This window comes from Leucobacter weissii, assembly GCF_017565745.1.
Classification (GTDB): domain Bacteria; phylum Actinomycetota; class Actinomycetes; order Actinomycetales; family Microbacteriaceae; genus Leucobacter; species Leucobacter weissii.
In genome coordinates this window covers 224,942-281,898 of sequence record NZ_JAGDYM010000005.1, presented here as the reverse complement: position 1 = coordinate 281,898, position 56,957 = coordinate 224,942, and the positions used below count along the sequence as shown (strand labels likewise).

The 56,957-nt window shown below is 65.8% G+C and carries 55 protein-coding genes and 1 pseudogene (2 of these 56 running past the window's edge); 13 read left to right on the top strand and 43 right to left on the bottom strand.

The window, feature by feature from the left end; genetic code table 11:
* Window positions 1-559 carry the 3' portion of an HdeD family acid-resistance protein gene (locus tag J4H92_RS05830; RefSeq protein WP_208097071.1) on the top strand. The gene continues 17 nt to the left of window position 1, outside the view, so only the last 559 of its 576 coding nucleotides appear in the window; the start codon falls outside the window, past its left edge; its stop codon occupies window positions 557-559.
* 15 nt (window positions 560-574) lie between these two features.
* Here the strand turns inward: J4H92_RS05830 and J4H92_RS05825 are convergent, their stop codons facing one another.
* Together J4H92_RS05825 and J4H92_RS05820 are read right to left on the bottom strand one after the other, a co-directional pair.
* Complete coding sequence (locus J4H92_RS05825) at window positions 575-1,030, bottom strand: SseB family protein (RefSeq protein ID WP_208097069.1); 456 nt, start codon at window positions 1,028-1,030, stop codon at window positions 575-577.
* 32 nt (window positions 1,031-1,062) lie between these two features.
* On the bottom strand, window positions 1,063-2,022 hold the full coding sequence (locus J4H92_RS05820) for a siderophore-interacting protein (RefSeq protein ID WP_243752026.1): 960 nt from the start codon (window positions 2,020-2,022) through the stop codon (window positions 1,063-1,065).
* 118 nt (window positions 2,023-2,140) lie between these two features.
* Between J4H92_RS05820 and J4H92_RS05815 the strand changes: the two genes are divergently transcribed.
* The 4 genes from J4H92_RS05815 to J4H92_RS05800 are packed head-to-tail and all read left to right on the top strand — an operon-like array spanning window position 2,141 to window position 6,007.
* The gene (locus J4H92_RS05815; RefSeq protein ID WP_208097065.1) at window positions 2,141-3,172 is read left to right on the top strand and encodes an ABC transporter substrate-binding protein; all 1,032 of its coding nucleotides are present in this window, start codon (window positions 2,141-2,143) and stop codon (window positions 3,170-3,172) included.
* The gene (locus tag J4H92_RS05810; protein WP_208097063.1) at window positions 3,169-4,167 is read left to right on the top strand and encodes an iron chelate uptake ABC transporter family permease subunit; all 999 of its coding nucleotides are present in this window, start codon (window positions 3,169-3,171) and stop codon (window positions 4,165-4,167) included. Before J4H92_RS05815 ends, J4H92_RS05810 begins: the two co-directional genes overlap by 4 nt.
* The gene (locus J4H92_RS05805; protein ID WP_208097060.1) at window positions 4,164-5,186 is read left to right on the top strand and encodes a FecCD family ABC transporter permease; all 1,023 of its coding nucleotides are present in this window, start codon (window positions 4,164-4,166) and stop codon (window positions 5,184-5,186) included. The genes J4H92_RS05810 and J4H92_RS05805 overlap by 4 nt, the downstream gene beginning before the upstream one ends.
* The gene (locus J4H92_RS05800; protein ID WP_208097059.1) at window positions 5,183-6,007 is read left to right on the top strand and encodes an ABC transporter ATP-binding protein; all 825 of its coding nucleotides are present in this window, start codon (window positions 5,183-5,185) and stop codon (window positions 6,005-6,007) included. The genes J4H92_RS05805 and J4H92_RS05800 overlap by 4 nt, the downstream gene beginning before the upstream one ends.
* On the opposite strand, the gene J4H92_RS05795 is transcribed toward J4H92_RS05800, so the two are convergent.
* The 14 genes from J4H92_RS05795 to J4H92_RS05725 all read right to left on the bottom strand — a co-directional run bounded on the left by J4H92_RS05795 (window position 5,976) and on the right by J4H92_RS05725 (window position 19,672).
* Window positions 5,976-6,455, bottom strand: a complete 480-nt coding sequence (locus tag J4H92_RS05795; RefSeq protein WP_208097058.1) for a GbsR/MarR family transcriptional regulator — start codon at window positions 6,453-6,455, stop codon at window positions 5,976-5,978. The genes J4H92_RS05800 and J4H92_RS05795 overlap by 32 nt on opposite strands.
* A 74-nt stretch (window positions 6,456-6,529) precedes the next feature.
* Window positions 6,530-7,144 (bottom strand): CbiQ family ECF transporter T component, encoded by a 615-nt coding sequence (locus J4H92_RS05790; RefSeq protein ID WP_208097057.1) that lies wholly within the window; start codon window positions 7,142-7,144, stop codon window positions 6,530-6,532.
* The gene (locus J4H92_RS05785; protein WP_208097056.1) at window positions 7,141-7,872 is read right to left on the bottom strand and encodes an energy-coupling factor ABC transporter ATP-binding protein; all 732 of its coding nucleotides are present in this window, start codon (window positions 7,870-7,872) and stop codon (window positions 7,141-7,143) included. Before J4H92_RS05785 ends, J4H92_RS05790 begins: the two co-directional genes overlap by 4 nt.
* Window positions 7,873-7,882: 10 nt before the next feature.
* Window positions 7,883-8,572, bottom strand: coding sequence for a biotin transporter BioY (locus J4H92_RS05780; RefSeq protein WP_208097055.1), 690 nt, complete (start codon window positions 8,570-8,572; stop codon window positions 7,883-7,885).
* Entirely contained in the window at window positions 8,569-8,931 is a 363-nt protein-coding gene (locus J4H92_RS05775) for a CHY zinc finger protein (RefSeq protein WP_208097054.1), read from the bottom strand. Before J4H92_RS05775 ends, J4H92_RS05780 begins: the two co-directional genes overlap by 4 nt.
* A 217-nt stretch (window positions 8,932-9,148) precedes the next feature.
* A complete protein-coding gene (locus J4H92_RS05765; RefSeq protein WP_208097053.1) occupies window positions 9,149-10,090 on the bottom strand; it encodes an alcohol dehydrogenase catalytic domain-containing protein in 942 nt (313 codons plus the stop codon).
* 306 nt (window positions 10,091-10,396) lie between these two features.
* Window positions 10,397-11,413, bottom strand: a complete 1,017-nt coding sequence (locus J4H92_RS05760) for an NADP-dependent oxidoreductase (RefSeq protein ID WP_341783017.1) — start codon at window positions 11,411-11,413, stop codon at window positions 10,397-10,399.
* Window positions 11,414-11,442: 29 nt separating this feature from the next.
* Window positions 11,443-13,452 (bottom strand): 3-hydroxyacyl-CoA dehydrogenase NAD-binding domain-containing protein, encoded by a 2,010-nt coding sequence (locus J4H92_RS05755; protein WP_208097052.1) that lies wholly within the window; start codon window positions 13,450-13,452, stop codon window positions 11,443-11,445.
* Window positions 13,453-13,574: 122 nt separating this feature from the next.
* A complete protein-coding gene (locus tag J4H92_RS05750; protein WP_208097051.1) occupies window positions 13,575-14,498 on the bottom strand; it encodes a cyclase family protein in 924 nt (307 codons plus the stop codon).
* On the bottom strand, window positions 14,495-15,331 hold the full coding sequence (locus tag J4H92_RS05745) for an enoyl-CoA hydratase-related protein (protein ID WP_208097049.1): 837 nt from the start codon (window positions 15,329-15,331) through the stop codon (window positions 14,495-14,497). Before J4H92_RS05745 ends, J4H92_RS05750 begins: the two co-directional genes overlap by 4 nt.
* 5 nt (window positions 15,332-15,336) lie before the next feature.
* Complete coding sequence (locus J4H92_RS05740; RefSeq protein ID WP_208097046.1) at window positions 15,337-16,803, bottom strand: hypothetical protein; 1,467 nt, start codon at window positions 16,801-16,803, stop codon at window positions 15,337-15,339.
* Window positions 16,803-18,173 (bottom strand): acetyl-CoA carboxylase biotin carboxylase subunit, encoded by a 1,371-nt coding sequence (locus tag J4H92_RS05735; RefSeq protein ID WP_208097044.1) that lies wholly within the window; start codon window positions 18,171-18,173, stop codon window positions 16,803-16,805. The genes J4H92_RS05740 and J4H92_RS05735 overlap by 1 nt, the downstream gene beginning before the upstream one ends.
* Window positions 18,174-18,178: 5 nt before the next feature.
* Window positions 18,179-18,682 carry an acetyl-CoA carboxylase biotin carboxyl carrier protein gene (gene accB / locus J4H92_RS05730; RefSeq protein WP_208097042.1) on the bottom strand — a complete coding sequence of 168 codons (504 nt, stop codon included), beginning with the start codon at window positions 18,680-18,682 and terminating at the stop codon, window positions 18,179-18,181.
* A gap of 138 nt (window positions 18,683-18,820) precedes the next feature.
* Window positions 18,821-19,672 (bottom strand): cyclase family protein, encoded by an 852-nt coding sequence (locus J4H92_RS05725; RefSeq protein WP_208097040.1) that lies wholly within the window; start codon window positions 19,670-19,672, stop codon window positions 18,821-18,823.
* 190 nt (window positions 19,673-19,862) lie between these two features.
* Here J4H92_RS05725 and J4H92_RS05720 point away from each other — a divergent pair, with 190 nt between their 5' ends.
* Window positions 19,863-20,513 (top strand): TetR-type transcription factor C-terminal domain-containing protein, encoded by a 651-nt coding sequence (locus tag J4H92_RS05720; protein ID WP_208097038.1) that lies wholly within the window; start codon window positions 19,863-19,865, stop codon window positions 20,511-20,513.
* A gap of 18 nt (window positions 20,514-20,531) precedes the next feature.
* Here the strand turns inward: J4H92_RS05720 and J4H92_RS05715 are convergent, their stop codons facing one another.
* The 18 genes and pseudogenes from J4H92_RS05715 to J4H92_RS05635 all read right to left on the bottom strand — a co-directional run bounded on the left by J4H92_RS05715 (window position 20,532) and on the right by J4H92_RS05635 (window position 39,518).
* Complete coding sequence (locus J4H92_RS05715; RefSeq protein WP_208097036.1) at window positions 20,532-21,173, bottom strand: 3-oxoacid CoA-transferase subunit B; 642 nt, start codon at window positions 21,171-21,173, stop codon at window positions 20,532-20,534.
* Window positions 21,170-21,859, bottom strand: coding sequence for a 3-oxoacid CoA-transferase subunit A (locus tag J4H92_RS05710; RefSeq protein ID WP_208097034.1), 690 nt, complete (start codon window positions 21,857-21,859; stop codon window positions 21,170-21,172). The genes J4H92_RS05715 and J4H92_RS05710 overlap by 4 nt, the downstream gene beginning before the upstream one ends.
* Before the next feature lie 76 nt (window positions 21,860-21,935).
* Window positions 21,936-22,853 carry a cytochrome b/b6 domain-containing protein gene (locus tag J4H92_RS05705; RefSeq protein ID WP_208097205.1) on the bottom strand — a complete coding sequence of 306 codons (918 nt, stop codon included), beginning with the start codon at window positions 22,851-22,853 and terminating at the stop codon, window positions 21,936-21,938.
* A gap of 5 nt (window positions 22,854-22,858) precedes the next feature.
* Window positions 22,859-23,830 carry an electron transfer flavoprotein subunit alpha/FixB family protein gene (locus J4H92_RS05700; protein ID WP_208097032.1) on the bottom strand — a complete coding sequence of 324 codons (972 nt, stop codon included), beginning with the start codon at window positions 23,828-23,830 and terminating at the stop codon, window positions 22,859-22,861.
* A 12-nt stretch (window positions 23,831-23,842) separates the two neighbouring features.
* Entirely contained in the window at window positions 23,843-24,610 is a 768-nt protein-coding gene (locus tag J4H92_RS05695) for an electron transfer flavoprotein subunit beta/FixA family protein (protein ID WP_208097030.1), read from the bottom strand.
* Between the two features lie 117 nt (window positions 24,611-24,727).
* Entirely contained in the window at window positions 24,728-25,924 is a 1,197-nt protein-coding gene (locus tag J4H92_RS05690) for an acetyl-CoA C-acetyltransferase (protein ID WP_208097029.1), read from the bottom strand.
* The gene (locus J4H92_RS05685) at window positions 25,917-26,816 is read right to left on the bottom strand and encodes an acyl-CoA dehydrogenase family protein (protein ID WP_208097027.1); all 900 of its coding nucleotides are present in this window, start codon (window positions 26,814-26,816) and stop codon (window positions 25,917-25,919) included. The genes J4H92_RS05690 and J4H92_RS05685 overlap by 8 nt, the downstream gene beginning before the upstream one ends.
* On the bottom strand, window positions 26,813-27,958 hold the full coding sequence (locus tag J4H92_RS05680; RefSeq protein WP_208097024.1) for an acyl-CoA dehydrogenase family protein: 1,146 nt from the start codon (window positions 27,956-27,958) through the stop codon (window positions 26,813-26,815). The genes J4H92_RS05685 and J4H92_RS05680 overlap by 4 nt, the downstream gene beginning before the upstream one ends.
* A gap of 52 nt (window positions 27,959-28,010) precedes the next feature.
* A complete protein-coding gene (locus J4H92_RS05675) occupies window positions 28,011-29,039 on the bottom strand; it encodes an ABC transporter permease (RefSeq protein ID WP_208097022.1) in 1,029 nt (342 codons plus the stop codon).
* A gap of 16 nt (window positions 29,040-29,055) precedes the next feature.
* Window positions 29,056-31,515: an ATP-binding cassette domain-containing protein gene (locus J4H92_RS05670; protein ID WP_208097020.1), complete on the bottom strand. Its 2,460-nt coding sequence runs from the start codon at window positions 31,513-31,515 to the stop codon at window positions 29,056-29,058.
* Between the two features lie 60 nt (window positions 31,516-31,575).
* The gene (locus tag J4H92_RS05665; RefSeq protein WP_208097010.1) at window positions 31,576-32,709 is read right to left on the bottom strand and encodes a substrate-binding domain-containing protein; all 1,134 of its coding nucleotides are present in this window, start codon (window positions 32,707-32,709) and stop codon (window positions 31,576-31,578) included.
* 216 nt (window positions 32,710-32,925) lie between these two features.
* Entirely contained in the window at window positions 32,926-33,675 is a 750-nt protein-coding gene (locus J4H92_RS05660; RefSeq protein WP_208097008.1) for a glucose 1-dehydrogenase, read from the bottom strand.
* Window positions 33,676-33,750: 75 nt separating this feature from the next.
* On the bottom strand, window positions 33,751-34,575 hold the full coding sequence (locus J4H92_RS05655; RefSeq protein WP_208097007.1) for an SDR family NAD(P)-dependent oxidoreductase: 825 nt from the start codon (window positions 34,573-34,575) through the stop codon (window positions 33,751-33,753).
* A gap of 193 nt (window positions 34,576-34,768) precedes the next feature.
* Entirely contained in the window at window positions 34,769-35,767 is a 999-nt protein-coding gene (locus J4H92_RS05650) for an ABC transporter permease (protein ID WP_208097004.1), read from the bottom strand.
* Window positions 35,760-36,635, bottom strand: a complete 876-nt coding sequence (locus J4H92_RS15315; RefSeq protein ID WP_243752024.1) for an ATP-binding cassette domain-containing protein — start codon at window positions 36,633-36,635, stop codon at window positions 35,760-35,762. Before J4H92_RS15315 ends, J4H92_RS05650 begins: the two co-directional genes overlap by 8 nt.
* A 246-nt stretch (window positions 36,636-36,881) precedes the next feature.
* Window positions 36,882-37,184: pseudogene (locus J4H92_RS15855) on the bottom strand (hypothetical protein); the annotation flags it as partial.
* Between the two features lie 250 nt (window positions 37,185-37,434).
* Complete coding sequence (locus tag J4H92_RS05640) at window positions 37,435-38,547, bottom strand: sugar ABC transporter substrate-binding protein (protein WP_208097001.1); 1,113 nt, start codon at window positions 38,545-38,547, stop codon at window positions 37,435-37,437.
* A 176-nt stretch (window positions 38,548-38,723) separates the two neighbouring features.
* Window positions 38,724-39,518: an enoyl-CoA hydratase/isomerase family protein gene (locus J4H92_RS05635; RefSeq protein WP_208096999.1), complete on the bottom strand. Its 795-nt coding sequence runs from the start codon at window positions 39,516-39,518 to the stop codon at window positions 38,724-38,726.
* A 235-nt stretch (window positions 39,519-39,753) separates the two neighbouring features.
* Between J4H92_RS05635 and J4H92_RS05630 the strand changes: the two genes are divergently transcribed.
* From J4H92_RS05630 to cofC, 3 genes are read left to right on the top strand one after another with little or no spacing between them, the layout of a single operon-like run.
* The gene (locus J4H92_RS05630; RefSeq protein ID WP_208096997.1) at window positions 39,754-40,953 is read left to right on the top strand and encodes an aminotransferase class III-fold pyridoxal phosphate-dependent enzyme; all 1,200 of its coding nucleotides are present in this window, start codon (window positions 39,754-39,756) and stop codon (window positions 40,951-40,953) included.
* On the top strand, window positions 40,934-41,470 hold the full coding sequence (locus J4H92_RS05625; protein WP_208096995.1) for a VOC family protein: 537 nt from the start codon (window positions 40,934-40,936) through the stop codon (window positions 41,468-41,470). Before J4H92_RS05630 ends, J4H92_RS05625 begins: the two co-directional genes overlap by 20 nt.
* Entirely contained in the window at window positions 41,467-42,138 is a 672-nt protein-coding gene (cofC, locus tag J4H92_RS05620) for a 2-phospho-L-lactate guanylyltransferase (protein ID WP_208096993.1), read from the top strand. The genes J4H92_RS05625 and cofC overlap by 4 nt, the downstream gene beginning before the upstream one ends.
* 62 nt (window positions 42,139-42,200) lie before the next feature.
* Here cofC and J4H92_RS05615 read toward each other — a convergent pair whose 3' ends face one another.
* Window positions 42,201-43,475 (bottom strand): LLM class flavin-dependent oxidoreductase, encoded by a 1,275-nt coding sequence (locus J4H92_RS05615; RefSeq protein ID WP_208096991.1) that lies wholly within the window; start codon window positions 43,473-43,475, stop codon window positions 42,201-42,203.
* Here J4H92_RS05615 and J4H92_RS05610 point away from each other — a divergent pair.
* The 3 genes from J4H92_RS05610 (at window position 43,457) to J4H92_RS05600 (ending at window position 48,434) form a co-directional block, all read left to right on the top strand.
* Window positions 43,457-44,509 (top strand): LLM class flavin-dependent oxidoreductase, encoded by a 1,053-nt coding sequence (locus J4H92_RS05610; protein ID WP_208096989.1) that lies wholly within the window; start codon window positions 43,457-43,459, stop codon window positions 44,507-44,509. The two genes, J4H92_RS05615 and J4H92_RS05610, sit on opposite strands and share 19 nt — an antisense overlap.
* Before the next feature lie 85 nt (window positions 44,510-44,594).
* Complete coding sequence (gene cofG / locus J4H92_RS05605) at window positions 44,595-46,904, top strand: 7,8-didemethyl-8-hydroxy-5-deazariboflavin synthase CofG (RefSeq protein ID WP_208096987.1); 2,310 nt, start codon at window positions 44,595-44,597, stop codon at window positions 46,902-46,904.
* Between the two features lie 3 nt (window positions 46,905-46,907).
* Window positions 46,908-48,434 carry a flavin-containing monooxygenase gene (locus J4H92_RS05600; RefSeq protein ID WP_208096985.1) on the top strand — a complete coding sequence of 509 codons (1,527 nt, stop codon included), beginning with the start codon at window positions 46,908-46,910 and terminating at the stop codon, window positions 48,432-48,434.
* Here J4H92_RS05600 and npdG read toward each other — a convergent pair.
* From npdG to J4H92_RS05560, 8 genes are all read right to left on the bottom strand, one after another.
* Window positions 48,376-49,083, bottom strand: coding sequence for an NADPH-dependent F420 reductase (gene npdG, locus J4H92_RS05595; RefSeq protein WP_341783016.1), 708 nt, complete (start codon window positions 49,081-49,083; stop codon window positions 48,376-48,378). The two genes, J4H92_RS05600 and npdG, sit on opposite strands and share 59 nt — an antisense overlap.
* A gap of 78 nt (window positions 49,084-49,161) precedes the next feature.
* Window positions 49,162-49,887, bottom strand: a complete 726-nt coding sequence (locus tag J4H92_RS05590; protein WP_208096983.1) for an SDR family NAD(P)-dependent oxidoreductase — start codon at window positions 49,885-49,887, stop codon at window positions 49,162-49,164.
* A 1-nt stretch (window position 49,888) separates the two neighbouring features.
* A complete protein-coding gene (locus tag J4H92_RS05585; RefSeq protein ID WP_208096981.1) occupies window positions 49,889-50,593 on the bottom strand; it encodes an SDR family NAD(P)-dependent oxidoreductase in 705 nt (234 codons plus the stop codon).
* A 148-nt stretch (window positions 50,594-50,741) separates the two neighbouring features.
* Window positions 50,742-52,352, bottom strand: a complete 1,611-nt coding sequence (locus tag J4H92_RS05580; protein ID WP_208096980.1) for a flavin-containing monooxygenase — start codon at window positions 52,350-52,352, stop codon at window positions 50,742-50,744.
* Window positions 52,353-52,439: 87 nt separating this feature from the next.
* Window positions 52,440-53,351 (bottom strand): alpha/beta hydrolase, encoded by a 912-nt coding sequence (locus J4H92_RS05575; protein ID WP_208096978.1) that lies wholly within the window; start codon window positions 53,349-53,351, stop codon window positions 52,440-52,442.
* 139 nt (window positions 53,352-53,490) lie between these two features.
* Window positions 53,491-54,435 (bottom strand): Zn-ribbon domain-containing OB-fold protein, encoded by a 945-nt coding sequence (locus J4H92_RS05570; RefSeq protein ID WP_208096976.1) that lies wholly within the window; start codon window positions 54,433-54,435, stop codon window positions 53,491-53,493.
* A gap of 16 nt (window positions 54,436-54,451) precedes the next feature.
* Window positions 54,452-55,606, bottom strand: coding sequence for a thiolase C-terminal domain-containing protein (locus tag J4H92_RS05565; protein WP_208096973.1), 1,155 nt, complete (start codon window positions 55,604-55,606; stop codon window positions 54,452-54,454).
* Window positions 55,606-56,739 carry a thiolase C-terminal domain-containing protein gene (locus J4H92_RS05560; protein WP_208096971.1) on the bottom strand — a complete coding sequence of 378 codons (1,134 nt, stop codon included), beginning with the start codon at window positions 56,737-56,739 and terminating at the stop codon, window positions 55,606-55,608. The genes J4H92_RS05565 and J4H92_RS05560 overlap by 1 nt, the downstream gene beginning before the upstream one ends.
* Window positions 56,740-56,811: 72 nt before the next feature.
* Here J4H92_RS05560 and J4H92_RS05555 point away from each other — a divergent pair, with 72 nt between their 5' ends.
* On the top strand, window positions 56,812-56,957 hold the 5' portion of the coding sequence (locus tag J4H92_RS05555; protein WP_279550016.1) for an acyl-CoA thioesterase. Its footprint extends 778 nt past the window's final position; 146 of the gene's 924 nt are visible here — the first part of the coding sequence; its start codon is at window positions 56,812-56,814; the stop codon falls past the right edge of the window.

Below are 56,957 nucleotides of genomic sequence, written 5' to 3'. Positions count from 1 at the left end.
CCTCACCGAGCCAGAGAGCAAGGGCCTCGACATCGTGCGCGTCTTCCTCGGCATCAGCGGTCTCATCTCGCTGGTGCTCGGCATCCTGATCCTCGCCAACCCGGTCAAGACCGGCGCGGGCCTGGTGCTGATCGTCACGGTGCTGCTCGCGATCTATCTGGTCGGGGTCGGCGTGATCTACCTGGGTTCCGGCATCTTCTCCAAGTCGCTGGAGGGATGGCCGCGCATCGGCACCATCCTGCTGGGCCTGCTCTACATCGTGGGCGGCATCATCATCTTCGCGAACGTCTCCGCCTCCGCGACGGTGTTCGCCGTGTTCCTCTCGGTGCTGATCGGCGTCCTGTGGATCATCGAGGGCGTGTTCGTCTTCACCACCCTGAAGACCTCCGGCCACCGGGTGCTGACGGTGGTCTACGGCGTGATCAGCATCATCGCCGGTCTCGTGCTCATCTTCTCCCCGCTGCTCGGCGCGGTCACGCTGTGGCTGCTGATCGGGATCTCGCTGATCGTGCTCGGCGCGGTCCAGGTGGTGCGGGCCTTCACCGTCAAGGCGGAGTAACGCGCGAGGGCGCGCTCAGCGCAGCCCCTCGACCGTCGCGGCGTCGAGGGGCTCGCCGCCGAGCACGAGCTCGACGTACGTGCGCAGCACCACGAGCGCCGCGGAGCCGGCGTCGAACTGCGCCGCGACGAAACGACCCGTGCGGATCAGGCCCAGCGCCTCCGAAGCGGGCATGATCGCGCCCTTCGCCTGCTCTGCGCGGCCGTTCGGCACGGCGCGGCGCAGTTCGGCCATGGAGGTGAACAGCGGCAGCAGCAGCTGCCCCGTCGTCGAGCGGATGGTGCGGATGCGCGTGGCCTTCTTCCTGGGGGTCCCGGTGACGTCCGCGATGAGATAGCCCTCTCGGAGCGCGGCGAGGAACGCCGCGAGCCGCTCGTAATCCGGCTCCGCCTGCAGCGCGTCGAGGGCGCTGCGCGCTCCGACGTTCTCGTACTCGGCGGTGAGCCCCTCGGGAATCTGCGCGTCGGCCATGCCCTCCAGCCTATTCGTCCCGGGCCCGTGCCTCAGCCGGTCCGCTCGGCCTGGCCCAGGCGCCAGTAGCCCATGAAGGCCACCCGGTGGCGGTCGATGCCGCGCTCCCCGACCAGCATGCGGCGCATCCGCTTGATCACCGCCGACTCCCCGGCCAGCCAGGCGTAGAAGCCCTGTCCCTCAGGCGCCGCGGGGGACTCCCAGAGGAGGTCGCGGTCGACGTCGACCTCGTCGAGCTGCTGCGGACGGGCCGCGCGCGCCGCCTCGATCACCGCGGGGCTGCGCTCGGCCCAGTCGCGCAGCGCCGGTTCCAGCAGCGATCCGACGGGTCGTCCGTTGCGCGGCAGGTACCGCAGTTCGGCGCCCGGGGGGAGATCGACGGCGAGGCGGTCGTCGTCATGGGGCACCTCGACGAGCGCGGTGGCCCGGCGTCCGGCCGGGAGGCTCTCCAGGATCCCCGCGACGGCCGGCGCTGCGGTCTCGTCGCCGAGCAGCAGCAGTTCGGTCGCGCGGCCCGGCCGCCAGTCCATACCGAGGTGCGAGTCGTCGCTGCGGGCGTCCGGGCCGACGACGATCACCTCGTCCCCGATGTCGGCCGCGTGCAGCCAGCACGCCCCGGGGCCCACGGGCTCGCCGTCCTCGTGATGGACGACGAAGTCGACCTCGAGGCGCCGCTGCGCCGCAGCGATCCGCCGCACGGTGTAGGTGCGGAACGGGCAGCGGCGATCGTCGGGCAGGGCCCGCCAGCGGGGGTACCAGTCGCCGCGGAGCCGGGCCGCCTCGTCGTCGACGCCGAGCTCCTCGAACGAGCGGCGATCGATCGGGAAGACGATCTTGATGCGCTGGTCCAGCGCGTGCTCCGCGAACACGTCGAAGTCCGGGCCGGTGAACCCCACGCGCACGAAGTGCGGGCTCAGGCGCCGGATCTCGGCCACGACCGCCCGATACGGGCGGTAGGCCGGTAGCCGCCCCGTCTCGCTGGTGGCCCCCATGCTCCCCCTCATCCCATCCTGGCAGAATTCACAATTTTTGAAAGTTTAACCCAAGCAAGGGTAACCTTCATATGACGCTATAGGATCGCGTCTTTTCGCACCAGGGAGGAAGCAGGGCATGCGCGCAACCGGACGCACGAGACGATGGGGGATCGCTCTGACGATCGCGGGCGCGATGGCACTCGGGGGCTGCGCGGGCGGAGCGCCCGAGCAGGAGGAGTCGACGGGCGGATCCGAGGGCTTCGAGACCGTGACGATCGAGCACGCTCTGGGAGAGGCAGTCATCACGGAGCGCCCGGAGCGCATCGTGACCCTGGGCCAGGGATCCTCCGAGACCGCGATCGCGCTGGGCACGGTACCCGTCGGCGTCGAGGAGTACCCCTGGGGCAGCGACGACTCCGGGTACCTGCCCTGGGTCCACGAGGCCGTGACCGGGGCCGGCGAGGAGCTGCCCGAGCAGTTCACCGGCGGCGAGGAGCTGGACATCGAGGCCATCCTGTCGCTGGACCCCGACCTCATCCTCGCGCCGTGGTCGGGCCTCACCCAGGAGCAGTTCGACCTGCTCACCGACATCGCGCCCACGGTCGCCTACGCCGCGGAGCCCTGGGTCATCACCTGGGAGGAGCAGATCACCGTGATCGGCAAGGCGATGGGCCTGCCGGACGAGGCGCAGGCGCTCATCGACGACATCAAGTCGCAGCTCGACTCGGCCGCCCGCGAGGAGTACGAGGGCGTCACCTTCTCGTACATCTACAACACCGGGCCGGGCACCCTCGGCGTGTTCTTCGAGACCGAGCAGCGCGTGGCCATGGTCAGCGCACTCGGGCTGACCGTCGACCCCGTGGTCGAGGAGCTGCGCGAGTTCGAGGTGGAGGGCACCGACTCGGCGTCGATCGGACTCGAGAACGCGGACAAGCTCGACGGCTCCGACCTGATCTTCACGTTCTACTCCGACGAGGAGAACCGCGCGGAGATCGAGGCGCAGAAGCTCTACCAGCAGATCCCCGCGGTCTCCCGCGGCTCCGTCGTCGCCCCGACCGAGCAGCCCTTCGTGACCGGATCCTCGATCATCAACCCGTTGACCGTGCCGTGGACGCTGGAACGCTTCGTCCCGCTCATCGACGAAGCCGTCGCCCGGCTCGACCGGTGAGGCGAGGCGCGGGCCCCGCACGGCCGAGGGCCGTCCTCCTCGCGTCTGCGGGGCTCGCGCTCGCCGTCGTCAGCAGCCTGCTCCTGGGGGGCAGGCCCACGGATCCCGCCGCCGTGATCGGCGTGCTCGGAGGCGGCGTCGACCCGTATCTCGAGGCGATCGTCGACGCCCGCCTCGACCGCACCCTCATGGGCGTGCTCTGCGGCTCGGCCCTGGCCGTCTCCGGGGTGGTCATCCAGGGCATCACCCGCAATCCGCTCGGCGATCCCGGACTGCTCGGGGTGACGGTCGGCTCGGCGGCGGCGATCGTCACTGCGGCGGCGATCACCGGCTCGGCGATCGGCAGCCGCTCGGTGTGGATCGCGCTGCTCGGAGCGCTGGTGGCGGTCGGCGTCGTCTCCGGCGTCGGAGCCCGCGCGGCCTCCGGCAGCGTGGCGGCGCTGCTGCTCACGGGAGCGGTCGTCTCGGCGGTGCTGAGCGCCTACATCCAGGCGATGATCCTGACGAACCCCGGCGTCTTCGACTCGTTCCGGTTCTGGGTGATCGGCTCGCTGAGCGGCCGCGAGGCGGAGGTCGGCCTCACGATCGCGCCCGCGCTCGCGGCCGGCCTGCTCCTCGCCGCACTGCTCGCGCCCGCACTGAACAACCTCGCGCTCGGCGAGGACGTGGCCACCTCGCTCGGCACCCCGGTGCCGCTCGTGCGCTCGGCGGGCATCCTGTCGGCGGCGCTGCTGGCGGCCGCCGCAACGGCGGCGGTCGGCCCGATCGCCTTCGTGGGGCTCGTCGTGCCCCACCTGACCCGCTCGATCATCGGCGTCGACCACCGGTGGCAGCTCCCTCTCGCGGCGGTGCTCGGAGCCGGCCTGCTGATCGCGGCCGATGTCGTCGGGCGGATCGTCGCCCGACCCGAGGAGATCATGGTCGGCATCGTCACCGCACTGCTCGGCTCTCCGTTCCTGCTGCTGGCCGTGCGACGGGGGTGGGCCGCGAGATGAGCACGCATCCGGGACTCGGCCGGAGCCGGATCCGCCCGCCCTCCGGCGCGGCGCGGTACGGGCTCGGCACCGCTGCGGCGGTGGTCGTCGTCGCGGTGGTCACCCTGACGGCCGGCGACCTCGGGATCCCGCTCGCCGAGCTGCCGGGCGCGCTGCTCGGCGATGCCGAGGGCGCGTCGGCGTTCGTGCTGGAGCGGCTGCGCGGGCCCCGCCTGGCGACGGCGGTGCTCGCCGGGGCGCTGCTCGGCGTGTCCGGAGCGCTGTTCCAGACGGTCACCCGCAATCCTCTGGGCAGCCCGGACGTGATCGGGCTCGGCGCCGGGGCGGGTGCGGGAGCGGCGATCATCACGCTGGCCTTCCCGCTCGTGCCCGCATCCGTCGGCGCCGTTGCCGGGGCCGCGGTGGCAGCGCTCGTCGTCTACATCGCCACCGGCCGCGGCTTCCGCTCGCCCGTGCGCACGATCATCGCCGGCATCGCCGTCGCGGCGCTCGCGTACGCGGTCACGCAGTACGTCGTCAGCACGCATCTGCGCGACGCCGCCTCTCAGCTCGCCGCGTACCTCGTCGGTTCGCTCAACGCCGCGAACCTGCAGGACGTGCTGGTCACGGCCGTCGCCGTCGCGATCGTGCTCCCCCTCGCGGTCGCGGTCGCCCGGGACGCCTCCCTGCTCGAGATGGGCGACGACACCGCCGCGGGCATCGGCGTGGATCCGAACCGCACCCGCACTGCCGCGATCGTGCTCTCGGTCGTCGCCGCGGGCGCGGCGGTGGCCGCCGCCGGCCCGATCTCCTTCGTCGCCCTCACCGCCCCGCAGATCGTGCGGCGGATCGTCGGCAGTTCGGACTGCGCCGTGCTCGGCTCGGCCCTGACGGGCGCATTGCTGCTCGCGGCCGCCGATCTCGCGACGCAGCAGCTGCCGCTCTTCGCGGGTCTTCCGGTCGGCGTGCTCACGCTCGGCGTCGGAGGCCTCTACCTCGGTTACCTCCTCGTGCGCGAGCATGCGAAAGGACGCCTATGACCCCCCGCACCGCCTCCCCCACCGCCCCGGACGAGCGCGGGCTGCGAGCGCACGGCGCCCGCCTCGGCTACGACGGCCGCGCGGTGAGCGACGGCCTCGACTTCACCGTCCCCGAGGGCGAGTTCACGGCGATCATCGGGCCGAACGGCTGCGGCAAGTCGACCCTGCTGAAGGCGCTGACGCGCACGCTGCGCCCGATGGCGGGAGGCGTGCTCCTCGACGGCGTCGACATCCACGCGCTCCGGCCCAAGGCGGTCGCCCGCCGGGTGGCCGCATTGCCGCAGCACCCGATCGCACCGGAGTCGCTGCGGGTGCGCGATCTCGTCGCTCGGGGCCGCCACCCCTACCACTCCCTGCTGCGGCAGTGGCTGCCGGGCGACGCCGAGATCGTCGACGCGGCCATGCGCGCCACGGGCGTCGTCGAGCACGCCGACCGTGCGCTCACCGACCTCTCCGGCGGCCAGCGGCAGCGCGCGTGGATCGCCATGGTGCTCGCCCAGCAGACCGACTACGTGCTGCTCGACGAGCCCACGTCGTTCCTCGACCTGGCCCATCAGATCGAGCTGCTCCGCCTGTGCCAGGACATGCGCGGGGACGGCCGCACCGTCGTCGCCGTGCTCCACGACATCAACCAGGCCGCACGCTACGCCTCGCGGCTCGTCGTCATGCACGCGGGCGCCATCGTGCGCGAGGGCCCGCCGGCCGACGTGCTCGACGCGGCGCTCGTCGCCGAGGTGTTCGGCGTCGACGGCATCATCGAGCGGGACTCGCAGACCGGGGCGCCCGTGATCACGGTGCGGGAGCGTCCCGCTCCCGCTTGACCCGCTCCCACTCGCTCGGGAGGCGCGTGTCGATCAGCCAGCCCATGTAGTCGCGCATGTTCCGCACGCGCTCCCAGGAGCGTCCGCCCTCGCGGACGAACGGCAGCGTCTCCTCCGCCAGGCGCCGCTGCCTGCGCAGGTACTCCTGCTCGGCCGCGAGGAACCCGGCCCACACGTCCGTGTCCATGACGAAGAAGTGGGTCCGCACGTCTGGCACGCGCACTCGCTTCACGAAGCCCCGCCCGACGAGCTGCCTCGTGTACATCGACACGGCGCCCCGGCTGACCCGCAGCTCGGACGCCAGCTCGGCGGCGCTGACGCCCCTCGACTCGTCGAGCAGCAGATAGCCCGCGATCCTTCCCTCGATCCGGGACGCGCCGCCCGCCGCCCAGTGATCCGCGAAGCGCTCGATGAACGCGCTCCTCCAGTCCGCCGGCTCGTCACGCATGCATTCATTAGACCACCTCCCCCGCACCGGCGAGCCGCACTCGCGAGCCGAGTCCTCGATCCGGCGCATCGCGCTCACTCCTCCCCGACGCCCCGGGCCGCGAGCGCCTGGCCCACGAGTTGCGCGTGCGCGACCGTGCGCAGCACGAACGGGATCAGGAGCGCGCGGGGCGCCCGCTCCAGGCCGCGGGCCCGGGCCGCGGTGCGCGTCTCGCGTGCGATCCCCAGGATGCTCGGGATCGAGCGGATCACGAGGGAGAACGCCAGCGCCACGCGCTCGGGGTCGACGCCGAGCCGGCGGAACGGGCGCAGCGCCCAGGAGATGGTGTCGAGCATGTCGGCGGCGGCGGTGCTCGCCGTCACCGCGCTCGCCGCCAGGATCATCGCGAGCAGATCTCCGACCACCTCGAAGCCGTGCTGCCAGCCGCGCTGCCACCACTGAAAGGCGAACAGGGGGATCGCGACGAAGACGAAGCCGCGCGTCGAGATCCAGAGCTCCCGGCCGCGCAGACCCGCCAGAGCCGTCAGCGCGAGTGCGAGCAGCAGCGCGATCGCAGTGCTCGCGACGCCGTGCACCGCGACGACGGCTGCGGCGAAGGCGAAGAGCCCGATCAGCTTCGCCCCCGGGCGCAGCCGGTGGAGCGGGCCGGTGCCCGGCCGGAAGGAGCCGAGCGGGCTCGGCGCGCTCACGCCCGCACCAGCTCGCGGTAGTGGGACACCGCGGCGTCCGGCTCTCCGTCGAACACGACGCGGCCGTCGGCGACGACGAGGGTGCGCTCGGCGCGAGCCGCGAGGTCGAGATCGTGGGTGACGAGGATCACCTGTTGGGGCAGCGACATGAGCAGCTCGCCGACCGACCGCGCGTTGCGCAGGTCGAGCAGGGTCGTGGGCTCGTCCGCGACGAGCACGGCGGGATCGGTCGCCAGCACCGTGGCGATGGCGAGCAGCTGCTTCTGGCCTCCCGACAGGGTGTGCACGCTGCGCTCGGCGAGATGCTCCAGGCCGAAGCGTGCGAGGGCGGCCTCCGCCGCGGCGCGGCGCTCCGCCCGCTTCGGGTGGAGCCGGCGCAGCGAGAGCATCAGGTCCTCCGCAACCGTCGGCATGATGAGCTGCGCGCTCGCGTCGGTGAACACGAAGCCGACGAGACGGCGCACCGCCGCGCCGTCTCGGGCGGTGTCGAGGCGGCTCCGCTCCGCGCGCACCCCCGGCACCGGGTCCGCGCCCGCGGCGACGAGGACCGAACCGGTGGTGGGCTCGATCAGGCCGTTGCAGAGCCGGGCGAGGGTCGATTTGCCCGACCCGTTGCCGCCGATGATCGAGATGCGGCGCTCCGCGAGCACGAGGCTCGTCGGGTGGAGGATCATCGCATCGCCCTCCGGCGCGGGCACGACGACGCTCGCCTCCCGCAACTCGATCATGCCGAAGATCCTACGCCCGATCGGGGGCTGCGGCGGGATCCGCCCGTCCGGCCCCCGCGTCGAGCGGCGCCGCCTCCGCCACCGTCTCCCGGCGGTCCCGATCGCCGAGGAGCCCGGGGAAGGCGCGGTGCACGGCGGTCGCGACGATCGCGGCGAGCAGCGCCTTCACGATGTCGCCCGGGAGGAACACGACGTCGACCAGCGCCGCCTCGGGGAGCGACATGCCGCCGCGCCACGCCAGTCCGAGGATGCCGAGCCCGTGGTTGACCACGACGCCGGCGAGGGCGGCGAGGAAGAGGAGGGCCGCGCTCGAGGCCGCACTGCGGAGGCTGAGTCGCTGAGCGATGAACCCGGTCGCGGCGGCGGCGAGCGGGAAGGACACGAGATACCCGGCCGTGGGGCCGGCGAACGGGGCGAGCCCCGAACTGCCGCCCGCGAACACCGGGATGCCGATCGCTCCGACGGCGAGATACAGGAGCGCGGCGAGGAACCCTCTCCGCGCGCCGAGCACGGCGCCGGTGAGCAGGATCGCGAAGGTCTGCAGGGTGAACGGGACGGGCCCCGCGATCGTGATGGCGGGGAGGATCGCGCTCACCGCGATGAGCGCCGCGAAGACGGCGATCAGCGCCAGATCGGTCGCGGGTCGGCTGCGTCGCCTCCCGGCGGGCGCCGCCGGGAGCTGCGGTTCGTGCTGGGTCATGGTGCCTCCGTGTCGAAGTCGAAATAGATGCGGTGGTGGAGGCGGCAGCCCGGGTTGAACCTCGCGGTGCACGACGGGCAGTCCTCCGCGCTCAGATACTCCTCGATGCGCAGCTCGGTGCGGCAGACGCCGCAGAGCACGGCGAGGCGCCGGAGGTCGGCGCTTTCCCACCTCGCGATCGGATGCCCGGAGGACTCCTCGTGGCACGCGAAGCAGGGGTAGTACTCGCCGCAGCACTTGAACTTCAGCGCGACGACGTCCAGCTCGCTCCGGTAGTGCGTGCAGCGGGTCTCGCTGTCGACCGGTGATCCGAGTATGCGGGGCGTCGCCCCGCTGGCGGGTGCCGCGGCTGTCGTCATCGTGCTTCCTTGGAGAACCTGAACACTGTTCTGGTGAACGATGTTCAGGTTAGCGGTAGAATCGGGTGATGCGCAACACCCGGGCCGACGTGATCGCGGCGGCCCTGCGGGTGCTGGACGAGCACGGGCTCGAGTTCTGCTCGATGCGGCCCAAGTGACACACCCCTTCACAGTCAAGGCTGAGTAGCGCGCGACGACAGTACCCATCCGGCTAGGTCTACTCGCCTCGGGTCGCGACCAACCTGCCTCGCACCTCGCCACGCTTCAACCGCTCGAGTCCTGCGGGAATCTCGTCGAAACCGATCTCCGTCGCAGTGATCTCGAGTCCTAGCTTCATCAATCTCAGCACATCAAGAGTGTCCTCATAGGATCCTCCGAGAGATCCGAGCAGCCTGACCTGCTTCGCAACTAAGAGCGTGGTGTCGATCGTGGCGAACTGCGCCCCCATTCCGACCTGTACCACGGTCCCCTCGTTCCGCACGGCATCGATCGCGGCGGCTGTCGTGGTGCCGAATCCAGCGTAGTCGACGAATACGTCGAGCTGTTCATCAGCGAGCTCGGCCGGTGAAGCGACCACCCGCTTCACTCCGGCCCGGACCGCCAGCGGCCACACGCCCTCGTTGATCTCGACCGCGTGGACCTCTGCCCCGAGCATGACGGCCATTTTCGCAGCGGTGAGCCCGAGCCCGCCGAGCCCGATGATGCCGACTCGCGTTCCTGCACCCACGTCCCCGACTCGCAGAGCCTTGCGAGAGGTCTGTCCGGCATCGGTCGCGGCAGCGCCCTGGACGAAGCTCACCCCTTCAGGGATGCGGACCAGAAGATCTTCCTTTGCGAGCACCTTCTCTCCGAAACCGCCGTCGGTGTTCAGGCCGGGCGCATCCAATCCGAGCCCTGCGATCGCGACGCGTTCCCCCACCTCCCATCCCATGACTCCGGGGCCGAGCTGTTTGATCGTGCCCGACACCTCATGACCGAAGATGATGGGCGTGAAGGCCAGCATCGAGGCGTTGATGCCCTCCATGAACCCGACGTCGCTATGGCAGAGTCCGGCGGCCCGGGTCTCGACGACGACTTCCCTCTCGCCCGGGACTGGATCCTCCTTCTCCACCAGCTTGAGCGGCGCACGTGGTTCGATGAACTGCCAGCCTCTGAACATCTCAGTCTCTCCTTCTGATTCTTGCCGGCCGCATGAGTGCCGCCGATCACCTGCTGCGCTGCCGAGCGGTCAGAGCAGAGCTTGAACGGTGTTCCGCAGTGCCGCACACACCACTTCGCAGAAAGCTTGGCATCCGATGCGAATTCGCGCTCCGCCGCGCAATCTCCAATACGCTGCGGTGGGTCGCAATCCCATCCCTCGAGGCGCCGATCAAACCACTGATGTAGTCGAGAATGAAAAGATCACCCGGCTCCGGCCATGCGGTACCCGCCCGATGTTCATCGCCCCGACTCCTCACCTGACGCCCTACGCCTCAGCTTGCAGACGCACCAGCGTTTTTCCGATGTTCGCTCCGCCGAGCATTCCGATGAATCCCTGCGGTGCGTTCTCTAACCCGTCGATGACGGTTTCGTCGACTGTCAGCATCCCACGCTCGAACCAGTGGGACACTTCGCTCCGGAACTCGCCGAAGTCGTCCGTGTACATGCGAGCCAAGAAGCCTCGCAGGGTCAGTCCCTTCTCGATCGCCGAGAAGAGGCGCGTCACCCCCTTCGATGCTCCGGTCCCATGGTTGTAGTTCTCGATCTGCCCGCACAGCGCCACACGCCCGCCGGGTCGAAGCGACTCGAGTGCCGCATCGAGATGCTCTGCGCCAACACTGTCGAAGTACACATCGATGCCATCGGGGGCCGCCGACCGCAACGACTCGCCGATCGGCCGCGTTCGATAGTCGAAGGCGGCATCCGCGCCCAGCGCACCGGTCAGACGACGAACCTTCTCCGACGTTCCGGCACTCGCGATCACCCGGGCGCCCCGAAGCTTGGCGAACTGAACCGCGAGGCTTCCTACCGCGCCTGCGGCGGCAGAGACGAACACCGTCTCCCCGGGTCCGAGTTGAGCGACCTTGAACAGACCGGCCCATGCGGTGAATCCGCTCGCCCCCAGTACGCTCAAATGATGCCGGGCATCGATCGCCCCGCCGACCCCTACCGGACGGGGCGATGTCCAATCCGACCCATCTGGCACGAGCACAGCGTGCTCGCGCCACCCGCATGCGTGATGCAGCGTGTCACCGACAGTGAAGTCGGGATTCGATGACTCGACCACGGTTCCGACGGCCCAGCCGTCGAGAGGCGCCCCGATTCGGTACGGCGCGAAGTAGCTGGATTCGCCGCCGCTCATCCGTATCCTCATAGACGGATCGAGGGAGAACCAGCTGTTCTCCACGAGAACCGCTCCTCGCTGAAGCGCGGGAACGGGCTGCTCGACCACGATGAAATCATCGGGATCCGGCATTCCCTCGGGGAACCGGCGAAGCGCCACAGCTCGGGTCACGCTCACGCGCTCCGCCGTCACCTTGCAGTCACCTGTTCGAGCACCCGAGCGACCTCCTCAGGCATGCGTCCCTCCACGGACGGTCCCGCGATCGCGAATGTGACCGGACATGATCGATAGGTCTCGGCAAGCCACTGCAGCAGGTCCCGTTCCGCAAAGGAAGCCGCATAGCGCAGTGGGCCGCCCAGCCATTTGGGAAAAGCGAAGCCCTCGGTCAGCGCCACGTCGATATCGCTTGCCCGCCGAGCGATTCCCGTATCGACGATGCTCGCAGCGGCGCACAGCATCGAAGCGAGGATCCTGGTCTGAATCTCCGCCGATCCCAGCGCTCTCGGGAGGATCCCCCGCGCTGAACGCTCCCGATCGATGATGGCTTCGACCACGGGGTCCGGTTCGCCTCTCCGCGCGCCTTCGGGGTATGCGTACCAGCCGGCTCCCGTTTTCCGCCCCAGGCGGCCCGCCTCGCAGAGCAGGTCCGGAATGCGCACATACCGCTGCCTCGGATCACGGATCCCGGACAGGCGTTTCCGCCTCGCCCATGCGATGTCCAATCCGGACATGTCGCCAACCGCGAACGGGCCTATCGGCAGGCCGAGTTCAACCATCGCCGCGTCCACCTCCTGGGGCAGTGCCCCGTCCTCGATCAAGAACTCGGCCTGCGAGCGGTAATCGGCGTAGACGCGATTCGCGACGAAGCCGTCGCCAACTCCAGCAGGAATCGGCACCTTCCCCAGCTTCGAGGAGATGACGGCGAGCGTGGCGATAGTGGAGTCATCGGTTCGACCACCGCGGATGACCTCCACCAGGGGGTTCCGATCAGCTGGGTTGAAGAAGTGCAGGCCCCCGAAGCGTTCCGGCTTCCGCATTCTGCTCGACATCTCGTCGAGATCCAGATACGAGGTATTGCTCGCGATCACTGCGTCGTCACGCAGGATCCCCTCGAGCGAGTGCAGCAGTTCCTGCTTGACTCGCATATCCTCGAAGACCGCATCGACGACGAAGTCCGCGTCGGCCAGATCGCGGATCTCGGCGGAGGCGCTCAGTTCCGGTGAATCTGCCCGCAGGCGGTCTCGTGCTTCACGGTTGAGATCGAACACCGTGACAGCGAAGCCCCTGCTGTGGAAGGCACGGGCAAGAGCCGCCCCCATCGTTCCTGCTCCGGCGATACCGATTCGCTTGACTCGAATCGGGGCAGCACCACTTCGCAACCCTCCGGCCGCCGCCCTTCTGGCGAAGAACAGGTAGCGCAGGTTGGCCGCCTCATCTCCCGAACGAAGCCGGTTGAAAATCCGACGCTCCTCGAGCAGCGCGTCGGAGGCATCGATCTCGAGTCCGCGTCGGACCATTTCGACGGCCATGCGGACGTTCGGACGTGCACGTCGGGAGATCTGCTCGATCGCGGAGTCGACCTCCGTGGGGTCGAAAACCGGAGGCGTCAGGTCTCGGAGCCGCCGCTTCTCGGCCAACCCCGCGGCGTGAGCGATCGCGGCCTCGCGGAGTTCACCATCGACCACCCGATCGAGGATCCCGAGTTCGAGCGCCTCCTCCGCCTCCACGTGACGCGCGGACCCCACGAGATCGATTGCAGGCAACGCGCCGACGAGACGGCCGCTGCGGACGGTGCCACCCGCACCCGGGATCATGCCAAGCGTCACCTCGGGGAAGCCGACCTTTGCGCTGCCGTCTCCGACTCTTGCATCGCATCCGAGCGCGAGTTCGAACCCGCCGCCGAGGGCGAAGCCGGTGATCGCCGCGACCACCGGCACCCGGAGCCCCTCGATCGCCGCGATCACCGCAGGGAGCTGCGGTTCTTCGAGCGGGCGATCGAACTCGCTGATGTCGGACCCCGCGTAAAAGTGCGGGCCTGCGGAATCAATCACGACACCGGTGAGCTCCTCATGCCGGTCGATTGCGGCAATGGCTTCCCTGAGATCACGGCGGAGGGTGATGTTGCCCATGTTCACCGGTGGGTTGTCGATGGTCAGCACTGCGATGGTGCCCGACCACGTTGTCGAGACGGTTGTCATGGCTTCCTTTCAATGGCCTTCCCGAATCCCACGTCTCCGCAGCACTCGCTCAAGTCATTTTAACCAATCATTTGTTTGAAATATAGAGACGTCGATGATCATCGCGAAAGACTCGCCCGGCGCTAGAGCATCGCCATCGCGTTCGCGGGCGAGCTGACCGCACCACGCAGGTGCAGAGGAACCGATACGAAGAAGAACTCCCACCTCCCCTGCTCCTCGCATACCTTCGAGAGTCTCGAAAGATCGAGCAGCTCCATGAGCGAGATGCCGAGCGCGGGCAGCAGGCGCCGGTGGAGCGAACCGACCTCCCGCGACCCGGGCGCATTCTCCACCGCGGGGTTGTCGGCTCCGATGAGGGAGAGGCCAGAATCCCAGAGGAACTCGGCCATGCGCCCATCCGCGCGCAATCCGTTCCAAGCCCCGACACGCTCGCGCGCGTCAGCACCCAGTGCGAGGAAGCGCTCAGTCCATCCGGTTCGCACCAGCAGAATATCGCCGCGTTCAATCGCGACGCCCTGTGCCCCCGCTATGGCGAGCAGATCGTCCACGGTGATCTCCGTGCCGCGGAACGGGTCCACATCATTGCCGTTCCTCTCCCAGAAACGAGCCGCGTCGAGCAGCACACCGCGCCCCGCGATCCCCCGCTTCGCCCAGTGGTGCATTCCCAGACGCTCTCGAGCCTGCGCAATGTCCGGGCATCCGGCGTAGTAGCCGTATTCCCGAGCCCGCACGTGAGCGAGCCCGTCGAGCTGGGTCGAGGCCTGAGGGTTGAAAGCGTCCACCACGTCTTCAGCATCGAGTCGGGTCGCCTCGACCACGCGATGCCGCATCCGATCCCGCCCGAACAGGGGCGGGTCGAATGCGTCGACAGCCAGGTTGAGTGGAACCGTCACACCGGCGGAGACCAGTTTCGCGCCGGCGACCACCTGATCGGCCTGGGCGAATGCCAACGCCCCGAGTTCCTCGGGCAGCTGCCCCCAGGAATGCCGCACGCCCAGATCACCCAACTCGGGTAGCTCCGCGTATCGTGGCGGACGCTTCTTCACCGGGCATCCTCGATGTCTGGGACTCCCTCTCGCTGAAAACGCTCGATCGCCCCGCTCACACCGGATTCCTTGATCCACTCCTGGACCTGCAGGACTTCCGGAGTGAGATGGAGGAGCGCATCCGTTTCGGCGCCAGTACGAGCGTAGGTGAGGAGGCCCTGCAGTTCGATGATCCGGTTGATCGCTTCTTTCTTCAGTCTGAGCAGGTTGCCCGGGGTGCGGGCGATCGAGTACGCCAGTTCGCGGACATGCTCTTCCAGTTCCTCAGCGGGGACGGATTCCGCCGCCCAACCCCAAGCCGCCGCTGTTCGCCCGCTGATTCTGCGACCGGCGTCAAACGACATCAGCTTCGCGCGCTTCGGCCCGACGAGGTGCACCCAGAGCGGAGACAGGTAGCCTCCGCCGATCGGGATCGCGGGCGAGGCCATGATCTTCGCGTCATCCGCAACGATCGTGATGTCGGCCATCGAGGCGAGTTGCGCTCCTCCGGCTGCGCAGTAGCCGTGCACGGCCACGATGACCGGCTGCTCGTGCCTCCAGATCCGGGTCCACAGCTCAATATTCGAGAGGAGGTGATCACGGTCCTGCACCGGCCCGCGCGACGCAGCATATCCGATCTCCTCCGAGTCTGCCGAGAGATCGTAACCCGCGCAGAACGCACGCCCCGCTCCCCGGATGACCACTACCCGATTGCGGGTGCCCTGGAGCTCGGAGAAGGCATGATCGAGTTCCGAGAGCAGCGCATCGTTCATCGCATTCAGACGCCTCGGACGGTTGAGCGTGATCCAGGCCACCGGCCCGTCGTGCTCGAGAAGAATGTTCTCGTAGTCCATGAGGGCTATCCCGTCCGCGCGAGGCTGAGACTAAACTCGGGCGTGCTCACCGAGAAGGACGTCGCAGAGGAGGATTCGGCGATGAGATCATTCAGGGAGTTGACGATATGGTTCGCGGAGCGACGAGGATCCGTCTCGATCGGGCCTTTGGCGATCATCTTGTCGACCTCCTCGTCCGACATCATGAATCGGATCAGGAACTCCTCGTCGGAAATGCCCTTCGGGAACGCCGACCGGAGTTCGGCGAGACTCGGATCCGGCCGCTCCCATGAGGCTAGCTTCTGGGCTCGCGGACTCGACAGGATCCTATCCCTCACGTTGTCGTCCATTCTGCCGTGCAGTGGTCCATAGTGACCCAGCGCGTAATGCACCACCTCTTCGGGAACGATGCTGTACGGATCACCGGTCACGATATTGAGGACGGCTTGGATGCCGACGAACTGGGAGAACGGGGTGGCCATGATCGGCTCTCCCAGATCGACTCGGACCCGGGGGATCGCCTCGAGGACGTCGGGGAGCCGGTCGCCCATTCCGTGCCGTTCGAGCTGATTGATCAAGGTGCCGGTCATGCCCCCTGGCAGCTGATGATCGTATATGCGCGGATCGTACTCGGCAGGCACACCGAGCAGGTGCCCGCCGGCCTCCGCGGCTCGGACGAAGCTCCCTGCAACGGGTTCGAATGTGCTCGCGTCGAGGCTATGGGTGAATCCCATGTGCTCAACGATCTCGACCATCATCTCCGTCGAGGGCAAGGAGGCGCCATTCGCAAGGGGACGGGAGGCGGTGTGCAGCCGGTTGAAACCGCTCTCGAGCGCAACGATGTAGTTGTGCTGGGCGAGACCGGTCGTGTTGTGCGCGTGCATCTCCAAGGGCGTATCCCCCACGGCCGATCGAATCGCGGGGAGCAGCGTCCGAGCCCGATCCGGTTTCAGCACGCCGGCGGCATCCTCGACGTAGATGGACTCGACCCCTTCCCAGGTCGACATGCGTGCTGCCCGCTCCGCGAAGAAGGCGTCGTCGTGAACGCTCGTGAGCCCGTACATGATCGCCGGAACCGGCTGGCCACCGGCCTCCCGCACTACATCGACCATGTGTTTCATCGTGTCCATGTCGTACAGGCAGTCGTACAGCCAGAAGCTTGTCGCCCCGTGTTTCACGAGAGTCTGAATCCAGAGGTCGAGAACCGCCTGTGGCGTCGGAGCGAATCCGACGGCGCTGATGGTGCGCAGGCCCGAGCGCAGCTCATTCCCGCCGAGTCCGGCCACAAGGAAGTCGAGCGTGGCCCAGGGATCGTCGAAGTACTCGCGCAGGAGCACGGTGAACATGCCTGCCCCGGTCAGGTCGATGGTGCGGTAGCCGCCCCGTGCGAGATAGGGCAGCGCCTCAGCCGCTTCATATGCGCGCATCCGCATTCCCCAGAGGCTCTGCTGCCCGTCCCGGATGGACTGCTCGACGAAATCTACATGAGTCATTACCGTCCCTTTTCGGTCTGCGTCCAAGCAGGAAGAAAGCGCTCCTCCAGCCACTTCGTGGTGATCGGCCGAGACCGGAAATCCTCGTCCGCCATCAACGCCAGGTGCACGTCCGCAGTGGTGCTCACGCCACCGACCTGAACCTTCCTCAGTGCCCTGGCCATGAGCTCAATCGCTTCGTCTCGCGAGGGCGCGTGCACGATCAGCTTCGCGAGCAGTGAGTCGTAGTAGGGCTGCACCGTTGCCCCTTCGAAGCCGTAGCTGTCGACGCGCACTCCGGATCCCTGCGGCATGGTCCAATGGGTGATGCGGCCGGGAGAAGGCAGAAAGCCCTCTCTCGCGTTCTCGGCGTTGAGTCTGCACTCGATCGCGTGCCCGTCGAGCCGCACATCGTCCTGGGAGACGGAGAGCGCCAACCCGTCGGCGATTCGAAGCTGCTCGCGCACGATGTCGATGCCGCTCACCAGTTCGCTGACCGGATGCTCTACCTGCACTCGGGCGTTCACCTCGAGGAAGATGAAGGTCGCTTTCGCGACATCCACGAGGAACTCCACGGTGCCGGCTCCCTCGTAGTCGAGCGCCCTGGCCAACCTGACCGCGGCGTCTCTGATGTCCTCGACCAGCTTCCCGGGAAGTCCTTCACTGGGAGCCTCTTCGACGATCTTCTGGTAGCGCCGCTGCGCGGAGCAGTCGCGCTCTCCGAGATGCACGACGTTGCCATGCCGATCGGCGAGGACCTGCACCTCGATGTGACGGGCGTTCTCGATATAGGGTTCCATGTAGACGGTGCCGTCCCCGAACGCCTTCTCCGCCTCCGAGCTCGCCCTGACGAAGCTCCCTTCGAGGTCGGTGGCCGCGCGGATGATCGTCATGCCCCGACCACCACCGCCGGCCGATGCCTTCAGCAGCAGAGGGTAGTTGTCGAGTTGCTCAGCGGCACGGATCGCTTCCTCGAGGGAGGAGAGCCCCGGTGTTCCAGCACCCGTCGGAATGCCGACGTTCTCCGCGACTTCGCGCGCGCCGAGCTTCGACCCCGCCCTCCGCATGACCTCAGCAGGCGGCCCGACGAAGGTGACTCCCGCCTCCGCACAGGCCTCTACCAGTTCGGGACGCTCCGACAGAAATCCATAGCCGGGATGCAGCGCATCGCAATCGCTGGTCACCGCCGCGCTCACCACGCGAGCGATGTCGAGATAGCTCTCCCCGGCCGCCGCTGGCCCGATCACGACGACACGATCAGCGAGGCGAGCGGCGAGCGAGTCGCGGTCGGCATCGGAGACGACCAGTACGCTCTCAAGACCCTCGTCGAAACAGGCGCGCACGACTCGCACCGCGATCTCGCCACGGTTCGCGACCAGTACTCTGCGCATCCGCCCTAGTCCTCTTCGGCAATCGTGAAGAGCGGCGTGCCGAACTCGACGGCCTGCGCGTTTTCGGCGTGGATTTCCAGCACCGTGCCGGAGAACTCGGCGGTGACGCTGTTCATCAGCTTCATGATCTCCACGATGCAGAGGGTGTCGCCCTTCTCAACCCGCTGACCCACCTGCACGAAAGGCTGGGCTCCCGGCTCCGGGGCGCTCCAGAAAACGCCGACGCTCGGTGCCGCCACCAGGGTTCCCGCTCCCGGCGTGTCGACCGTGGCCTGCGGAACCGCCTGAGCGGCTTCGGAGGCGTCGGGCCGAGAGGAAGGTTCGGATGCGGGATTGGGCGCAGGCCTCGCTGCCGATGCCTCGGAAGCAGGCCCGACCGCAAGCGGGGCCGCAGCACCGTGCCTGCTCACGGAGATGCTCACGTCTCCGACGACGATCGTCGCAGTGTCCCATTCGGACCGGTGCAGCGCCTCGACGATGCTCTTGATATCTGAGGGTGAGAGAGACAACTCTGGCTCCTTGTCGATGGATTCGATTGCGAGTAGATTGCTTCTATTAATCTACCAATCGATTGGTAAATAATATCGCAATGTCCGCGTTTCCGCAATGCACGGGCACCATCTTCGAACGGGTGCAGCCCGGACGCACTAAGACGAAACGAATGCAAGTGGACGTATCGGCGAACCGGTGCCTCCCCCGAGCCTGAGCGGTGCGGCCGCGAAATAGAATCTCTCGACCCCATCCGCTGCGAGCCCCTCGAGATTCAGGGATTCCATGATCGGGACCCCGTTCTCCACGAGCAGGTGGACATGGACGGACAGCGCTACCTCATCCCACTCGGGTTTATGCTCGAAATTGACGGTGTCGGCACCGACCGCCCGCACTCCTCGCCGGCTGAGCCATTGCGCCCCCGAAAGCGAAACACCCGGAATCCCTCGGTCGACCTCACCCCGGTAGCGCGGGCTGTCCTCCCAGAACTGCATCCAGCCCGTTCGAAAGACGACGATATCGCCCTGCACGGGCTCAGCCCGTCGAGCGAACCACCGCTCGAGCTCCGCGGCGCCGAAGCCGTCGGCTGGTGTCATCGCCCGTTCAAACAGCTTGACGCCGTCGACGAGGTGGCCGGGCCCGAACAGCGGAGGCAGTTCTTCGACGGAACCCGCCGCGACACCGGTGTATTCGCCCTGACGCCCCGCTACCTCGCGGTCGCCGAACACGCACCCATCCAGCGAGACATGTCCGGGCGCATCCACATGAGTGCCGACATGGGCCCCCATGCTGATCTTCTCCATCGCGGCGGAGATCCGTGCACCGTACATGTGCTCCCCGTGCTGCTTCGAGAGCTCGTAGGAGAACGGTGGATGCGACGAGTGATGCGTCATGCCGACCTCGAGCCGAACCGCAAGGTCGTATACTCGCCTCGCGCTCGAAACGGGCCAGGGCACCCTCCCCTCCCAGAACGCACCGCCCCAGTTCTCCGTCGGTGGCGTACCGGCCATGATCATCCATCCTCTCTGACGGGTTCCTCCAGACGCGCGACGCTGTCTGCGGAGACTCTCTGCACGATACGCTTGGTGGACGTTACATGCATCTATATCGTACCAAACAATCATTCGGTTAATTATTGCGTCACCGCAACTGGGCCGCTATTGTGCCAGGTACACGAGAGTGAGATGGAGGAAACCCGCCGTGGCGGTTTCGATACAGAGCGAGAAAGCACCTCCTGAAGAGAAGAACGGGAAGACACGGGAGCGGCGCAACCGCAACGATAGCGTCATCGATGAGGCCATCGCCGTGATGTCGGAGAAAGGGTACGCCGCGACGTCGATACAGGAGATCGCCGATCGCGTAGGTGTACTCAAAGGCAGCCTTTACCACTATTTCAGTTCCAAAGAGGAACTGCTGTTCCGCATTATCGAGAAGTCCCACCAGGACACTTCGAGGATCAGCGCCGAAGTCGGGGCCCTGGACCTTCCTCCGCTGGAGCACCTCCTTGAGCACATTCGTCGTACGAGCGAATGGTTCCTTCGGAATCGGGAGCGTGCTCATATCTACTTCACCGAGGTGCGCAACCTGAGCGGGGAACGCCATGCGGAGGCGATCCAGTGGGGCCGGATGTTCGAAACCGACGTCAGTGCACTCGTCACCGCAGGCCAGGAGAATGGCACGATCCGGGACGACCTCGACCAGCGGCTCGTCACGCGCTACATCATCGGAACGATGAACAACCTGCGCTCCTGGCCGAGCCGACCGGGCAGCAAGAAGCAGTTCGGCAACGACCAGATCGTCGACGCCGCGGTCACCCTGATTGCCGATTCCATTCGAGCCGGGAGCGACTAGGGAGCAACGCGGCCGGGGCTACGCCCGGGCGTCGGTGAGGGGCAGACCGACCAGTCTCGAGAGAGTCTCGAGGTCGATCTCATCGAAGATCTCGGTGACGCGCAGGCCATCGGGTCCCGGTTCGAAAACAGCGTGGTCACTGTAGACTCGATCGACGCAGCGCGTAGCGGTGAGCGGATAGCTGCACTCATCCACGAGCTTGCACGCGCCCTGCTTAGTAAAGAGGTCCATAACGACATAGACGCGTTTCGCGCCGACTGCGAGGTCCATTGCACCGCCGACCGATGGGATTGCATCCGCCGCATCGGTGCGCCAGTTGGCCAGATCTCCCGAACGCGAGACCTGGAACGCTCCCATCACGCAGAAGTCGATATGTCCCCCGCGCATCATGCCGAAGGAGTCCGCGTGATGGAAATATGAGGCACCCGTCTTCTCGGTGACGTATATTTTTCCCGCATTGATCAGATCCGCGTCCTCGGATCCCGGCGCGGCCACCCCACCCATGCCGAGCATGCCGTTCTCCGTGTGCAGCACGATCTCCCGGTCCGCGGGCAGATAGTCCGCGACGAGTGTCGGGACGCCGATACCGAGGTTCACGAATGACCCGTTTGGTATGTCCTGTGCTACTCGCGCCGCGAGTTCTGAGCGTGAGAGCCTCATGCGGACGCCTCCTGGTTCCTGGGATGGCCGACCTCGATGACCTGATCGACGAAGATGCTCGGCGTGACGACCGCTTCGGGATCGAGTCCTCCGAGCGGGACGACCTCATTCGCCTCGACGATCGTCACGGTCGCAGCCGATGCCATGATGGGGCCGAAGTTCCTCGAGGTCTTGCGGTACACCAGATTGCCCCAGGGATCTGCCTTGAACGCCTTGACCAGGGCGAAGTCACCGCGGATGGGGTATTCAAGCACGTAGTCCCGGCCGTCTATCACGCGCGACTCCTTCCCTTTCGCGAGTTCGGTGCCGTAGCCGGTCTGAGTGAAGAAGGCCCCCACCCCGGCACCGGCCGCACGGATTCGCTCGGCCAGCGTTCCCTGCGGCACCAACTCCAGTTCCAACTGGCCGGCCAAGTAGAGATCCTCGAAGACGGTCGAGTCGAACGCACGCGGGAACGAGCAGATGACCTTCCGAACTCGGCCGGCCTCGAAAAGCCGTCGGATTGCCTCGCCGCCAGCCGCGGCATTGTTGTTGACGACGGTGAGGTCGGTGGCGCCGTGACGGACCAGTGCTTCGATCAGTTCCACCGGCTGCCCCGGAGGGCCGAAGCCGCTCACGAGCAAAGTGGCTCCGTCGAAGATGCCGGCGACCGCTTCATCGGCGCTGGCGACGCGTTTGTCGATCATGTCGTTCCTCCTCGAGAGTGATGAGTCTGGGTCGGCGGACCTCCGGCTCGCCGCCGCGGGGACAGTCGGGCGCCCACTACCGACCGACCTTTCCGGTCAGGGCGGCGATCGGTCGCAAGATGACCGGGCGGGCGAGCAGCCATGCCGCCGCCATCGCGGCGACCGCTGCGCCGAAGATGAGGAAGCCGAGCCACCCCGCCTCTTCCTGCGCCGCGAACATGTGGTTCAAATTCTTCCGCGCACCCGTGGTGAACACCAGAAGCACATGGACGAAGACGAAGACGCAGAAGTAGATCATCACGGGGAAGTGCATCGCTCGCGCCGCTTCGATGGGGTAGATCCGATTCAGACGCTGCGCGTTCCTCGGCCATGCTCCCGACATGCGGATCCCGGTCAGCATGGACAGCGGCGCTGCGATGAACACTGTCACGAAATATGCGATCACCTGCACGCTGTTGTAGTTCACCCAACCGTTTTCGACCGGCCAGTCGAAAGCCGCGTACTGCAGGAGAGCGGAAATCGCGTTCGGGAAGATCTCCCAACTCGTCGGCACGATACGCATCCATTGCCCGGTGGAGAAGATCAGCACGAAGAACACGAGACCGTTCAACACCCACAGGGCATCCATCGTCAGGTGGAACCAGAGATTCAGGCTCATCCTCGTCGGCGGGTTCTTCGTGCGGATCATCCCGTTGTTATTCCTCGTCCAATACGCCGCGGGACGCTTCACCGATCGGACCTGCAGACCGGTTCGAATGATCAGCAGCATGAAGAATGCGTTGAGGAAATGCTGCCAGGCGAGCCAGACCGGGATACCCTCCGGCGCGGAATCGGGCAGTTCGGTGATCCCCGGGAATCGCACGACGAAGCTCGCAACGGGGGGGAGCTCCAGCGCCCATTTCGCGATGAGCACCACCGCGAGAACCACGACGAAGCCGATCGGGATGATCCAAAGCAGCTTGCGCAGACGGCTCTTCTCGCGTCCGGTCACGATCGGTCCTAGCCTCTTCGTCGCTCGATGGCTTCGATGAGCTGCGGCACCACGACGAACACATCTCCGACGATGCCGAAGTCCGCGATCTCGAACATCGGAGCGTCCTCGTCCGTGTTGATGGCGACGATCGTCTTCGAGGTCTGCATACCGGCTTTGTGCTGAATCGCTCCGGAGATCCCCAACGCGATATAGAGGTCCGGAGAGACGGTCGTGCCGGTCTGCCCCACCTGGAAGCTCTGCGGCCGGAAACCGGAGTCCACCGCGACGCGCGAGGCACCGACGGCTGCCTCGAGGACGTCAGCCAGCTGCTCGACGAGAGCGAAGCCCTCCACGGATCCGAGGCCGCGCCCTCCGGAGACGACCCGAAGTGCGGTGCGGAGATCAGGACGTTCGCTCATCGCAGCCGCCGGCTCGATTGAATCGATGACGGCGGCCGGCTCGCGGACCGCGCCGAGAACGAGCGGGATCACGGTCGCGGAGCGCGGTTGCGGGGCTCCGGTCACCGATCCTGGCCGCAATGTGATCACGGCGAGTTCCGAGCTGGCGCGTGACACCACATCGTATGTTCCTCCGAACACCGAGTGTCGGGCGAGGATGCCTTCCCCGCCGGCTTCCACCCCGACGGCGTCGAGGAGCACTCCCGCCCCGCGTCGCGCCGCGACCCGCGCGACGGTCTCACGAGAGTGGTCCGTATGAGCGGCCAGGATCGCCGAGGCCCGCGACTGCTCGACCGCGAGGTCGAGCGCGTCGGCGTGCACACCCTCGAGAATGCGTGACGCATCCTCCGCTTGCGCGGAATAGACCCGACTCGCCCCGAGTTCTCCGAGACGCCTCGCGACGTCATCGCTCTCGTTCGGCGGTGTGACCACGACCGCCTCCGGGTCTCCCAGCTGGGAGGCCGCGAAGAGCAGGGAGCCCGTCGCCGGATGGAGACCGCCGAGAGGGGAGAATTCTGCGTATACGAGAATGCTGCTCATGATCGCTCCTTACTAAAGCAGGTTCCGGGAGGCGAGGAAATCTGCCAGCTGTCCCGCCGCGCTTCCATCGTCCGTGATCCGCACTCCTGCGGCTCGGGCCGGACGTTCCACGACGCTGACCACTTCCGTGGCGGAGGCTCGGCCGTCGACTCCGAGCTCAGCGAGTGAGATGAGCTGCAGCGGTCGCTTCTTCGCCGTCAGCGTGCCTTTGAAGCTAGGGAAGCGAGCTTCCGGCACCCGTTCCGTTACGGAGATGACGCTGGGGACGGGGGTCCGCACCCTCATAGTGCCGCCCTCCACCGTTCTCGTGCCGACGATCTCCTCACCTCGGAGTTCGACCGAGTCCAGGTAGTTCGCAGCGGGGAGGCCGAGCCTCTCCGCGATCATCGCGGGGAGCACTCCCCCGCGCCCGTCGGTGCTCTCGTTTCCGGCGATGATGAGGTCGAACCCCTCCCGCCGCAGCAACGCGGAGAGTATCTCCGCGGTTCTCAACGCGTCTGCTCCCGCCGCTGCGGGATCGACGATGTGAAAGGCGGCCTTGGCTCCCATCGCGAGCGCTTTCCGAATAGATTTGGTGGCGCCGTCAGGAGCCATCGTGACCGCGAAGACCTCCACGCTCCTGTCCTGATCCTGCAGGGAGAGCGCGACCTCGAGTGCCCGTTCGCTGATCTCGTCGATCACCGCGGCGCTCGCGCTCCGGTCCACACGTCCGCTCGACGCGTCCATGTGCCGCTCCCCGTAGGTATCGGGGGTCTCTTTCACCAGTACGGCGATCTTCACAGCCGTGCTCCTTCGCCTTGCTCCGGACCTCGATGCGTCGCATCGTCCGGTTCTCGATTCCGTGACCTCAAGTAGAACACGAATCCTCTCATTTATCAACCAATCGTTTGATAGATATTACTCGCATCGCTCGATTACCATCGCCATCCCCTGCCCGCCTGCGACGCACATCGCCTGGAGGCCTATCCGCTTGTCGTGCCAGTCGAGCGAGTTCACGAGCGTCGAAGTGATCCGTGCGCCCGACATGCCGAACGGATGTCCGAGCGCGATCGCCCCACCGTTGATATTGACCTTCTCGAGGGGAAGGTCGAGACCACGGTAGGAGGGGATCACCTGCGCGGCGAACGCCTCGTTGATCTCCACCAGGTCGATGTCTCCGGCCGACAAGCCCGCCTTCGCGAGCGCTCGCCGGGAGGCCTCGATCGGACCGACACCCATGAGCTCAGGAGAGAGCGCCGACACTGCAGTCGAGAGGATCCTCGCGAGCGGTCGGAGGCCGAGCTGATCGGCCTTCGTATCACTCATGACCAGCACAGCCGCAGCCCCATCGTTCAACGGGCAGCAGTTCCCCGCCGTTACTCTCCCGCCGTCGCGGAAAACCGGATCGAGAGCCTGCAGCCCTGCGAGGGTCGTACCCGATCGCGGGCTGTCGTCCGCAGCGACGACGGATCCGTCGGGCCGAGTCACGGGCACGATCTCCCGCTCCCAGAATCCGGCGCGAGCGCGTTCATCGGCCAGTTCCTGACTGCGCAGGGCGAACTCATCCATCTCAAGACGGGAGACCCCGTAGCGGGAGGCGACGTTCTCAGCCGTTTCTCCCATAGAGACGAAGGCATCAGGGACCAGACCGAGGTCGCGTGGATCCCTCCACTCACCGTCCGCGGCTGGGCGGGGGCGGAACATCCTGTTGCGCTCCTCGGGCAACGGGTCGGGCCCCGGCTGCCGCACACGTGACACCGATTCGAGTCCCACGGACAAGTAGACCTGCCCGTCCCCCGCACGGATCGCATGCTCGGCCATACGGGTCGTCTGCATGCTCGACGCACAATACCGGTTCACCGTGCAGCCAGGCACCTCGTCGAACCCGAGCATCACCGGAAGAACCCGGCCCAGGTTTCCGCCCTGCTCACCCGCCGCGAGGGAGCATCCCAGCAGCACCTCATCGATCTGGGCCGGATCCAATTCGGGCACCCGTTCCAGGACCGAGCGAGTGACTTGGAGCAGCAGATCATCTGCACGGACATCGATGAGGGAGCCCTTGAACGCTCGCCCGATAGCCGAGCGGCCGACGGCGACGATGACCGGCTCAGCCATGATCCCGGATCCCCTCGATGATCTCACGCGCCTTCAGCATATGACGAAGATAGAAGTGGAGACCCATCTCCCAGGTGAACCCGAGTCCGCCGTGCACCTGCATGACGATCTCGGCGACGTCCACGGCGCGGCGGACGGCGAAATGAGATGCGCGTAGCGCTTCGGGCCGCACGAGGCTGGCGTTGATCACCGCGGTGTCGGCCTCCTGCACTGCCATCATCGCATCGGCGAGTTGATGCTTGACCGCCTGGAACGAACCGATCGGACGACCGAACTGCTGACGATCCTTCGCGAAATCGATTCCGAGATCGAGCAGACGACGAGCCGCGCCGACGGCCGAAGCAGCGTAGACGACCGCGACCTCAAGACCCGCAGTCTCTGAGAGACGTGAGAGCACCGCGGCTTCACTGCCCTGAGCGCCCAGGTCGAGTCGCTCCGCGACACCGACGGTGGGAACGCCTGTCACGCCTCCTTCGCCCCGGTCCAGGTCGAGCGCGAGGCTGATGCCCTCGACCCGACCGAATGGGATATAGCCGGTGCCCGACGGGGCAGTGCTCGTCGGAAGAGCGAGGGTGACTGGACCCTCCACTGCGCGTGCCGCCTCGGAGTGCCTTTTAGCGAGAACCGTCTCGATGAAAGGTAAGGGGACCAGCCGAGCTCCCCACACCTGGGCGACAGCGGTGAGGTCGCGAAGAGTCGCGCCCTCACCCTCCTCCACCACGCCGACGAGATCCCAACCACTCTCCCCGATAGCCCCCCACTCGAGCAGCGGGCTCCCTTCCGCGTAGGCGGTGATGCTGACACCTTCGGTCGCCTTCGTCAATATCTCGGCGAGTGTCTCAGCCGCGAGCTCGCCGATCTCGCTGGTTTGTGTGTTCATCAGTACGCTCATCGCGGCAACCCCAGGATTCGTTCGGAGATGATGTTTCGCTGGATCTCGTTGGTACCGGAGAAGATCGACACCGCCCTCGACTCCAGATACTGGTAGCGCCAATGGTCTCGATGATCGGGCAGCCCATGTTCGACGCCGAAACGGGTGACGTCCTGCCAGAGTTCGCTCCACTGCACCTTGAGCGTCGAGACCGCGCGCCAGTATTCCTCACCGGGATCCCGATCATCGAGATCGACGACCTTGCCGAGCTGCCAGCGCAGAACCTCCGTGCGCACCTCCAGCTCCTCGAGCTCACGAGCAAGGTCGGATCGATCCCCCACGCTTTCCAAGAGCAGATCGACGTCGGACCGGATCTCGACGTAGCGAGCGGCCGTCTCGGATCCTCCTCGTTCATCTGAAAGGAGTTCCATCGCGATTCTCCAGCCGTCGCCCTCGCCTCCGACCCGATCGGACTCCGGGACGAATGCTCCCTCGAACTGGGTTTCCGCGAAATGCGCGACTCCGGAGATCTGTCGGATATCCTCGACGACCACACCCTCAGCGCGCATATCGACGAGGAACATCGAGAGGTTGCGGTATCGGGGTGCTGCCGGGTCGGTCACGGCGAGCACGAAGATGAAGTCCGCATGCTGGGCAAAGGTGGTCCAGGTCTTGCGGCCGGTGAGCCGATATCCGTCCTTGACGCGCCGGGCACGGGTCCGGACACCCGCAAGGTCGGAACCGGCGTCGGGTTCCGAGAATCCCTGGCACCAGACCTCCTCACCTCTGAGCAACGGCGGGAGGTAGCGCTCGCGCTGAACTTCGCTGCCGCTGCGCACGAGCATCGGCGCGACGAGGGTCTTACCGACCCGTGAGAAACCGTCCGGCGCCTGAGCCTTCGCCGCGAGAATATGGAAGACGACGTCCTCCGCGAGCCCGAGGCCTTGGCCGCCGAATTCTCTCGGGAATGGGATCCCTGCGAACCCGCCGCGCCAGAGCTGCCGATCCCACTCTCGGCGTATCGCATCGGACTCCGTCCCGCTGAGCGCACCACGATTCTCACGCCAGACGGCGGGGACCGCTTCCTGGAGCCAGGCGTCAGCACGTCGGGCGAAAGCCTCTATCGTCTCAGGTTCCGAGGTGGTGTTCGAGGATTCGCTCATAATCGTGTGCTTTCTGTCAATCGGGCGGGGGTCCAGAGGGCGACGGGAGGAGTCAGGAGCGCCCCCATCGCCGCCAGAACGAGAGTCGTGACCAGGGGAAGAGACGGATGCCGGCGGCGAGCGCGAGCACGACGCTCTGCACGAGCAACTGGGTCGACGCCGGTGCGCCCAGAGTGAGCACCATTTGCACGACGAGCGAAAGGATGAGGCAACCGATCAGCGTGGCGATCACGCTCCCCTTGCCACCGGAGAGGGACGCGCCGCCGATGACGACGGCGGCGATGACGGGCAGCATGTAATTCACACCGAGGTCGTAGTTCGTCTGCCCTGCGTAACCCGCGAGGAGCAGACCGGCGAGCCCGCCGAACACCCCGGCGAGCACGTAGCTGGACAGGATGTATCCCCCGACGTTCACACCGCCCGCGAGCGCGGCCGCCGGACTCGACCCCGCAGCAGTGAAACGACGCCCGAACAGCGTTCTGCTCACCACCGTCGCCACGGTGACGGCGAGCAGTACCGCGATCCAGGCGATCATGGGGAAGCCGAGGAAGGATCCGGAGGCGATCTGCCGAAGACCGTCCGGCGCGAGGTTCGCCTGGCCGTTAGATACCGTCCAGACGACGCCGATGATGAGCGAGTTGGAGGCGAGCGTAGCGAGCAGAGGGGTGATGTGCACCCTGGTCACGAGAAGACCGTTGAGCAATCCCGCGCCCACGGAGAGAGCCGCGACCACGAGCAGAACCACCGGCATGCCGGTCCCGGCGGCCGCGAGCATCCCGCTCGTCACGGCCGCCAGGGTCATGACCCCTCCGACCGAGAGATCGATGCCCTTCTGCTGGATGACGAGGGTCTGCCCGATCGCGGCGACGCCGGTGATCCCGGCGGGAACGAGAATCGCCGTGAGAGAAGCCGGGGTGAAGGTCTTGGGCACGAACAGCGCGGCGACCAGGGCGAGAAGGATCGCGCCGATCACCACCGGTGTCGCCTGGTACCTGAAGAGACGCGAGAGCAGTCGTGCCGCCGCGGAATCGGGGCGGTACGGCTTGGAGACGATGCTCACCGTTCGGGTAGTGGGTTCCATACGGGTCACCTCTCGACTATCCGACTCTCGCGGCCGCACGATTGCGCGCGATCGAGTACATTGCCACTGCGCCGAGCGTCATCCCGCCGACGAGGTAGTACTGCCAGTCCGGCGTGAGCCGCATGAACACTGTGAGGGCGTTGACCACCTGGACGAGCACCGCGCCGAGCAGTGCGCCGACGAACGAGCCCCGTCCGCCGAACACGCTCGCACCACCGACAACGGCGGCCGTGATGCTCAGCAGGGTGAATGTGATGCCGGATCGACCGTCTCCGATCGCGGTCTGCGACATGAACAGGATCGCGGCGAATGCGGCGAACAGACTGGACCCGAGGTAGGCGAGCAGGCGAACCGCGCGCGGATTGAGCGCATTCACCCGCGCGGCTTCGGAATCCGATCCCACAGCGCGGAGAACGATTCCCCATCGGCTGCGTTTCAAGAGCCAGCCGAGCAGCAGCCCGATCACCAGCACTACGAGGAAACTCGCTGGTATCGGGCCCAGCATCGCGCGAATGGGCTCGAGCACGGCCCCGCTGATCACTCCGCCCGGACTCGGGCGGAGCGTGAGGGAGATACCCTGCACCCCCATGTAGGTCACGAGCGTCGCGATGATGGGACTCAGCTTCACGATATCGATGAGCACCCAGTTGACCGCACCGATTCCAAGCGCGGTAAGGAACATCAGCACCCAGCCCGCACCCTGTTGGAACAGCGTCGCACCGTCGATCAAATAGAATGACGCGACGATCACGACGAGGCCGACGAGGGGGCCCGTCGAAAGATCGATCCCACCGGTGAGGAGCACCAGCAGTTGCCCGAAGGCGACAAGAGCGAGCACTGCGGCAAGGGTGAGGACACCGGCGACATTTCGTTCGCCGAGGAACATGGGATTCGCCGCGAAGCCCACGATCGCGAGTACCGCGACCAACCCCCCCACAACGGCGACCGGCGCGCTGTCGCCGGCCATCCAGTTGACAAACCTTCGTGTCCCCTGCTCGCCGCGCAGTCGTTCGGAGTCGGTGGTCACGATCGTCGAGGTGATGGCCCGTTCGGAGACCTCCTCCCCTTCGATATCGCGGATGACCTGGCCGCGGGAGAAGACGAGAATCCGATCGGCGATGCCCGACAGCTCAGCAGCATCGGAGGAGAGCACGATCACCACCGCGCCTCGTTCGGCGGCAGCTCGCATCAGCCGGTATATCTCGCTGCGTGCTCCGATATCGACACCCTGCGTCGGTTCGTCGACGAGGAACAGCCGCGGCTCTCCGCTGAGCGCACCGCCGATCAGCGCTTTCTGCTGATTGCCTCCGGACAGGGAATCGATCAGCGTGTCCGGTGACGGCGTCTTGACGTTGTAGTCCTCGAGGACCTCGGCGACGAGTCGCCGCTCTCGCGCGCCGCTGACCCAGCCGGCACTGCTGAGCCTGAGCAGGTTCCGGAGACTGATGTTCTCCCGTACGCTCAACCCGCTCAGAATGCCCTCGTTGTGACGGTCACCGGGAAGATACACGACACCGTTGCGCACCGCAGACCTGTGACGGTAGCGGGAGAGGCGTCGCCCCGCGATGGCGAGCGTCCCGCCGGAACGTTCTATACCCGCGAGCGCCCGAAGGAGTTCCCGTTGCCCGTTCCCCTCGATCCCGGCAAGACCCACGATCTGCCCGGGAACGAAGCGTGTGGTGAGGGGAGCGAGTCCCCGGGCGGTGAACCCGTGGAGCTCGACCGGTTCCCCCTCGGTATGCACGAGGCCGCGCTCCGGGAAGTACACGTCGAGATCACGGCCGATGATGTGGCTGACGATCTGATCCTCGCTGAGATCGTTGGTGTCGTAGGTCCCGACGGTACGCCCGTTGCGAAGAATCGTCATCCGATCGGTGATCTGCTTGACCTCGCCGATCCGGTGCGAGATGTAGACCACGGCCTTGCCCCGGGCCACCTGATCTCGGATGTGGTCGAAGAGGATCTCCACTTCGTCCTTCAGCAGGTGCTCGGTCGGCTCGTCGAACACCAGGATCTTGGGGTCTTGACTCAGTGCACGGCAGATTTCCACAATGAACCGGTGCTGCGGCGGCAACTGCTCCACCCGATCAGTGGCCCGAACCGGCACATCGGGGCTCCAGAGCCTCAGTTGCTCCGTCGCCCATTCTTCCAAGCGGAGTGAGCCCGGCCGCTTGTCCGGGCTCACTCCGAGATAGAGATTCTCCGCAACGGTGAGGTCGGGGAGCAGCGCCGGCTCCTGTCTCACGATCGCCAGACCGAGTTGTCTCGCCCGATCCGGGTTCGCACCGGACAGCACCTGGCCATCGAGCGTCACGGTTCCCTCGTTGGCTTCGAGAGCGCCCGACGCGATCGCCATGAGCGTGGATTTTCCGGCTCCGTTCTCACCGAGGACACCGTGCACCTCTCCGTAATCCACTGCGAGATGCACGGAGTCGAGTGCGCGGACCCCAGGGAAGAGGCGCGTGACGCCGCTCATACCGAGAGCCGTGGCACCACCCCGGGCCGATGTGCTGAGAGTCTCTACCGCGACCATGGATCAGCCGTGCACCGTCTTCAGATCTTCATCGCTGAGCGGCACCGACCAATCCACATCCGGCGACATGTCCGACTCGCACCTGGGTGCTTTGTCGGCGAAGGTATCGATGGCCACGAAGGGCTTGACGATGACCGGCTCGGTGGTGGGAGATCCGGTCACGGCCGAGACCAGGTGGCGCAGCGCCACGACCCCGTGGGTCTGAGATCCGTCCCAGGAGAAGAGGGGGAACTTCTGCTCCTGCCAGGCGCACCCGACGCCGTTTGTGGTGTTCGCATTGGCCAGATATGGCAGTTCCAAGTCGGCCTCTTCATAGGCCTCGAGCACGGCCAGGTCATAGGCCCCGGCATCGGTGACGACGGCGTCGATCCGACCGTGCTTCGCCAGAAGCCCCGTCATGACGCGCTTCTTCTCCACCGCGGAGTTGTTGGTGACCTGGTACTCGTCCTCCACGAGCGTGATTCCGGGATACTCGGCGATGGTCTCCTCGAACGCTTCGAAGGCCGCCACGCTGGAAGGCTGGCCCGGCGCGTTGCCCAGGAAGACCACCGTTCCCTCTTCGAGGTGCTCACCGAGCCAGTCAGCCCAGCCCGCCGCGTAGGACACGTAGTCCTGCGAGACGTGAGCGGCAACGTCTTGACCGACGACCCCACCGGAATCGGCGACGAAGGTCACCACCGGCACGTCCGCGTCCATTGCGGCGCGGAAGGACGGCACTTGCGCCTCCCCGAAGATGGGGAGCGTGACGATACCATCCACGCCCTGGGCGACGAGAGAGTTGACGTCCGACACTGCCTTCTGCTGATCCACCTGCGCGTCGATCATCTCGATGACGCCGATGTTGTCGCACTTCTCCGCCTCCTGCTGCATGAGCATGTGCACGGCTTTCATCCAGGGATTCGCGATGCCCACCGGAAACGCAAGCGTGATCTCCTCCTCGCCGCACAGCTCCGTGATGTCGTAGGAATCGATCACCTCCTGTCCGTTGCCGTACTGAACCGCTTCGTCCGCAACCGCGCTCCCTCCGTCGGGCGCGCCCCCGTCCGACTGCTCGGCCGTCGGAGCACAACCGGCGACACCGCACGCGAGCGCCGCGATCGCCGCGCTCGAGACGAGCCTGGAAGTCCTTCTCTTCATTTCTGATCCTCTCAACGTTCGGCACGCAGGTGATCAACACATCGTTGTGCCACTCTGCACGCCAAGACCGCCCCGCCCGTCCTCGATGCGGGGTCAGAATGATTGTCGCGCAGAATCCGACTCTTTGTCAAACGTATGTTTGGTTGATATAGAGATGTTATGATCTCCGCGCAGTGCGGCCCAGCTCGCTCGCTCGGCTCACGATCCGCAAACGGCTCACGCGTGGGCGCTCGCTCCTCCGTCGACCGCGACGATCGCGCCGTTGACATAGCTGGCCCGCTCCGAGAGCAGGAATACGACCACCTCTGCGACCTCCTCCGGCCGAGCCATGCGCCCGAGCGGCATGAGCGCGTTCAACTCGTCACGCTGCTGAGGACTCATCCCCGCGACCATGCCGGTATCTACGGTCCCCGGCGCGACCGCATTGACGCGGATCCCCCGGCGCGCATACTCGACCGCGGCACTGCGTGTCAGACCCACCACAGCATGCTTGCTGGCCACATAGGCGGACAAGTCGGGAGCGGCGCCCAGACCGGCCCCGGATGCGGTATTGACGATGGCTCCGCCTCCGTGGGCGAGCATATGGCGCGCCTCCGCCCTCACGCAGAGAGCCACGGCGCGAGCGTTGACGTTCATCGAACGGTCCCACTGTTGCATCGGAAGCTCCTCGAAGGCCTGCGCAGGGTGCAGGACTCCGGCATTGTTATGGGCCAGGTCGAGTCGGCCGAACTCTTCGACCGCGAATCCGACGAGCGCATCCACCTCCTCTTCCGAAGTCACGTCGACCCTGCGGAAGACTGCGGCTCCTCCTGCTGCAATGATCTCCTCGGCAACGGTCGTTCCAGCCCGCGCGTCGAAGTCCGCGAGCACCACCCGAGCTCCCTCACGCGCCAACGCGCGGGCGGTCGCCGCGCCGATCCCTCCTCCCGCGCCGGTAACCAGAGCTACACGATCCCCACACTCCACGATTCCTCCTTCGTTCCATCGCTTCTACCACCACGCTCACGCCTCCCCGGTTCAGGAGAATCCGGAGCTGCCTCGTCACAGCCCCATGGCATCTCTGTAGTCGGGCGTCACCGGTGAGGCCGCGACGAGTCCGCCATCCACGGGTATGACGTGCCCATTGATCTGCCGGGCCGCATCCGAGGCGAGAAAGGCAACCGCCTCCGCGACGTCCTGAGGGGCGACGAGCTCCCCGCTCGGCGTGTTCCGCAGATACGCGTCTGCCACCTCCTGGGGGGAGTAGTTCCTGTTATTGGACGTCGTCACGTATGAGGGCGCAACCGCATTGCAGCGGATCCCCTTCCCTCCGAACTGCGTGGCGATGGCGCGCGTCAGTTGCAGGACGCCCGCCTTCGTCACGCCATAGGCGGTCAGATTGAGCTCGCCGAGGATCCCGGACAGCGAGGCGATGTTGACGATGCTTCCGCCGCCGCTCCGCAGCATCACCGGGATGACATGCTTGCTCATGAGGAAGGGGCCGCCGAGATTCGCGCCGAGCGATCTCATGAAGAGATCGTGACTGGTGTCGAGCACGGTTCCGTCACCTCGAGTGAGGCTCAGGACTGCAGCATTGTTGTCGAGAACATCGATTCTTCCGTGCCTGCTGACGATTCGGTCGATCGCATCACGGATCGCCTCCTCGTCGGTGACATCGGTGGGGTGGAACTCCGCACGTCCTCCGTTCTCCACGATATGGTCCACGACACGACGAGCATTCTCCACGTCAGGGTCGAGAATCACCACCTGCGCGCCGCGTGCCGCGAGCGTCGCCGCCGTGCACTCGCCCATTCCGTTGCCGCCGCCGGTGACAATGGCCACACGGCCCTCGAGCGTCTGCGATCCCCGACTGTTTTCTTCCGACATCTCTGCCCCTTCCCTCTGTGCCCTCCTACCGGGCACCGTCGGAGAGACCTCCTCTCCGACGTGTCAATAAAGCGATCCGCTCGGCTGCGCCCGCAGAGCCGAGTCCGCACCGATCCGGCTCCACGGGATCTCGATGAGCGCTTTCAACTCCGCTTCCTTTCGCCTCGGCTCTCGAAATCCGCACGCTGCTCGACTAGGCGCGTGCGGAGCGCTTGCGGGTGATGACGTCCACCGCGACGGCCACGACGACGATCAACCCCTTGAAGACCATCTGCAGCGCGGGTTCGAGATTGAGGGAGGAGAACAGATTCGTGATGATCATGAGGATCGCGCAACCGACAGCGGTGCGCCACATGGCGCCCTCTCCTCCGAGCAACGACGTGCCGCCGATGATGACCACCGCGATCGCGTCGAGTGTCATGTTGCCGACGAAGTTGGGCTGAGCGGTTCCCAGCTGGCTTGCGACGAAGACTCCTCCGAGAGCCGCGAGCAGACCGATCAGGACGAAGGTGCTCCCGCTGACCACTCCCACCCGGATCCCCGTCAGCCGCGCGGCCTCCTGGCTCCCGCCGATCGCATAGACGCTACGACCATAGGTCGTCTTCGCCAAGATGACGGCGGCGATCACGAGAATCACGATCACGATGACGTTGGAGAGGGGGATGAGCCCGCCGATGCGGTGAGTGCCAAGGAAGCTGTATTCGGGTGAGACGGAGAACTTCACATTCGCTCCCGCATACAGAGTCATGAGACCGATGAACACGGAGGACGTTCCAAGCGTCGCGACGAACGGGTTGACGCCCACCCTATTGATCAGCACACCGTTCGCCAGGCCGAACACACCACCCACGAGCACCGATGCCAGCACAGCGATACCGACCGGGGCCGCACCGTCCATCGAGACATAGGTCACCGCGCCAGCGGCGTAGATGGCACCGACCGACAGGTCGAAACCGCCCGCGATCATCACGTACGTCATCCCGATCGCGCAGAGGATCAACCCGACATTCTGAGTGATCAGATTGGTCACGTTGCCGATCATCCAGAACCCGGGGTACATCACGGTCACCACGATGAGAAGCAGCGCGAGCACCCAGAGCATGGGCAGCTTCGCAAGGCTGTACGTGAACGCGTCGAGCACGGGACTCTTGCGCTGGGAATCTGTTGCCGGCACTCGGCTGGCGTCACTCATGATGCGCGTCTCCTGACTCAGCGCCGCTATCGGCGGTCTCGAAAATTAGCTGAAGAATTCGTTCGGGGGTGATCTCTTGCTCCGCCGAGTCGAGCGCCGCGACTATCCTGCCCTCGTGCAGGACCAGCACGCGATCGCTGAGCCCGATGACCTCCTCGAGTTCCGATGAGACGACGATCATCGACCGCCCCTCGTCGACAATGCTCTCGAGCACTTCGAGGATGTCCGATTTCGCACCGACGTCCACGCCCCTGGTCGGCTCGTCGGCCAGCAGGATCGGGTAGTCGGTGTAGAGCCAGCGCGCGATCATCAACTTCTGCTGATTGCCGCCGGAGAGATGTCCGGCGCTCTCGCGCATGCGCCTCACGTCGAACCCAACAGGTCCGGCAGCGGCAGCAGCCCGATTCATCAGACGCGTCTCATTGATGAAGAGGCTCTTGGAGGCATGCCGCCATTCACCCAGGACGATGTTTTCGGTGGCACTCTGCGGAAGCAGAAGGCCCTGCCCCTTGCGGTCCTCGGGAAGCAGCGATATCCCGCGTTTTCTCGCCTCGACTGCGTGCACCGGGACACGGTCTCCACCTCCGAAGGCCGACCGGAGGCCTCCCGTTGCCCGCGGGTCGAGACCGGCGACGGCGCGAAGCAACTCGGTTCGCCCTGAACCGACGAGGCCGGCGATCCCCAGGACCTCGCCTCTGTTGAGCTCGAAGGTGATGTCGTGGAGGAGACCCGGCACCGCGAGACCGGACACTTCGAGCACGGGAGCCGATGGCGCGGACTCTTCCTTGGCTCGACGTTTTCGGGTCTGGTGCCGCCCGGATGCGATATCCGCGCCGTGCGTGTGCTCTCCGAGCATCGCGCCGACCATCTCCGCCTTCGTCCAATCGACCGTGTCCCGAGTCTCGATGACCGCTCCGTCTCTGAACACCGTGACGAGATCCGAGTGCTCCATGATCTCGTCGAGATTATGTCCGACGATGACCATCGCGATGTCCGCCTTGCGGAGCTCGTCCATCGTCTTGAAGAGCGCCTCGCGCTCCGCCTGGGCGAGCGAGGCGGTCGGCTCGTCGAAGAGAATGCACTCGGCATCGGATGCCAAGGCCCTCAGGATCTCGAGCATCTGCTGATCCGCGATGGAAAGATCGCCGCTCCGCGCACCGCGGGCTGGCGCCACACCGATTCGAGCGCAGAGAGCCTCATAGGACTGCTGCATCTCCCGTTCGCGCAACCAGCCGCCCGGCGCTATCGGCTGACCCAGGAAGACGTTGGCGCGGGCGGGGAGGGCTGGGAGCACGGTGAGCTCCTGGTATATGGCATGGACGCCCCTCGCCTTGAACTCGCGGGGGGATGCGCCCGCCGATTCGATGCCTTCAACGCGAATAGATCCTTCGCTCGGAGGAATCCGACCTGCAGCCATACCGAGGCAGGTCGATTTGCCCGCACCGTTCTCGCCCACGAGCGCATGGATCTTTCCCCGGAGGGCGAGATCCATCGTCACCTCTCGCACCGCCCTGGTCTGACCGAACGTCCGAGAGACGTCTGCGAACTCGATGAAGGGCTTCGGACGGGTGTCGTCCGAGCGTGTTATCTGCATGTGAATACCCCGACACGTTGCTATCCGGTCCGGTGGGTCGGCATCCGCCGACCCACCGGGAGTGGCCTTCCCATCACGGTGTGAACGAATCAACCGTCTCCGGAGTGATCAGTCCGATCTCATCGAACTCGGGAAGACGGACGAGACCGGACTCCAGTTCGCCTTTGCCCGCGGCCACGAGCGCTTCGACGGTGGCGTAGCCGACATCGAAGGAGAGCCCCGGCACACTGCCGTCGAGTTCGCCTGATTTCAGCAGATCGACGGAGAGTTCGGTGCCTCCCGAGGTCTCATAGACCGAGATCTGGTCGCCTAGCCCTTGGTCCGCGACCGCTTTCGCGACGCCTGCGGTGATGTCGATGAACGTCGAGAACACGACGGTGGCATCCGGATTCGCCTGCAGCACGTTCTGCGTCTCCGCATACGCGCCGGGAGTGGTCCAGTCGGTGTACAGCGTGCCGACGACTTCCCAGTCGGGATGATCCGCAGCGAACTCCTCCCAGGCGACCTCGTGCGCGGTGACCGTGGTGTGGCCCTGATTGCCGAAGGCGAGGACGACCTTCTGCGGCCCTTCGAGTTGCTCCGCGGCGCTCTCGAACATGATCTTCGCGCCCTCGATGAGATTGTTCTGCTCGACGAAGGCCACCGTTCCCGGAGCGACCAGCGCTTCGCCGGAGTCGGTGCCGTCGCTGCAGAGGGGACCTCCGAGCCCCGCCACGAGCATCTGGGCATCCATCACGGTATCGGCGATCGTCTTGCACATCTGGGGAGAAACCGACTGTATGCCGAGACCACCGTATCCGCCGTCCTGGACAATGGTGTTGTAGTTCGAGAGCTCGGTGGTCGGGTCGAGGTCGGACCAATAGATTTCAACGTCGACGCCGAGGTCCTCACCCGCCGCCTCGGCCCCTGCGGCCTTGGCCGCCGAATCGGAGTAGGTCGGGCCGGCCTGGATCATCACGGCGATATGGTCCATGTCGCGGGGCGTGATCTCGCCGATACCCACGTCAACGGCCGTCGCCGCCTCTGAGATCTCGGTGGGATCGTCCGCAGTTCCGTTCTCACCACCGCATCCCACCAGCACCAGGACGCCTGCCGCTGCCGCCGCCATCATCGAATAGCGCTTTCGAGTTACCTGCATTCTTGCTCCTTTGCGTATGCGCGGCATCCGCTGCGGACGAGTCGCCATCGCACCGGAACCCGCCTTCTTCGGCTTTGAAGAAGCGGCCCCGAACGGCTCGCGGAAGCGATACCGGAGATCAGATTAACCTACCAATCGTTTGAATGTAAACCTGGTTATGGAAAAGTTATCCGGCAGCACTCGGAGCAAAGGTGCGAACTGCAGCAGACGCGCCCCTCGTCCGCTCATCCAGCGCCGCTCGACCTCGACCCCTTCAGAAACCGATCCACTCCCCGTCGCGCGGCGTCGGAGCCGACGAGCAGCGAAGATTCGCGCTGCGCCAGGAGGTACGCGTCGAACCAGGCCAGATTCTCGTGTTCGACGAACACGCGCTTGCGGGAAGCCAAGACCCGACGATCCTTGACGGCGATGGCCCTCGCCAGAGACAGCGACTCCTCCAGCACCCGCCCCCTCGGCACGACGTGATCGATGAACCCCGCCTCGTGAAGCTCGGCGGCCCCGGCCCTTCGCCCCGTGTAGGCGAGCTCTCGAACCAGCCCTTCCGGCACGCCGAGCGAATTGAGCAGTCTCGACGACCCGGCAATCAGGCCGTAGTTCACCTCCGGCGTCGCGAACTGAGCCGTATCGGCCGCAATGCGGATGTCGCATACGGCGGCCAGAAGCACGCCGATTCCGATGGCGTGACCCGAGATGGCGGCGACGACCGGGAGCTCGAGTCTCGCGAAACGCGGTATGACCGCGTTGACGAACCCGTACCGCTCCTTGCGCTTCGCTTCATCCATCTCGGCGAAATCGTTGATGTCCGCCCCTCCGCACCAGCATCGGGACCCCGACCCCCCGGCGAGAACCACGGCCCTGATATCTTCGCGCCCCTCGATGTGCTCCGTGACCGCGAGCAGCTCTTCGTAGGTCGAGACCCGGAAGGCGTTTACCGGGGGCCGCTCGAACACCACCAGGCCGACCCCGCCCTCGACCCGGAGCCCGAACGTTCCAAAGCTCACTTCTTCGTCGTCAGCCATCCTCGCCCCCTCCTTGTGCAGAACGGAGGTTCCTCCTACACTTTAGACCAAATGATTGGTCGATTATGTCATGCATCTCGACCGAGAAGGGACCGCAGGAATGCAGTTCGATGATGAACAGGTTCGCATCTTCCGAAGCCGCACCGAACGCTCGCAAGAGCTGTGGAAGCGCACGAGAACGCTCATCCCCACCGGACACGCCGGCGGCATGGGGGCGTTCCACCCTCATCCGATAGTGATCGAACGCGGAAAGGGATGCTGGCTCTGGGATGTCGATGGGAACCGCTACCTCGACCTACGTCTCGGCGACTGGACGCTCATCCACGGGCATTCGGATGACGACATCCGCCGGGCGGTCGACACCCAGATGGCGAAGGCGGCCCAGATCGGTGCTCCCGAGTGGGACGTCGGGTACCGCATGGCCGACCTGCTCTGCGACCGTGTTCCCTCGATCGAGAAGGTCCGCTTCTTCGCCTCGGGCACCGATGCCAACCTCTGCGCGCTTCGGCTGGCACGCGCGTTCACCGGTAAGAGCAGGATCGCGAGATCGGTGGGAGGCTACCACGGCACCTCCGATGAACTCATCGTCGGCGTCTCCGTCCTGCGCCCGCCAGACGAGCTGCACCCGCCGGGCGTGGTGCGAGAAGCCGGGAACAATATGCTTCAGATTCCCTACAATGACGCAGACGGGGCGGAGCAGATGCTCCGGGATCACGCGCATGACCTCGCCGCGGTCCTCATAGAACCGGTGATGACCGCAGCGGGAATGCTGGAGTCTTCGCATGAGTACCTCCGTCGCCTGCGCGCGGTCACCGACGAACTGGGCATCCTCCTCATCTTCGATGAGGTCGTCACCTTCCCGGTCGCCTACGGAGGGGCGCAGGCGCACTACGGCATCGTCCCCGATCTGACGACGCTGGGGAAGACCATCGGCGGAGGCCTACCGGTCTCGGCCGTCGGCGGACGCCGAGAGATCATGGATCTCCTGGAGCCCGGCGCACACGGCGGCAGCGCCCCCGTGACGGTCATGTCGACCTTCGGCGGCAACTCGGCTTCCCTCGCGGCCGGCATCGCGTGTCTCGAGAAGCTCACCCCGGAGTCACACGCGCGGATGAATCGGCTCGGGAACCGGATACGAGGACGCATAGACGAACTCGGCACGCGGTACGGACTTCCGCTGCACGCCACCGGGCTCGGCCACCTCATCGGCGTGCACTGGGCCGACGAGCGCGTAGTCGACGAGCCGAGCCTTCGACTCGACGATCGCGAGAAGGTGCTCAATATCAATCTCGCGCTGAACAACGAGGGATACTACCAAACCTTCACCGGGCTCTTCCTTGTCAGCACAGCGGTGGGGGAGCAGGAGATCGACGGTTTCCTCCACGCATTCGAACGCGCTCTGCGCACGCTCGGCTATGCAGCGCCGACTCGATGATGCCCCGGAGAACCCGGCCGAGCACGGGGTGCGCGGCGTGGGCCACACGGGGATCACCGTCACGGACATCGCGCGGACCCGGAAGTTCTTCATCGAGGTTCTGGGCTTCTCCTCCGGGGCGGAGATTCCCCTCGACCTCGAGTTCTGCTCGTCGATCACCGGACTCGAGAGCGCGCGGATCACCGCGGCCTTCGTCGAGGCCCCGGATGGAACCGCCATCGAACTACTCGAGTATCACGGGCCGCACCGCCGCTCCGGTCGAGCCCTTCGCACCTGCGATCCCGGCCACCTCCACATCGCAGTGCATGTGGACGAGATCGAGGACGTCTTGACACGATCGGAGGGTTACGGCTGGAGACTTCTCGGAGAGATCACGGCGATCACAGTCGGCCCTCGGAACGGCGGCCGAGCCGCCTATCTCCAGGGTCCTGACGGACTGGTGCTCGAACTGGTGCAGCCCCCCGGCGCGGCCCCGCCCCACCAGTCTCCATCGGCTTCCGGTGGAGAGCCTGCATGAAGGCCAAGTGGTCGGCGATCGTACCGTTCCGCGGGACCGCCGGCTCGAAGTCTCGCCTGATCGTCCCCGGTTCTGCTCGCCCGTCGGAGAACGCCCTCCGGCTCGCTTCGGCCTTCGCCGCCGACCTCATCGAAGCGCTTGCCGCCGCGAGACGCGTCGGGAGCGTCCTCATCGTCTCCGCACGCGGGGGCGCCGGGTTCGCAAGCGACGGCTTCGACTGCGAATGGATTCTCGATTCGGGCAAGAATCTGAACACCGCAGCGGAGGCGGGAATCGCGGCCGCCCGCGCCCATCACCCCGACCGCGGTGCCGTTGTGCTGCCCGCGGACCTGCCACTTGTCCGGGGTTCGGACATCGATGAGATGTTGGACACCGCCGACGACCATTCGTCGGCGTATGTGTCGGACCGCGGGGGAACGGGAACCTCGGCCTTGACCCTCCGTCCCGACTTCCAGGGACGACCGCGATTTGGGGCGGACTCCGCCGCCGCGCATCGCCGTAACGGATTCGCTCCATTGCCGGTAGATCCCGCGCATCCGGTCCGGTGGGACATAGATACCTACGACGACCTCGTCGCAGCCCGTCCATTCGGTTTCGGCCCGCGAACCGAAGAGGTTCTCGAGAACCTCCTCCGGGAGACGGCGATCGCGCCCGCGTCCGGTCCATGAGGCATCATGCCAGGGAGTCCGATACCGTCTGCCGACCGCAGCGACTGAGGCGGAGCAATGCGCTATACGGCGCCGAGAGCCGGGGCGCTGCTGCGACCCGCTGACGGATGCTCCGAGAGCTTGAGATGCGGCAGCACGTGCGCGGCCAGATACTCCAGACGCTCCGAGGCCCTGTCGATGTCCTCGCCGGGCATGACCGGCATGATGTCGAAGTCCGTGACCCCCCGGTCGATGTCGGCGTTGAAGGTATCGATCGCCCCCGCGGCATCGGTCAGGAACAGCAGCCCCATCTCGTACGCCTCGCGCGGCGTCTTGAAGTCGGGTCGCCGCCCGCGGCCCTTGCCCTCGGGCGCCAGATGCCCACGGGCTACGTAGTCGTTCACGAGACGAAGCCAGTTCTCTCCCACCCGAGCGAACTCCCGCTCAGGATCGTCGGCGATGATGGCCCAATAGGTACGGTTCATCCGGATGTCGGATTCCGGCCTCCCGAGTTCGCGAGCCGCGGCGGGATACTCGTCAAGACCGTTGGGAGAGAAGACGAGGAATCCGTCCGCGTACTTCGCCGCGCGTCGGATAGCCGGAGCCACCTCGCCTCCCATCCAGATCTCGGGGCCTCCGTCACGAATCGGCAGTGGGGTCACCTCGATCTCTGGGAGCTCGAATCGCCTCCCCGAATACGTGAACCTCTCGCCCGCGAACGCGAGCCGGAGTATCTCGAGCGAGTCGAGGGTGCGACTCAGACGATGCTTCAGGTCGATGCCGAGCCCGTGGAATTCCTGCTGGTAGTACCCCATCCCGACGCCCAGTCTGAGCCGTCCGCCTGACACGGCGTCGATGATGAGCGACTCCTCGGCAAGGCGAACTGGATTATGCAGCGGGAGCTGGATCACATCCGACCCGAGATTCACACGCCGGGTTCGCGCCGCGATGATGCCGAGCATCACCAGAGGGGAGGGAAGATAGCCGTTCTCGTAGAAGTGATGCTCAGTGACATCGATGCGGTCGAAAGGAAGCTCCCGATCGATCCACTCGATCTGTTCCAGAATCCCGCGGTAGTGGTCCGTCCAACGCTCACGGGAAGGATTGGTGAAGTCGTAGTTCAGCCCGAACGATACTCGAGTAGCCAATTCAACCCCCGCCTCTCGGCGCAGTCGACCCCGCGAGTATCGATGGCGCGCCTCATTGCTGACTCCTGCGTCGAGAACAGTCTGTATCCAGATCAACAATTTGTCAACCAACCGATAGATTGACAGAGTACCGATACTCGAAGATACTCGGAGGCGTACGTCATTGAACCGGAGCGGCAAAGGGGCACGCGGTGGCAGAACAGGTTTCATTCGGACTCATCAACTCGTTCGGTATGCCGGAAAAGTGGCGGACCTCGTGGGATCGGCGCTATCGCGAGATCCTCGAGCAGAGCGTATGGATCGACAAGGACCTCCAGCACATCAACGGCATCTATACCACCGAGCACCACTTCTACGGAGACGGCTACCTCCCATCCCCTATGGCCGCGAACGCAGCGATCGCGGCCCGTACCGATCGGGTGAAGATCGGCTCGAACCTCATCCAGATACCCCTGCACAACGCGGTCCGTCTGGCGGAGGACGCGCTCGTGGTCGACGCGATCTCCGGAGGCAGGCTCCAACTCGGCATCGGAATGGGGTACTACCACCAGGAGTTCACCGGGCTCGGCCGCGAGCTCAAGAACCGCGTCAGTTTGACTGAGGAGGGCATCGCCATCCTGCGAGCCGCGTTCACCGGCGAGCCTTTCTCGTTTCACGGCAAGCGGTACGATTTCGACGATCTGCACATCACCCCCGGGCCCATTCGCGAAGGCGGTCCGGAGATCTGGATGGGTGGCTTCGCGCCCGCCGCGATCGACCGCGTGGCCCGCCTCGCCGACGGCTTCCTGGAGTTCGACGCGGGCACGAGATCCCGCTACTTCCAAGCCTGCGACGCGCTCGGGAAGCCTCGAGAGCAGCAACGCGTGAACAGCACATACTGGGCGATCATCGCCGAAGATCCAGAGAAGGCCTTCGCCGAGGCCGGCGAATACTGGATGCATCTGCTGAACGAGTACATCGTCCGGGACGCCTACACCGCACGCACGCCTCCGCTCCGAGACCCGTTCACCGATCCCCGGGAGGCGCTCGCCGAAGGGCTCGTGTTCCTCGCGGACGCCGACGGCGCGATCAAGAAGTTCAATGCGGACATCTCGAACGGCACCATCGACATCCACCTCGTCACGACCATGCCAGGAGAACCGATCGACCAGGTCAACGAGCGCCTCCAGTACCTGAACGACAAGGTGATCCCGCGACTCGAGCCAGTCTGCCATCCGTCGGCTGCCGACCGCACCGTCAACTGACCCCTCATCCACGAACGCTCGCCTCTCCCTACCTCGGGCAGCCGCACTCCGCACCATCGGCGCGGTAACCCGGAAAGCGACTCTCATGCCTCCCGACGCCGCCGCCGTGCGAGCCGCCCTCGACCGAGTCGTGCATTCCGCGGCTCCGCGGCCTGCCGACATCGAGACGCTCCTCGGCGCACGCGGCGAGGCACTCCGCACGACCTGCAAGGCGGCAGAAGAGGTCCGGGATCAATGCTTCGCGGAGGCCGGACGCCCCCGCGCGATCACCTTCTCCAAGAAAGTCTTCATTCCGGTCACGAATCTCTGTCGCGACGTCTGCCACTACTGCGTTTTCGTCGAGACGCCGGCGCGGCTTCGTCGCCAGAAGAAGGACTACTACATGTCGCCGGAGCGCGTCATCGCAACGGCGGTCCAAGGCGCGGAGATGGGATGCAAGGAGGCCCTCCTCACGCTAGGAGACCGCCCGGAGGAGCGCTGGCCCGAGGCCCGGGCGTGGCTCGACGAGCACGGATACGCGTCCACCATCCACTATGTCGCCGAACTAGCGCAGATGATCCTCGACCGCACCGGCATGCTGCCCCATGCGAACCCCGGCGTGATGAGCATCGATGAGATGCGCCTGCTGCGCGAGGTCTCTCCTTCGCTCGGCATGATGCTCGAGACCACGTCTGTACGGTTGTGGGAGGAGAGAGGCATGCCCCATTTCGGTTCGCCGGACAAGAACCCGGCAGTCAGGCTCCGTGCACTGCTGGATGCGGGCGCACTCGGCATCCCCTTCACCACCGGCATGCTGATCGGGATCGGAGAGACACTCGCTGAACGCGCCGAGACCATCCTGACGCTGAGGGACCTGCACCTCCGATACGGGAATCTCCAGGAGATCATCGTGCAGAATTTCCTGCCCAAGACCGGCACGGCACTCGGCAGGGCCGCACGTCCATCGATCGAGGAGCACCTCGCGACGATCGCCACCGCGAGGCTGGTACTCGGCGCCGGCATGCACATCCAGGCCCCGCCGAACCTCAGCGACAAGGGGCATCTCGTCGGGCTCATCGCAGCCGGGATCGACGATTGGGGCGGAATCAGCCCGCTCACCGCGGATCATATCAATCCCGAACGGCCCTGGCCGCAGCTGAGCGAGCTCGCACGACTCACCGAGTCGTTGGGCTTCGAACTTCGGGAGCGGCTGACGGTCTACCCCGAGTACGCCCGGGACCCGTGGGTTCGCCCCTCTCTCCGGCGACAGGTCACCTCCCTCGCCGACGAGCACGGCCTCGCTCGGCGCTCGAATCCTGCCGCAGCATCGGCGGGGTCCACGTCGGCGGCGCTGCCGCGCACCTCAGAACGTGCCTCTTCGGGCGTGTCCTCGCAGATCCTCGACGCACTGCTCCTCGCTCGAACCGAACCAGGCGCGCTTTCCCGCCAGGAGCTCGAATGCCTCCTCAGGGCCACCGGGGAACACCTCGATCAGCTGTGCTCCATCGCCGACGACGCTCGACGTTACTCTGTCGGAGAGTGCATCACCTTCGTTCGGAATCACGCGATCTCCCTCGATCGGAATCCGATCCAGCCGCACGAGCTCGGAGACCTCGCTGCGGAGCTCCACGCGCGCGGCGTGACCGAGCTCTGTCTGCAGGGGCTCCCCCCGGGCGGCGCGTCCCTCGCAACGGCGCTCGAGTTCGTCACGCATGCGCGGGCATCCGCCCCGGGGCTGCATCTCCATGCGTTCCGCCCGACGGACGTGTTCCGTATGAGCGAGTCCTCCGACCGGACGCCCGCGTTCATCTATGCGGCATTGCGAGACGCCGGAGTCCGCACCGTTACGGGCACAGGAGTCAAACTGCTCGATGAGGACTGGCGACGCGACCACGCCCCCGATGATCTGCCGGTTCCCCTCTGGCTGCGCACGCTTCGTTCGGCGCACGAACTCGGGCTGGTCTCCACCTCGGTCCTCGTCGCATCCGCGAGCCAATCCTCCCGATCAGTGGTCCAGCACCTCGTTCATCTCCGCGATCTTCAACGTGCATTGCCCGGATTCACGGAATTCATTCCTATGCCCCTGCCTCGCGGGATCGGCGGCATCGTCAACGGCAGGAGCCGCATGGACGAGACGCGCGCACTCGTGGCGCTGAGCCGCATCGTCCTGTCCGGCGAGATCCCCCACATTCAAGTGGCCTGGCCTCGGATACCCCGCGAGTTCGTGCTGCCCCTGCTGCAGTCAGGAGCCGACGACATCGGAGGAACGCTCGAATCCGCAGACGGAGAGCCCCGCGCTCCGGGCCCTTCGTTCGACCGCATCTCGCTTCCGGACCTGGCGAAGAGGATCGGACGCCCCACTCGTCAACGCACGACCAGCTACAGTCATCCGACGGTATCGTCTGGAGCCGGGTGAAGCATGCGCACATCCGTTTCTCGCGGCGCCACGGTCTCCTCCTCCGCCGTCAGAGAGGTCGTCATCATCGGCACCGGATTCGCGGGGATCGGAATGGCGTCCGCGCTGAAGGACGCCGGACACTCCGACTTCCTGATGCTTGAGCGGGCCGACGAGCTGGGAGGGACCTGGCGCGACAACGTGTACCCCGGCGTCTCCCCCGACGTACCCTCTCCGCTGTACAGCTTCGAGAGACGCCCGAACCCGAGATGGTCCCGCCTCTTCGCCCCCGGCCAAGAGATCCTGGGCTACCTTCGCGACTGCGCGAAAGAGGCCGGCCTGATGCAGCACATCGTTTTCGGCTGCGAGGCCCGGAGCATGATCTGGGACGGAGAGTCCTCGCTCTGGGTCATCCGCCACACCAGCGGCATCATCCACGCGCGAAACCTCGTGCTCGCCTGCGGAAGACTCACCGAGCCGCGGATTCCGGACATCCCGGGCCTCGGGAGCTTCGACGGCCCGCTCGTGCACACCGCGAAGTGGGATGCGCCCGAACTCACCGGGAGGACCGTAGCACTCGTCGGGACCGGAGCCTCAGCGGTCCAGGTGCTGCCCCACCTCGCCACCCGAGCGGATCGGGTCGTCGTGTTCCAGCGCAGCGCGCCGTATGTGCTGCCCAGGAACGATCGCGAGTTGACCCGAGAGGAACGGCAGGCTCTCGCCGACCCGAACGGGGCTACGCCGCAGCCCTGGCATGACTTCTTTGAACAAGCCGAGTCCGTTCACCCTCAGCGGCTCGGCCGAGGAACGGAACAGCACCGGGCGGCGATCCGCCACCTGTCCTCCATCGTTCTTGAACCGGAACTGCGACGGAAGCTCACACCACGCTACGCACTCGGTTGCAAGCGAGTCACCTTCTCCGATGACTACCTCTCGCAGTTCCTCCTCCCCCACGTCGAGTTGGAGAACAGCGCGCTGTCTCAGGTCTCCGGTAGGACGCTTACCGGAGCGAGCGGCCATCGGTACCTTGCAGACACGATCGTCTGCGCAACCGGATTCGAGACGTTCCGCCCCTCCTATGCCGATTCGGTTATCGGAGCCGCGGGTCGGAGCCTTGCCGAGCACTGGAGACCCGGCCTCTCGACCTACGCATCGACGGTGGTCTCCGGCTTTCCAAATATGTATGTGCTCGATGGGCCCCACTCCGGGCTGAGCCACAACTCCGCGATCTTCATGATCGAGACGCAGATCAACTACGTTCGCCAGGCGATCGAGTACGGCATCCGTCACGACGCTCGATCGCTCGAGGTCGCGCCAGAAGCCGAGATCGCCTACACGGCGCTGATCGAGGAGATGGCGCAGGGCAGCGTCTGGCTCACTCCGAGCTGCAGGAGCTGGTACCTCGATGAGCAGAACCACCGACTGTCTCTGATCTGGCCCGGAACCGCTCGAGCGTTCCGAGAGCTCTTCGGCTCGTTCGACCCCAAGCCGTTCATGTCGGGATCGACGAGGATTCAGGAGCTTCCGCGTCTCGCATCCCGGTCACGCTGATGCCGGAGTGCGTCTTGTAGCGACGGTTCATCGAGATGAGATTCGCGGTCAGTGCCTCGACCTGAGCACTGTTGCGCAGCCTTCCGGCGTACACGCCGCGTGCGCCGAATATCGCGTCAGCGAGACCCTGCACGATATCGGTGTCCTGCTTCCGATCGCCAAGGACGAGCACATCGCAGTCGACAGGCTTCTCGATATCGGCGAGAACCACGGCCGATACGTTGTGGAACGCTCCGACCACCCGGGACTCGGGGAGAAGCGCTGCAGCCTGCTGAGTTGCGCTTCCCTCCTCGACCGGCAGAGCATATGCGCCGTGCCGGTCGAAAGCGAGCGGGTTGACGCAATCGATGACCAGCTTTCCCCGGAGCTGCTCTCCCAGAGCGGTGAGCGTCGATCGGTGGGCGGCCCATGGCACGACCACCGCAACAACATCCGCGTGCTCGGCAGCGCGCTGGTTGGTCGCACCGCGTGCGCGGGCTCCGGGAAGCAGCATCCGCACCTCTTCGGCTGCCGCCTCGGCCTGCTCCGCGTCGCGCGATCCCACGGTCACCTCGAACCCGGCCTGAGCCCACCGTCTGGTCAGGCCTCGGCCCTGCGGGCCTGTTCCGCCGAGGACGGCGATCCTCAGCAGTCTGAGCGCGTCGGGCACGTCCTTCGACGGGACCCCGTCCGCGCCTGCGAAAAATGACACTCTGCTCCGTTCCTTCCCGATGTGATCTTGTTCCGACTACTGAGCCGTATACCCGCCGTCGAGCGGGAAGTACGCACCCGTCGCGAATCGGGCGCTGTCCCCCGCGATCATGCAGACGAACGAGGCCACCTCATCGGCGCGCGCGATCCTCCCCATCGGATACTGCGATGTGATCTCCGCCTGCTCAGCCGGGCTCCACTTCGAGAACATGGGCGTTTCCACGTGCCCGGGCCCGACGGCGTTCACACGGATTCCCCGGTCCGCGAACTCCAACGCGGCAGCCTTGGTGAGCCCCATGATCCCGTGTTTGGCGGCGACGTAAGGTGCCGCCCCGGCTGCACCGACGACGCTCATCACGGACGCGATGTTGACGATCGAGCCCCCGCCGGAATCGAGCATGGCCGAGACCTCTGCCGACATGCAGAGGAAGACGCCGTCGAGATTGATGCTGAGCACTCGTCGCCACGTTTCGAAGTCGAGACCGTCGATGCTGCGACGCTCCGGCACTCCGACGCCGGCACTGTTGATCGCGACGTCCAGGCGTCCGTAGAGGCGGAGGACCTCTTCGAACACCCCGGCGACACCCGCGCGATCAGCCACGTCGAGGAGGACTGCGTCGCCGCCGCATTCTCCGGCCACCCTGGCAGCCGCCGACTCGTCCCGATCGGCGATGACCACCGCGCAGCCCTCGACGGCGAGTCTCCGGGCGCAGGCCGCACCGATCCCAGACGCTCCGCCGGTGACCACGGCAACTCTTCTCATTCTATGCCGAGTCCTTCCCCACCAGGATGGCCTGCCCGTTGACGGCTCGAGCAGCCTCCGACATCAAATAGATCACCACGTCGACGACGGCGTCCGGACTCACGTATCGCGCCGAGTCGCCGGGTTCGTCGGCGAGCACCTTCAGGCGCTGGGCATCGATGGATTCCATCATCGGTCCGCGTACACCGGTCGGGCACACCGCGTTCACTCGAACGCCCTGCCCTCGCGCTTCGAGCGCCGCAGTTCGCGTCAGCCCGAGAACCGCGTGTTTGGAAGCGACATATGCGCCCATTCCTGCGGCACCCGCGAACGACGCCGTGCTCCCGGTGTTCACAATCGAACCGCCGCTGCTCATACGGGGCAGCATGGCCGCGATTCCATTGAGCACGCCCAGCGCGTTCACGGTGAGCACGCGCAGGAAATCCTCTGGACGAATGTCCTGGACCCGCGCGACGACGCCCTCGATCCCCGCGTTGTTGAAGAAGTAGTCGACCTGACCGAAGCGCTCCGCTGCCGAATCCGCGTATCGCCGGACCTCCTCACGGACCGATACGTCCGCGATGCAGGTCGAGAGCTCCTGTTCGCCGCAGGACTCTCGAAGCGCATCCAGAGCCTCGGCGGAACGATCAACCGCGAGCACCGCGCACCCCTCGCCCAGAAGCCGCCGAACCGCCGCTGCGCCCAGCGTCCCACCGGCACCGGTCACCACCGCACTCCTACCTCGCATCAAGAGACCTCACCGTCATCGTCGTGAATGCTGCGAACAACTCTGTCCTGAGAGGATGCCGAGCCTCCTCGAGGCGGAATCGTGCGCCGGGCAGCGAACCGCGGGCTGCGCGTCCGGAGCACGCCGACTACTCTCTCTTGTCGAACCCGGGAAAGCCCGCTGCAGCCTCCTCGTGAAGCCTCGCGTTGTAGTCTCCCGCTCCACCGAAGAAGATGCCGAACTTCTCCGCCTTCCCCTCGATGTTCGAGCCCGTGAACCAGGAGTTCGCCTCCTTCGAGGCCCGGAGAGAGAAGGACGATGCGCCGATCGACTCGACCAGGTCGATCCAGCCGTCTTCGGCCTCCTTCGAGGGCTCCATGGCCGCAAGACCGTTCTCTCTGAGATAGCCGATCGCGTCGCTTACCCAGCCTCCGGCGACCTCGGCGCCGGGGGGCAAGTTGGCGAACGGGCTCTGCGGACCCGCGATCATGAAGAAGTTCGGGAATCCGTGCACCGAGGTGCCGAGATAGGTTCGCGGCCCCTCCAGCCAGTAGTCGCGGAGAACGACACCGTCCCTCCCGACGATATCCATGCGCGTGTAGGCACCGGTCAGAGCATCGAAACCGGTCGCGTAGACGATGATGTCGAATTCCTTCTCACCGGCCTCGGTGCGGATCCCCCGCTCCGTGACTTCGAGAATGGGCGTCTTGCGGAGATCCACCAGGTCGACGTGATCCTCGTTGAACGCCTTGTAGAAGCCATCGCTGGTCGGCGGCCGCTTGGAACCGTACGGGTAGTCGGGCGAGAGCGACGCTGCGGTCTCGGGATCCTTGACGATTTCCCTGATCTTCTTGCGGAAGAACTCGGCCAGGTACTCGTTCGCCACGGGGTCGGTCGCCACATCGTCGAAAGACTCGTAGAGCAGCGAGAATCCGCCCTTCTCCCATTTCTCCTCGAACACCCGCTCCCGTTCCTCAGGAGTGGCCTCAAGCGCGAGACGGCCTTGGGAGAGCTCGAAGGGAAACGCGCCGGGCTGAACGGCCACCTTGCGCGCGACCTCGCCGTAGTTCTCGGGACGCAGCACCTCTTGGTCCTCGGAGGCGAGTTCCTTGTTCCCCGTCGGAGAGATGTAGTTCGGGGTTCGCTGATACACGGTGAGCGCAGAGGCCTGCGCGGCGAGGATCGGCGCGATCTGCACTCCGGAGGACCCCGTCCCGATCAAGGCGATGCGCTTGCCCCTCAGATCGGCTCCCTCCCGGGGCCACAGAGAGGTGAGGAGCTTCTCACCCGCGAAGCTGTCGTCGCCGGGGTACGAGGGGAGGTTCGGAGCGGACACGAGGCCCAGGCCCGTGACGACGTAACGGCTGCGGACCTGCTCTCCCTTGTCGGTGGTCACGACCCAGGTCGCCGTGTCCTCATCGAAAACAGCAGAGGTGACCTTCGTCTCCAATGTGTACTTCTCACGGAGGTTGAAGCGGTCGGCGGCCGCATTCAGATGCTGGAGCACCTCGTGCCCGGGAGGGAACTTTCGGGAGTACCGCCACTCTGCGAGGAAATCGGGGTCGAAGGTGAAGCGATAGGTCTCATGCGGCGAATCCGTTTGCGCTCCGGGGTAGGTGTTCCACGACCAGACCCCGCCAAGGTGCTTGCTCATGTCGAAGGCGCGAACCTTCAGCCCCTGATGCGAAAGCTTCCAGGTGGCGAAGAGCCCCGAGAAGCCTCCACCGATGACTACGACATCGACGTCGCTGTTACTCATTTGCGAACCCACTTTATACTCTCCAGATCTTTTCACGAGAATTCTGTCCGGTGACTCGGTCGACGAGAACGGTCTCCGACCGAAGCGTCAGGCTCGGAACCGTTCGTCGAGGAAGGCTCCGATCTCAGCCATGCTCGCTGCTGCCTGCTCCAGGAACGGAAACAGCGTCCAGATGTGAATCATCCCCGGCACCAGCGAAAGCCTCGCCTCACCACCGACGGCACCCACCCCCTCTGCGAATCTCACCGCGTCGTCACGAAGAGTCTCTGTCGTCGAAGCGGTGAGGAGCAGCGGCGGCAACCCCTCTTTGGTCCCCCACACCGGTGAACAGTACGGGTGCTCATGCGGATCGATGTCGCCGATGTAGACCTTGCCCATGCTTACGATCATGTTCTGATCGATCAGAGGGTCGCTCGCCTGATTCGAGAGGGCGGAACCGCCCTCTCCCGCGAGATCGAGCAGCGGGGAGATGCCCACGCCGGCTGCCGGCTGCGGTTTCCCCTCGTCCCTGATCTTGAGCAGCGTCGCCATGGCGAGACCGCCGCCGGCCGAGTCGCCCGAGATCGCGATGCTCCCCGGCGCCCACTTGCGCAAGGCCCAGTCGTAGACCTCGCTAGCGTCCTCGACCGCAGCGGGGTAGAGGTGCTCGGGGGCGAGCCGGTAGTCCGGCACGAATACACCGGCGCCCGACACCTGCGAAAGACGGTAGGCGAAGTTGCGATAGGCCTGTGCCGAACCCTGCACATATCCTCCGCTGTGGAAATGGATGACAAGCCGCTCCGACGAGGCTTTCGGCGCCGTCACGAGAAGCCCGGGAACACCGTTGGCCGTCACGGATTCGTAAACACCGTCCCCCGGAACTTCGAACTGCGCGGCCATCGCTTCGAATCCCGCGCGCCAGTCGGCAATCGGCGCATCGACCGGAGGCGTAGCCTCTACGAACATCCGCACGACCTGGCTCAGCAGCTCGTCTTGACTGCCATCCTGGTTCTGTCCCATGGACCAACCCTTCGTTCTCGATTGACTTCATTGTCCGGAGTATCCGAGCAGTTCCCGCAACATGCCGGTCTTCAACCAAGAGTCGGTCCATCACGTCACTGGAATGCTGAGCCTAGTCAACCATACGTTTGTTATATAATCAACTCTGCCCGAGCTCGTCGTCGATGACCTCGAAATAGTCGATATCGGCGAGACTCCCGGTCCTCCGCTCACTCCAGACGGCCCGTACACGCGCCCCCGGTCCGGCCTTCGTCCTCGCCTCGTGCGGATCGAGTCCTCCGACGGTATGAATCAGACGCGTGCTCGTACCATCGAGCACGATTTCCGCATACACGTAGGGTGGCTTCACCCGCTGTCCGACGAACTCGACGTGCACCACAGAACTCGCCTGGATGGTTCCCACCGCCTCGACATCGACCCACTCGAGCGTCGGCGCGAAGCACACATCGCATCGCTCCCTCGGGGGAAGCAGCACCTTGCGGCAGGACGAGCACTTCACTCCCCTGACACGACGATCATGCTTGACACCGTCGAAAAGCGAGCCGTAGTAGTGACCGTAGGAGTGCTCGAAGTCGAGCGTCATCGTGTACTCCACCTGTTCGAACGGAGCTGCTAAGTCCTCCGCCGGATCGCGCGGGACGAATGTTTCCGCAGTCCCGACCGGCCCGAACCCGAGCAGGTCGAGAATCGTTCCGCTCGGACGATCGGACCAGACCGCTTCGACTCGTTGTCCGATCTCTACCTCATCACCCCCCAGCCCGACGAGGCGATGCACGAAGGACGACGCGGTGCCGTCGAGCTGGATGAGTGCCAGCGTTCGCCCTTCGACTGTCGTGAACGAAGCGACCGTCCCCACGGGAGGCACCTCGACGAAGCCCTCACCGGGCTCGCCGGACTCCCCGGAGAAATCCTGCGCCGGGAAGAGCACTCGGTCGCCATGTCGCGAACCGATCAATCGTCTCTGCGCAAGTTCTGCCAGGAAGACTCCCACCGCCTGTCCTGGAGTGAGGGTGTAAGGCATGTGTATCTGCGTTGCGAAGGACTCCATCGTCTCGGCACCCGGCCGCGTCTCCTGCATCGTCATCTCTCGTCTCTCTCTTCTACCGCTTCTCCGCGCCGACTACCGCGACTCCGCGGAGGTTCGCCCATCCGCCCCCGGCCTGCACGAGCGCGCGCTCCGCGCCTTCGACCTGATGGGCTCCCGCCTTGCCGGTCACTTGCATGGCGGCCTCGGCGAGTCGTATCAACGCCGTCGCACCGATGGGATTCGCGCCCATGCACCCACCGGATGGGTTCACCGGCAGCGACCCTCCCATCGCAGTATCCCCTGATGCGATCAGTTCTGCAGCGCCCCCCTCGGGGCAGAGCCCGAGGCCCTCGTAGTAGCTCAGCTCGAAGCAGGTGTAGGGTTCCTGCAGCTCCGCGACGTCGAATTGGCGGAACGGGTTGGTGATTCCCGATTCCTTGTACACCTTCGCCGCAGCGATCTGAAGGGGTTCGGACTGGATCATGAGCCGGTCCGCCCCATTATCGGCCTCGCAGTAGTACGCCATGCCGTGGATCCATGCGGGACGCTCGGAGATGGCCTCCGCGTCCTCATCCGCCGCGAGAATCACTGCGCAAGCACCGTCGGAGATCGGAGGCACGTCGAGGCGCTTGATCGGCCAGCACAGCGGACGAGAGTTCATGACGTCATCGACGGTGATCTCCTTCTTCACATGCGCCTTGGGATTGCTCATGGCATGCCGGTAGTTCTTCACCGCGACCATCGCAGCAGCTTCTTCAGTATGTCCGAGACGTTCCATTCGAGCGTGCCAGTAGGCTGCCGCGAACCCCATGATTCCGACCGCGAACTCGCGCCCCCAGAACGGATCGTAGAGGGTGGAGATCGAGGCCTGGAGCGCTCCCTCGGAGAGCTTGTCGTAGGCGACGACGAGTACGCGCCGAGCCGAGCCTCCCTTGATCTGGTTCATCGCCGCCAACGCACCGGCCAGCCCGGTCCCGCCTCCACTGGTAATCCGTACCAGCGGCTTGTAGCGGGCCCCGAGAGCATCTGCAAGCCATTTCTCGGGCTGGTTCACCGCGCCGAACATCGCCGGTCCACTCGCCACGACGATGCTGTCCACATCGTCCATCGTCAGGCCCGCATCAGCCAGGGCCTCGACAACCGCCTCGCGAGCGAGGCCAGCCTGACTCACATCGGTCCTGCGCCGCGCATGATTCGTCTGCCCGGTTCCCACGATTGCGATTTCCATCAGTCGACCTCCATCGTAAAGACGCAGTGGTTCTGCATAGCGAAGCCCCCGGCACCGTGCACCATCGCGCGTCGCGCCTTCCCCTCGAGGAACCCCGGCTTCTGGGCGAGACGTGAAGCCGCCTCGTGGGCCCTGACCAGCCCGGTCGCCATGATGGGGTCGGCCGGCAACGCACCCCCCGAAGGATTGATACTCGCCGCCCCCGGGGAGCGATAGAGCTCGATTCCTCGGTACTGCTCGGCGAACCCGAGAGCTTCCAGCACCATGAGCTCACCCACCGTGGAGGATGCGGAGAGTTCCACGAGATCGTAGTCACCCGCGCGCGTTCCGCCAGACATCCGGAGAGCCGACTGCGCGGCTGCACGTGCGGCAGGAAGCGCGGTCTGCTCGCGGCTTGCGAGGAAATGCTGGTCGATCGCCGAACCATGACCCGTGAGCCACACCGGGGCCTCCGAGACTGTATCGGCGACATCGGCGCTGGTGACGAGGACGGCCACCGCGCCATCCACAGGTCGCGCCAGGTCGGAAGCACTCAGTGGAGTCGCCACGGGATCGCGCCAGAACGCATCGTCGTCCGGAGGACTGTCCGCCTCCACCCGGGGATTGCGCGCAGCGCCCAGCCAGGAACGCTCACTCACCGCACGAAGGTCAGCCGCTTGCAGCTCCGCAGCCGCTAGATACTGCCGAGCGGTGAGCCCGGCGGCCGAACGATGATCAAGCCCGACCGGTCGTTGCACGAACGGGTCCAGAAGGCCGGTCCAGAAGTTGTCGATGCTGCTCTCCGAGGGCTTGGAATAGGCGATCACCAGACCGATGGAGGCGGAGCCGCCCGCGATCTTATCCGCCGCGTACCCTAGCGCCCAGAGCCCGTCTTCCTCCACCCGGGACTCCTCCTTGTGGTGGGCGCCCATCGCACCGAGGAAACCGCAGTTGGAGATGCTTCGGCCATCGAGGAAATCGCTTCCCGAGTCGATGACGAAGTCGATGTCATCGATTCGAACACCGGTGCCGAGCAGTGCGCCGGCTACCGCTTCCGAGATCAGGTCGACATGCTGACGGTTCGAGTGCCGGGGCGACAACAATGACTGCGCACTGTTGGCTATCGCTACTCGTCTTTGAGTGTTATCGATCATTTGCTTATACAACCATGCGTTTGGTAGAAAAAGCAATACCCTCGAGATCAGAGATCTCTTCGAATCGCTCCGATGAACACGCCAGAAAGGGGGCTCTCCGTGACCTCTCCGCGATCGGACGACGCCGCTGAACGACTGCCTCACGACGTCGAAGTTCTTCCACGACTGCTTTCCCTCGGAAGCAGTCGTGGCCTTGAGCCGTCGGGGAACCCTGCGCC

Coding starts and splice junctions, on each gene's coding strand:
- J4H92_RS05805 (WP_208097060.1), top strand. CDS start 4,164: ATGAGCACGCATCCGGGACTCGGCCGGAGCCGGATCCGCCCGCCCTCC.
- J4H92_RS05800 (WP_208097059.1), top strand. CDS start 5,183: ATGACCCCCCGCACCGCCTCCCCCACCGCCCCGGACGAGCGCGGGCTG.
- J4H92_RS05615 (WP_208096991.1), bottom strand. CDS start 43,475: ATGAAACCTGTTCTGCCACCGCGTGCCCCTTTGCCGCTCCGGTTCAAT.
- J4H92_RS05635 (WP_208096999.1), bottom strand. CDS start 39,518: ATGGCTGACGACGAAGAAGTGAGCTTTGGAACGTTCGGGCTCCGGGTC.
- cofC (WP_208096993.1), top strand. CDS start 41,467: ATGAAGGCCAAGTGGTCGGCGATCGTACCGTTCCGCGGGACCGCCGGC.
- J4H92_RS05735 (WP_208097044.1), bottom strand. CDS start 18,173: ATGCGCAGAGTACTGGTCGCGAACCGTGGCGAGATCGCGGTGCGAGTC.
- J4H92_RS05675 (WP_208097022.1), bottom strand. CDS start 29,039: ATGGAACCCACTACCCGAACGGTGAGCATCGTCTCCAAGCCGTACCGC.
- cofG (WP_208096987.1), top strand. CDS start 44,595: ATGCCTCCCGACGCCGCCGCCGTGCGAGCCGCCCTCGACCGAGTCGTG.
- J4H92_RS05560 (WP_208096971.1), bottom strand. CDS start 56,739: ATGATCGATAACACTCAAAGACGAGTAGCGATAGCCAACAGTGCGCAG.
- J4H92_RS05575 (WP_208096978.1), bottom strand. CDS start 53,351: ATGGGACAGAACCAGGATGGCAGTCAAGACGAGCTGCTGAGCCAGGTC.
- J4H92_RS05780 (WP_208097055.1), bottom strand. CDS start 8,572: ATGACCCAGCACGAACCGCAGCTCCCGGCGGCGCCCGCCGGGAGGCGA.
- J4H92_RS05680 (WP_208097024.1), bottom strand. CDS start 27,958: ATGAGCGAATCCTCGAACACCACCTCGGAACCTGAGACGATAGAGGCT.
- J4H92_RS05690 (WP_208097029.1), bottom strand. CDS start 25,924: ATGGCTGAGCCGGTCATCGTCGCCGTCGGCCGCTCGGCTATCGGGCGA.
- J4H92_RS05765 (WP_208097053.1), bottom strand. CDS start 10,090: ATGTTCAGAGGCTGGCAGTTCATCGAACCACGTGCGCCGCTCAAGCTG.
- J4H92_RS05665 (WP_208097010.1), bottom strand. CDS start 32,709: ATGAAGAGAAGGACTTCCAGGCTCGTCTCGAGCGCGGCGATCGCGGCG.
- J4H92_RS05580 (WP_208096980.1), bottom strand. CDS start 52,352: ATGAGTAACAGCGACGTCGATGTCGTAGTCATCGGTGGAGGCTTCTCG.
- J4H92_RS05600 (WP_208096985.1), top strand. CDS start 46,908: ATGCGCACATCCGTTTCTCGCGGCGCCACGGTCTCCTCCTCCGCCGTC.
- J4H92_RS05740 (WP_208097046.1), bottom strand. CDS start 16,803: ATGACTCATGTAGATTTCGTCGAGCAGTCCATCCGGGACGGGCAGCAG.
- J4H92_RS05640 (WP_208097001.1), bottom strand. CDS start 38,547: ATGGCGACTCGTCCGCAGCGGATGCCGCGCATACGCAAAGGAGCAAGA.
- J4H92_RS05820 (WP_243752026.1), bottom strand. CDS start 2,022: ATGGGGGCCACCAGCGAGACGGGGCGGCTACCGGCCTACCGCCCGTAT.
- J4H92_RS05625 (WP_208096995.1), top strand. CDS start 40,934: ATGCAGCGCCGACTCGATGATGCCCCGGAGAACCCGGCCGAGCACGGG.
- J4H92_RS05785 (WP_208097056.1), bottom strand. CDS start 7,872: ATGATCGAGTTGCGGGAGGCGAGCGTCGTCGTGCCCGCGCCGGAGGGC.
- J4H92_RS05775 (WP_208097054.1), bottom strand. CDS start 8,931: ATGACGACAGCCGCGGCACCCGCCAGCGGGGCGACGCCCCGCATACTC.
- J4H92_RS05590 (WP_208096983.1), bottom strand. CDS start 49,887: ATGAGAAGAGTTGCCGTGGTCACCGGCGGAGCGTCTGGGATCGGTGCG.
- J4H92_RS05815 (WP_208097065.1), top strand. CDS start 2,141: ATGCGCGCAACCGGACGCACGAGACGATGGGGGATCGCTCTGACGATC.
- J4H92_RS05655 (WP_208097007.1), bottom strand. CDS start 34,575: ATGTCGGAAGAAAACAGTCGGGGATCGCAGACGCTCGAGGGCCGTGTG.
- J4H92_RS05670 (WP_208097020.1), bottom strand. CDS start 31,515: ATGAGCGGCGTCACGCGCCTCTTCCCTGGGGTCCGCGCACTCGACTCC.
- J4H92_RS05755 (WP_208097052.1), bottom strand. CDS start 13,452: ATGACAACCGTCTCGACAACGTGGTCGGGCACCATCGCAGTGCTGACC.
- J4H92_RS05700 (WP_208097032.1), bottom strand. CDS start 23,830: ATGAGCAGCATTCTCGTATACGCAGAATTCTCCCCTCTCGGCGGTCTC.
- J4H92_RS15315 (WP_243752024.1), bottom strand. CDS start 36,635: ATGGTCGGCGCGATGCTCGGAGAGCACACGCACGGCGCGGATATCGCA.
- J4H92_RS05685 (WP_208097027.1), bottom strand. CDS start 26,816: ATGAGCGTACTGATGAACACACAAACCAGCGAGATCGGCGAGCTCGCG.
- J4H92_RS05825 (WP_208097069.1), bottom strand. CDS start 1,030: ATGGCCGACGCGCAGATTCCCGAGGGGCTCACCGCCGAGTACGAGAAC.
- J4H92_RS05565 (WP_208096973.1), bottom strand. CDS start 55,606: ATGGAAATCGCAATCGTGGGAACCGGGCAGACGAATCATGCGCGGCGC.
- J4H92_RS05725 (WP_208097040.1), bottom strand. CDS start 19,672: ATGGCCGGTACGCCACCGACGGAGAACTGGGGCGGTGCGTTCTGGGAG.
- J4H92_RS05745 (WP_208097049.1), bottom strand. CDS start 15,331: ATGGACTACGAGAACATTCTTCTCGAGCACGACGGGCCGGTGGCCTGG.
- J4H92_RS05650 (WP_208097004.1), bottom strand. CDS start 35,767: ATGAGTGACGCCAGCCGAGTGCCGGCAACAGATTCCCAGCGCAAGAGT.
- J4H92_RS05570 (WP_208096976.1), bottom strand. CDS start 54,435: ATGACGATGCAGGAGACGCGGCCGGGTGCCGAGACGATGGAGTCCTTC.
- J4H92_RS05795 (WP_208097058.1), bottom strand. CDS start 6,455: ATGCGTGACGAGCCGGCGGACTGGAGGAGCGCGTTCATCGAGCGCTTC.
- J4H92_RS05715 (WP_208097036.1), bottom strand. CDS start 21,173: ATGAGGCTCTCACGCTCAGAACTCGCGGCGCGAGTAGCACAGGACATA.
- J4H92_RS05710 (WP_208097034.1), bottom strand. CDS start 21,859: ATGATCGACAAACGCGTCGCCAGCGCCGATGAAGCGGTCGCCGGCATC.